59 protein-coding genes and 3 pseudogenes (1 of these 62 cut by a window edge) are annotated in these 56,713 nt (G+C 55.9%); 17 read left to right on the top strand and 45 right to left on the bottom strand.

From position 1 onward, the window contains the following. A protein-coding gene (locus tag EDC90_RS03075) for a nucleoside hydrolase (protein ID WP_132308448.1) crosses the window boundary here: on the bottom strand, positions 1-135 show its start. Its footprint begins 810 nt before the window's first position; only the first 135 of its 945 coding nucleotides appear in the window; its start codon is at positions 133-135; the stop codon falls past the left edge of the window. Between the two features lie 169 nt (positions 136-304). Between EDC90_RS03075 and EDC90_RS03070 the strand changes: the two genes are divergently transcribed. Together EDC90_RS03070 and EDC90_RS03065 are read left to right on the top strand one after the other, a co-directional pair. Next, positions 305-709, top strand: a complete 405-nt coding sequence (locus tag EDC90_RS03070) for an Hsp20 family protein (RefSeq protein WP_132308446.1) — start codon at positions 305-307, stop codon at positions 707-709. An 83-nt stretch (positions 710-792) separates the two neighbouring features. Further along, positions 793-1,053, top strand: coding sequence for a DUF1150 family protein (locus EDC90_RS03065; RefSeq protein ID WP_132308444.1), 261 nt, complete (start codon positions 793-795; stop codon positions 1,051-1,053). A 91-nt stretch (positions 1,054-1,144) separates the two neighbouring features. Here the strand turns inward: EDC90_RS03065 and trmB are convergent, their stop codons facing one another. The 25 genes from trmB to sppA form a co-directional block, all read right to left on the bottom strand. Continuing rightward, positions 1,145-1,849 (bottom strand): tRNA (guanine(46)-N(7))-methyltransferase TrmB, encoded by a 705-nt coding sequence (gene trmB, locus EDC90_RS03060; protein ID WP_132308442.1) that lies wholly within the window; start codon positions 1,847-1,849, stop codon positions 1,145-1,147. 29 nt (positions 1,850-1,878) lie between these two features. Further along, complete coding sequence (gene metK / locus EDC90_RS03055; RefSeq protein WP_132308440.1) at positions 1,879-3,117, bottom strand: methionine adenosyltransferase; 1,239 nt, start codon at positions 3,115-3,117, stop codon at positions 1,879-1,881. Positions 3,118-3,400: 283 nt separating this feature from the next. Beyond that, the gene (locus EDC90_RS03050) at positions 3,401-3,814 is read right to left on the bottom strand and encodes a helix-turn-helix domain-containing protein (RefSeq protein WP_132308438.1); all 414 of its coding nucleotides are present in this window, start codon (positions 3,812-3,814) and stop codon (positions 3,401-3,403) included. Positions 3,815-4,059: 245 nt separating this feature from the next. Beyond that, a complete protein-coding gene (gene lnt, locus EDC90_RS03045; protein WP_132308436.1) occupies positions 4,060-5,535 on the bottom strand; it encodes an apolipoprotein N-acyltransferase in 1,476 nt (491 codons plus the stop codon). A gap of 29 nt (positions 5,536-5,564) precedes the next feature. After that, positions 5,565-6,665, bottom strand: coding sequence for a hemolysin family protein (locus EDC90_RS03040; protein ID WP_432419981.1), 1,101 nt, complete (start codon positions 6,663-6,665; stop codon positions 5,565-5,567). 151 nt (positions 6,666-6,816) lie between these two features. Then, a complete protein-coding gene (gene ybeY, locus EDC90_RS03035) occupies positions 6,817-7,323 on the bottom strand; it encodes an rRNA maturation RNase YbeY (protein ID WP_132308432.1) in 507 nt (168 codons plus the stop codon). A gap of 1 nt (position 7,324) precedes the next feature. Beyond that, positions 7,325-8,386 (bottom strand): PhoH family protein, encoded by a 1,062-nt coding sequence (locus EDC90_RS03030; protein WP_132308430.1) that lies wholly within the window; start codon positions 8,384-8,386, stop codon positions 7,325-7,327. A gap of 241 nt (positions 8,387-8,627) precedes the next feature. Further along, positions 8,628-10,016, bottom strand: coding sequence for a tRNA (N6-isopentenyl adenosine(37)-C2)-methylthiotransferase MiaB (gene miaB, locus EDC90_RS03025; protein WP_132308428.1), 1,389 nt, complete (start codon positions 10,014-10,016; stop codon positions 8,628-8,630). Positions 10,017-10,064: 48 nt separating this feature from the next. Further along, positions 10,065-10,865: a lysophospholipid acyltransferase family protein gene (locus EDC90_RS03020; RefSeq protein ID WP_132308426.1), complete on the bottom strand. Its 801-nt coding sequence runs from the start codon at positions 10,863-10,865 to the stop codon at positions 10,065-10,067. A gap of 25 nt (positions 10,866-10,890) precedes the next feature. Next, on the bottom strand, positions 10,891-11,325 hold the full coding sequence (locus tag EDC90_RS03015; protein ID WP_132308713.1) for a Fur family transcriptional regulator: 435 nt from the start codon (positions 11,323-11,325) through the stop codon (positions 10,891-10,893). A 58-nt stretch (positions 11,326-11,383) separates the two neighbouring features. Next, positions 11,384-11,830: a ribosomal protein S18-alanine N-acetyltransferase gene (gene rimI, locus EDC90_RS03010; RefSeq protein ID WP_245510907.1), complete on the bottom strand. Its 447-nt coding sequence runs from the start codon at positions 11,828-11,830 to the stop codon at positions 11,384-11,386. Positions 11,831-11,913: 83 nt separating this feature from the next. Further along, the gene (tsaB, locus tag EDC90_RS03005; RefSeq protein WP_132308422.1) at positions 11,914-12,567 is read right to left on the bottom strand and encodes a tRNA (adenosine(37)-N6)-threonylcarbamoyltransferase complex dimerization subunit type 1 TsaB; all 654 of its coding nucleotides are present in this window, start codon (positions 12,565-12,567) and stop codon (positions 11,914-11,916) included. Positions 12,568-12,593: 26 nt separating this feature from the next. Continuing rightward, positions 12,594-13,157 (bottom strand): NifU family protein, encoded by a 564-nt coding sequence (locus EDC90_RS03000; RefSeq protein ID WP_132308711.1) that lies wholly within the window; start codon positions 13,155-13,157, stop codon positions 12,594-12,596. Between the two features lie 78 nt (positions 13,158-13,235). Further along, positions 13,236-13,727, bottom strand: a complete 492-nt coding sequence (locus EDC90_RS02995) for a universal stress protein (protein ID WP_132308420.1) — start codon at positions 13,725-13,727, stop codon at positions 13,236-13,238. Between the two features lie 112 nt (positions 13,728-13,839). Next, positions 13,840-14,901 (bottom strand): tryptophan--tRNA ligase, encoded by a 1,062-nt coding sequence (trpS, locus tag EDC90_RS02990; protein WP_132308418.1) that lies wholly within the window; start codon positions 14,899-14,901, stop codon positions 13,840-13,842. Between the two features lie 119 nt (positions 14,902-15,020). After that, a complete protein-coding gene (gene murJ, locus EDC90_RS02985) occupies positions 15,021-16,595 on the bottom strand; it encodes a murein biosynthesis integral membrane protein MurJ (protein WP_132308416.1) in 1,575 nt (524 codons plus the stop codon). Then, on the bottom strand, positions 16,592-19,492 hold the full coding sequence (locus EDC90_RS02980) for a [protein-PII] uridylyltransferase (RefSeq protein WP_132308709.1): 2,901 nt from the start codon (positions 19,490-19,492) through the stop codon (positions 16,592-16,594). The genes murJ and EDC90_RS02980 overlap by 4 nt, the downstream gene beginning before the upstream one ends. Before the next feature lie 55 nt (positions 19,493-19,547). Next, a complete protein-coding gene (mutS, locus tag EDC90_RS02975) occupies positions 19,548-22,208 on the bottom strand; it encodes a DNA mismatch repair protein MutS (RefSeq protein WP_132308707.1) in 2,661 nt (886 codons plus the stop codon). Between the two features lie 215 nt (positions 22,209-22,423). Next, a complete protein-coding gene (locus EDC90_RS02970) occupies positions 22,424-23,299 on the bottom strand; it encodes a GNAT family N-acetyltransferase (RefSeq protein WP_432419984.1) in 876 nt (291 codons plus the stop codon). A gap of 293 nt (positions 23,300-23,592) precedes the next feature. Continuing rightward, complete coding sequence (lspA, locus tag EDC90_RS02965) at positions 23,593-24,096, bottom strand: signal peptidase II (protein ID WP_132308412.1); 504 nt, start codon at positions 24,094-24,096, stop codon at positions 23,593-23,595. Next, entirely contained in the window at positions 24,093-24,962 is an 870-nt protein-coding gene (locus tag EDC90_RS02960) for a TrmH family RNA methyltransferase (protein ID WP_132308410.1), read from the bottom strand. Before EDC90_RS02960 ends, lspA begins: the two co-directional genes overlap by 4 nt. After that, positions 24,959-26,089: a class I SAM-dependent methyltransferase gene (locus EDC90_RS02955; RefSeq protein WP_165972716.1), complete on the bottom strand. Its 1,131-nt coding sequence runs from the start codon at positions 26,087-26,089 to the stop codon at positions 24,959-24,961. Before EDC90_RS02955 ends, EDC90_RS02960 begins: the two co-directional genes overlap by 4 nt. Before the next feature lie 138 nt (positions 26,090-26,227). Further along, positions 26,228-26,575 (bottom strand): LapA family protein, encoded by a 348-nt coding sequence (locus EDC90_RS02950; protein ID WP_132308408.1) that lies wholly within the window; start codon positions 26,573-26,575, stop codon positions 26,228-26,230. A gap of 54 nt (positions 26,576-26,629) precedes the next feature. After that, complete coding sequence (locus EDC90_RS02945; RefSeq protein ID WP_132308406.1) at positions 26,630-26,923, bottom strand: integration host factor subunit beta; 294 nt, start codon at positions 26,921-26,923, stop codon at positions 26,630-26,632. A gap of 28 nt (positions 26,924-26,951) precedes the next feature. Further along, the gene (gene sppA, locus EDC90_RS02940) at positions 26,952-27,899 is read right to left on the bottom strand and encodes a signal peptide peptidase SppA (RefSeq protein WP_132308404.1); all 948 of its coding nucleotides are present in this window, start codon (positions 27,897-27,899) and stop codon (positions 26,952-26,954) included. Between the two features lie 193 nt (positions 27,900-28,092). Between sppA and EDC90_RS02935 the strand changes: the two genes are divergently transcribed. The 6 genes and pseudogenes from EDC90_RS02935 (at position 28,093) to ptsN (ending at position 33,327) form a co-directional block, all read left to right on the top strand. Then, entirely contained in the window at positions 28,093-28,773 is a 681-nt protein-coding gene (locus EDC90_RS02935) for an LPS export ABC transporter periplasmic protein LptC (RefSeq protein ID WP_132308402.1), read from the top strand. Positions 28,774-28,781: 8 nt separating this feature from the next. Next, on the top strand, positions 28,782-29,345 hold the full coding sequence (locus tag EDC90_RS02930; RefSeq protein ID WP_132308400.1) for an LptA/OstA family protein: 564 nt from the start codon (positions 28,782-28,784) through the stop codon (positions 29,343-29,345). A gap of 115 nt (positions 29,346-29,460) precedes the next feature. After that, positions 29,461-30,189: pseudogene (gene lptB / locus EDC90_RS02925) on the top strand (LPS export ABC transporter ATP-binding protein); the annotation flags it as partial. Positions 30,190-30,366: 177 nt separating this feature from the next. After that, the gene (gene rpoN / locus EDC90_RS02920; RefSeq protein ID WP_132308398.1) at positions 30,367-31,899 is read left to right on the top strand and encodes an RNA polymerase factor sigma-54; all 1,533 of its coding nucleotides are present in this window, start codon (positions 30,367-30,369) and stop codon (positions 31,897-31,899) included. A 321-nt stretch (positions 31,900-32,220) separates the two neighbouring features. After that, on the top strand, positions 32,221-32,793 hold the full coding sequence (gene hpf / locus EDC90_RS02915; RefSeq protein ID WP_132308396.1) for a ribosome hibernation-promoting factor, HPF/YfiA family: 573 nt from the start codon (positions 32,221-32,223) through the stop codon (positions 32,791-32,793). 69 nt (positions 32,794-32,862) lie between these two features. Then, positions 32,863-33,327, top strand: a complete 465-nt coding sequence (ptsN, locus tag EDC90_RS02910) for a PTS IIA-like nitrogen regulatory protein PtsN (RefSeq protein WP_132308394.1) — start codon at positions 32,863-32,865, stop codon at positions 33,325-33,327. An 82-nt stretch (positions 33,328-33,409) separates the two neighbouring features. Here ptsN and grpE read toward each other — a convergent pair whose 3' ends face one another. After that, positions 33,410-34,051 carry a nucleotide exchange factor GrpE gene (gene grpE, locus EDC90_RS02905; RefSeq protein WP_132308392.1) on the bottom strand — a complete coding sequence of 214 codons (642 nt, stop codon included), beginning with the start codon at positions 34,049-34,051 and terminating at the stop codon, positions 33,410-33,412. A 99-nt stretch (positions 34,052-34,150) separates the two neighbouring features. Continuing rightward, positions 34,151-35,239: a heat-inducible transcriptional repressor HrcA gene (hrcA, locus tag EDC90_RS02900; protein ID WP_245510905.1), complete on the bottom strand. Its 1,089-nt coding sequence runs from the start codon at positions 35,237-35,239 to the stop codon at positions 34,151-34,153. A 158-nt stretch (positions 35,240-35,397) separates the two neighbouring features. Between hrcA and rph the strand changes: the two genes are divergently transcribed. From rph to EDC90_RS02870, 6 genes are all read left to right on the top strand, one after another. Then, entirely contained in the window at positions 35,398-36,117 is a 720-nt protein-coding gene (gene rph / locus EDC90_RS02895) for a ribonuclease PH (protein ID WP_132308390.1), read from the top strand. A gap of 15 nt (positions 36,118-36,132) precedes the next feature. Then, entirely contained in the window at positions 36,133-36,546 is a 414-nt protein-coding gene (locus tag EDC90_RS02890; RefSeq protein ID WP_132308388.1) for a VOC family protein, read from the top strand. A gap of 15 nt (positions 36,547-36,561) precedes the next feature. Further along, positions 36,562-37,206, top strand: coding sequence for an RdgB/HAM1 family non-canonical purine NTP pyrophosphatase (gene rdgB, locus EDC90_RS02885; RefSeq protein ID WP_132308386.1), 645 nt, complete (start codon positions 36,562-36,564; stop codon positions 37,204-37,206). A 26-nt stretch (positions 37,207-37,232) separates the two neighbouring features. After that, positions 37,233-38,390: a radical SAM family heme chaperone HemW gene (gene hemW, locus EDC90_RS02880; RefSeq protein ID WP_132308699.1), complete on the top strand. Its 1,158-nt coding sequence runs from the start codon at positions 37,233-37,235 to the stop codon at positions 38,388-38,390. A 107-nt stretch (positions 38,391-38,497) separates the two neighbouring features. Further along, complete coding sequence (locus tag EDC90_RS02875) at positions 38,498-39,553, top strand: glycosyltransferase (RefSeq protein WP_132308384.1); 1,056 nt, start codon at positions 38,498-38,500, stop codon at positions 39,551-39,553. Between the two features lie 27 nt (positions 39,554-39,580). Further along, entirely contained in the window at positions 39,581-39,928 is a 348-nt protein-coding gene (locus tag EDC90_RS02870; RefSeq protein WP_132308382.1) for a hypothetical protein, read from the top strand. 3 nt (positions 39,929-39,931) lie between these two features. Here the strand turns inward: EDC90_RS02870 and mnmA are convergent, their stop codons facing one another. After that, positions 39,932-41,125, bottom strand: coding sequence for a tRNA 2-thiouridine(34) synthase MnmA (mnmA, locus tag EDC90_RS02865; protein WP_132308380.1), 1,194 nt, complete (start codon positions 41,123-41,125; stop codon positions 39,932-39,934). Between the two features lie 54 nt (positions 41,126-41,179). Between mnmA and EDC90_RS02860 the strand changes: the two genes are divergently transcribed. Next, entirely contained in the window at positions 41,180-41,374 is a 195-nt protein-coding gene (locus tag EDC90_RS02860; RefSeq protein WP_132308378.1) for a hypothetical protein, read from the top strand. Here the strand turns inward: EDC90_RS02860 and serA are convergent. The 5 genes from serA to EDC90_RS02835 all read right to left on the bottom strand — a co-directional run bounded on the left by serA (position 41,361) and on the right by EDC90_RS02835 (position 45,815). Further along, on the bottom strand, positions 41,361-42,956 hold the full coding sequence (gene serA, locus EDC90_RS02855) for a phosphoglycerate dehydrogenase (RefSeq protein ID WP_132308376.1): 1,596 nt from the start codon (positions 42,954-42,956) through the stop codon (positions 41,361-41,363). The genes EDC90_RS02860 and serA overlap by 14 nt on opposite strands. Before the next feature lie 89 nt (positions 42,957-43,045). Next, on the bottom strand, positions 43,046-44,215 hold the full coding sequence (locus tag EDC90_RS02850; RefSeq protein WP_132308374.1) for a phosphoserine transaminase: 1,170 nt from the start codon (positions 44,213-44,215) through the stop codon (positions 43,046-43,048). A gap of 352 nt (positions 44,216-44,567) precedes the next feature. Next, complete coding sequence (locus EDC90_RS02845; RefSeq protein WP_132308372.1) at positions 44,568-44,990, bottom strand: hypothetical protein; 423 nt, start codon at positions 44,988-44,990, stop codon at positions 44,568-44,570. A gap of 11 nt (positions 44,991-45,001) precedes the next feature. Next, positions 45,002-45,346 (bottom strand): hypothetical protein, encoded by a 345-nt coding sequence (locus tag EDC90_RS02840; protein ID WP_132308370.1) that lies wholly within the window; start codon positions 45,344-45,346, stop codon positions 45,002-45,004. A gap of 148 nt (positions 45,347-45,494) precedes the next feature. Next, positions 45,495-45,815: a hypothetical protein gene (locus tag EDC90_RS02835; protein ID WP_132308368.1), complete on the bottom strand. Its 321-nt coding sequence runs from the start codon at positions 45,813-45,815 to the stop codon at positions 45,495-45,497. 230 nt (positions 45,816-46,045) lie between these two features. Between EDC90_RS02835 and EDC90_RS02830 the strand changes: the two genes are divergently transcribed. Continuing rightward, on the top strand, positions 46,046-48,541 hold the full coding sequence (locus tag EDC90_RS02830) for a heavy metal translocating P-type ATPase (protein WP_132308366.1): 2,496 nt from the start codon (positions 46,046-46,048) through the stop codon (positions 48,539-48,541). 63 nt (positions 48,542-48,604) lie between these two features. On the opposite strand, the gene EDC90_RS02825 is transcribed toward EDC90_RS02830, so the two are convergent. From EDC90_RS02825 to EDC90_RS02815, 5 genes and pseudogenes are all read right to left on the bottom strand, one after another. After that, positions 48,605-48,931, bottom strand: a complete 327-nt coding sequence (locus tag EDC90_RS02825; protein WP_132308364.1) for a hypothetical protein — start codon at positions 48,929-48,931, stop codon at positions 48,605-48,607. Positions 48,932-48,981: 50 nt separating this feature from the next. Then, positions 48,982-49,821, bottom strand: coding sequence for a putative bifunctional diguanylate cyclase/phosphodiesterase (locus tag EDC90_RS21150; RefSeq protein ID WP_348633655.1), 840 nt, complete (start codon positions 49,819-49,821; stop codon positions 48,982-48,984). Between the two features lie 21 nt (positions 49,822-49,842). Beyond that, positions 49,843-50,163 (bottom strand): annotated as a pseudogene (locus tag EDC90_RS21145) (diguanylate cyclase domain-containing protein); the annotation flags it as partial. Then, on the bottom strand, positions 50,124-51,170 hold the full coding sequence (locus EDC90_RS21140; protein WP_245510918.1) for a CHASE4 domain-containing protein: 1,047 nt from the start codon (positions 51,168-51,170) through the stop codon (positions 50,124-50,126). The gene EDC90_RS21140 and the pseudogene EDC90_RS21145, both read right to left, overlap by 40 nt. Before the next feature lie 135 nt (positions 51,171-51,305). Further along, a complete protein-coding gene (locus tag EDC90_RS02815) occupies positions 51,306-52,139 on the bottom strand; it encodes a DNA adenine methylase (RefSeq protein ID WP_432419980.1) in 834 nt (277 codons plus the stop codon). Between the two features lie 300 nt (positions 52,140-52,439). Here EDC90_RS02815 and EDC90_RS02810 point away from each other — a divergent pair, with 300 nt between their 5' ends. After that, positions 52,440-52,937, top strand: coding sequence for a DUF2165 family protein (locus tag EDC90_RS02810; RefSeq protein WP_132308362.1), 498 nt, complete (start codon positions 52,440-52,442; stop codon positions 52,935-52,937). A 75-nt stretch (positions 52,938-53,012) separates the two neighbouring features. On the opposite strand, the gene EDC90_RS02805 is transcribed toward EDC90_RS02810, so the two are convergent. From EDC90_RS02805 to EDC90_RS02780, 6 genes and pseudogenes are all read right to left on the bottom strand, one after another. Then, positions 53,013-53,336 carry a hypothetical protein gene (locus tag EDC90_RS02805; protein ID WP_132308360.1) on the bottom strand — a complete coding sequence of 108 codons (324 nt, stop codon included), beginning with the start codon at positions 53,334-53,336 and terminating at the stop codon, positions 53,013-53,015. Then, complete coding sequence (locus tag EDC90_RS02800) at positions 53,333-53,746, bottom strand: hypothetical protein (RefSeq protein WP_245510904.1); 414 nt, start codon at positions 53,744-53,746, stop codon at positions 53,333-53,335. The genes EDC90_RS02805 and EDC90_RS02800 overlap by 4 nt, the downstream gene beginning before the upstream one ends. Continuing rightward, positions 53,743-54,693 carry a glycoside hydrolase family protein gene (locus tag EDC90_RS02795; RefSeq protein WP_132308358.1) on the bottom strand — a complete coding sequence of 317 codons (951 nt, stop codon included), beginning with the start codon at positions 54,691-54,693 and terminating at the stop codon, positions 53,743-53,745. Before EDC90_RS02795 ends, EDC90_RS02800 begins: the two co-directional genes overlap by 4 nt. A 33-nt stretch (positions 54,694-54,726) precedes the next feature. Further along, positions 54,727-55,263 carry a DUF4376 domain-containing protein gene (locus EDC90_RS02790; protein ID WP_165972715.1) on the bottom strand — a complete coding sequence of 179 codons (537 nt, stop codon included), beginning with the start codon at positions 55,261-55,263 and terminating at the stop codon, positions 54,727-54,729. Beyond that, positions 55,263-56,189, bottom strand: coding sequence for a hypothetical protein (locus EDC90_RS02785; protein ID WP_132308354.1), 927 nt, complete (start codon positions 56,187-56,189; stop codon positions 55,263-55,265). Before EDC90_RS02785 ends, EDC90_RS02790 begins: the two co-directional genes overlap by 1 nt. Then, a pseudogene (locus tag EDC90_RS02780) lies at positions 56,186-56,713 on the bottom strand (host specificity factor TipJ family phage tail protein); the annotation flags it as partial. The pseudogene EDC90_RS02780 and the gene EDC90_RS02785, both read right to left, overlap by 4 nt.

The raw sequence follows: 56,713 nt of genomic DNA, 5'->3' as shown, positions 1-56,713 counted from the left end.
AAGCGGCACATTCCCGGCGACGGCTGTGATCCCCAGAACATCAATTTCATCCGGACTTGCAAGCGCCAGCAAAATTGCGGCTGCATCGTCCTGGCCGGGATCAGTGTCGATTATGATTTTTCGTGCGGCAGCCATAGCTTCCCCTCATTCAGTAGAACGCACTTTATTGAGCGCGACATGCATTGATTACGCGGCCAAGCTGTGCGTAGTCCGCAGGGACTTGTCAAGCAAGTAAGTACTTTTCACGCTCTTGCCATCAGCACCAAAGCCTTCCATATCGGAAGCACATGAAAGGAGCGGAGAAATGCCGCGAATAGACCTGCGCCTCGACCCCCTGATCCTGCAATCTGCCGCTGCCGAGACCGTTGTCAAAGGCAGTGCTGGGTATCCACCATTCGACATCGCCTGGTTTCCCGATGAACCGGAAGGCATCTTTTTGCGAATCACGCTGGCAGTGGCTGGTTTTGATGAAAGCGAACTGGAGCTTTATGTTGAAAACAACCTGCTGCTGGTCTCCGGACTTCAGGAAGAAAGACAGAGTGGCGAGTTTCTTTATCGCGGCATCGCAGGACGGCAGTTCAAACGCCAGTTCCAGCTGGCAGACCGCATGGATGTCAAACGTGCCTATCTTGAGCGCGGTCTTTTGAACATAGATCTTTCACGGACGCCTAAAGAGGTACGAAAAATTAACATTTCGGTTTCAAAGTAGGTGGGTCAGCTTGGTCTTGCCGGGTTCAAACCGGTTACAGGACCAGACTTCAAACCAAGACCGCTTGAAAGGCCTCCGCATTCATGGAACCGCTGCGCGCAGAAATTTGCAACGATACCATTCACCTTGCCAGCCTCGGCGCCGGACATATCGGCTATTTCCGCGAGTTGGCGCTGGAAGAGGCAATCCGTCAGTTTCCCGATGCGGCAAACCTGCATTCAAAGGCCGACAGTCTGTGGGCGCTTTTCGACGCCGATGGTTCTCTTATTCTGCTGACCGAAAACCGGACGAGCATCTTCTTCAAGGCGATGGAAGACGATATCAAAACCGCCACGCTTCACTGACAGACAATGAAGCAACCGATGGCTTTGACAGCCGGTTTCATGCCTATGGTCGCCGAGCGGCGACCTTTCCACCCGGTCCGTAGCAGCCGCATCAGATTTTCCTGAATGTCAGATAGGCCGTCTGGCGGCCTTCGCGCTTGGCCTTGGCTTCGTAGCGTGTGCCCGGCCAGTTGTCATATGGTGTGCGCCAATCGTCGGCTGAACGCGCGGTCCAACAAAATCCACCATGCCGGCGGCAATGCAGCAATGTCCAGTTGACATAGGTTTCGATATCGGAAGCAAAGCAGAACAATGCGCCTGGCTTGAGAACGCGATGAAACCGCTCCAGATTTTTCTGTGAGACGAAACGACGCTTCCAGTGCTTCCGCTTTGGCCACGGGTCTGGGTAGAGAAGATCAATATGATCGAGTGAGGCGCCAGGCAGCCAGTCAAGAATTTCAGCTGCGTCATCGTCGTAAAGGCGAATATTGCCGATCCCCTGCCCCTCAATCTGACCTAAAAGTTTGGCCATTGAATTTATGAACGGTTCGACGCCGATGAAGCCTGTATCGGGATTTTCCTGCACACGGTGGATTAAATGTTCACCACCGCCGAAGCCGATCTCCATACGGAACCGCGTTACCGGGCTGTCGAACAGCTGAGAAAGGTTCGCAGGCGATGGTGTGGCCGGGTCGAGCGTAAGCTGCGGCAGCAGCTCATCCAGATTCCGGGCCTGTCGCGCACGCAGGGGTTTGCCCTTTCGGCGGCCAAAGAATGCTTTGCCCGCCGGGTTATTACTGTCACCGGTACTGTTCATTGATATCTCCGCACAACCGGCAAATGCCGTCAGCCTTTAAGGGCCTGCTTTAACGGACGCACGAGATCCAGACGTTCCCACGAGAACGAACCATCACGCCCGGCTTTACGACCAAAATGACCATAAGCTGCTGTTTTGGCATAAATTGGCTTATTCAGGTTCAGGTGACGGCGGATACCTGAGGGCGAAAGATCCATGGTTTCGCGGATCGCAAGCTCAACCTCTTCTTCCTTGACCTTACCTGTGCCATGGAAATCGACATAGACGGATAGCGGCTGCGAAACACCGATCGCGTACGAAAGCTGTATCGTGCATTTTTCGGCCAGGTTTGCGGCAACGACGTTTTTGGCCAGGTAACGGGCAGCATATGCGGCAGAACGGTCCACCTTTGTCGTGTCTTTGCCAGAGAATGCACCGCCGCCGTGCGGTGCTGCACCGCCATAGGTATCAACAATGATTTTACGGCCCGTCAGACCGGCGTCACCATCGGGACCGCCGATTACAAACTTGCCGGTCGGATTAATGTACCAATCGCAACTGTCGGAAATCGGCAACTCACCAAGAGCTTCACGAATATAAGGCTCGACAACGCTGCGGACCTTGGCCGAATCCCAGCTTTCATCAAAGTGCTGGGTGGAAAGAACGATCGAAACCGCCTCGGCGGGCTTGCCGTTTTCATAACGTACAGTCACCTGGCTCTTGGCGTCAGGCCCCAGCAGAGCGACATCGCCTTCCCCGGCTTTGCGGGCATCGGCCAGTGTCTGGAGAATACGGTGGGCGTAGTAGATCGGGGCGGGCATCAGCTCCGGCGTCTCACGGCAGGCGAAACCAAACATAATTCCCTGATCGCCTGCCCCTTCGTCCCCCTGCCTGTCGGATGCGCTATCAACACCTTGCGCGATATGGGCCGACTGCGCATGCAGCAAAACATCGATGCGTACAGTCTTCCAGTGGAACCCGTCCTGTTCATATCCGATATTTCGGATCGCACGACGCGCTGCCGATTTGAAACGGGAAGGATTAACAATCTCATTGCCGTTCTTATCAAGCTTCATCAGGCTTGGCGGCAAACGCACTTCCCCGGCAATGACGACACGGTTTGTCGTTGCCAGAGTCTCGCAAGCAATCCTGACCTTCCAGGGGTCAACCCCGGTTTTCACCGCCTCACGATAAACCAGATCGACAATCTCGTCAGAAATCCGGTCACAGACTTTGTCTGGATGACCTTCGGAAACAGATTCACTTGTAAAGAGATAATTGGTGCGCATCGGGATTCCCCACATAGAAACTTGCCCGAATTTGTTAGACATTTCGCCCACAAATGACAAGCGCACAACAATATAAATATACGTTTATGTGAGCTTTGCGTATCAGCTCAAGCATAAAGTTTCCGGATAAAAAGGTAGCAGAAGGCAGGTGTGCCTTCTGCATCGTTGGCATGGCTCACAACACCAGAGCCAGTGCGAACCGACCATCTATCATGAGCGAATAGCAGTTTCACCGCCGCAGTGGCGGTGAGTAACATACGAACCACCCTGTTCAGTCCGTATCTTACTCTGCTTCAGCCGCCAGAGTTTTCACGAGATCCACCAGTTTGCGACGCACCTTCGGGTCATTGATCTTCACAAAAGCCCTGTTGAGCTGAAGCCCCTCTGACGACGAAAGAAAGTCAACCACATAGCTGGAGCTGGAGGCTTCTGCCATGCCCGAAGCGCTGGTTCCGTGCTCACCCGGCGCATCTTCAAAGAAGAATGAAACCGGTACATTCAGAATGGTCGAAATATTCTGAAGGCGGCTGGCGCCAACGCGGTTGGTACCCTTCTCGTATTTCTGAATTTGCTGGAAGGTGATTCCAAGGCTTTCACCAAGCTTTTCCTGACTCATTCCCAGCATCGTACGGCGCAATCTGATCCGACTCCCGACGTGAACGTCGATCGGGTTCGGCTTCTTTTTGTTTTCTGTCATTTTTCTTCCTTAGTTCGAACTTGGCGAGTGACCCGAGCCATAGCTCACCTCCCATAATACAACCACAAGATTTGGGCAACAAAAAGCCCTAGTTGCGTGTGGAAGCATCTCACTATGCAATTTTATGGTTTTCCGGTCAATTCAGCGTGAATTGCGAAACCTTAGCGTGAGTACGGAGAAACTAAAACAGAAGACATTTTGACTACCAAAGGTAGTATTTTGCGAAATTATAATCAAGCCACACCTTATCGGAGTGTCAATTTCACATCCCTGAGGCCACGCTCATCGAAAGGCAGCCGCTCAAGAATGTGCCCGGACGCTGAAATCATGGCGCTAACGCCATTCTCACCGACACGAATCATAGGCTTCCCAGCCTCGACGGCACGAAGCCGTGCCTGTGCGAAATGTTGATAAGGCCCCGGCGTTTTTCCAAACCAGGTGTCATAAGTCAGGTTGATCAGAACATCTGCATCCGACGCCTGTCCTCTTATCAAACGCGGAAAAATCGCTTCGTAACAAACCAGCGGAAAGAGTCTGAGACCACCAGGGAGCAACAACATCTGACGGTTCGGCGCGGGAATGTAGCTGCCTGCAAGCGAAGAAAGCGTATCAAGCCCCAACGAACGCAAGGAGCTCTCGAAAGGCAGGTACTCACCGAATGGGACAAGATGGGTTTTGCCGGCAATGGAGATTGTTTCTCCCTGGTCATTCAGAGCGTAAACAGCGTTATAAAATTTGGGCCAGCCATCCGGTGTTCGGGCGGCGAACCTTGCCGCGCCAAAAACAAGCACCTGCCCGGGTTTCAGCATTTCCCCGATGACGGTTCTTGCATCCGGACGCTCTTCCAGCAGAAAAGGCAGTATGCTTTCGGGCCACACGATGACATCCGGCGCTTCACCGGGGACTTCAGCTGGCTCGGAAGACAGAGCGACAAGGGTTGAAAAAACAGATGAACGCCCGTCAGGCGTGCGCCAAAGCTGATCATCAAAAGTTGGCTGAACCAGTCGAAAGATAACCGAGCGTCCCTCCGGCTCCCGTTCACGCGAAAGTGAATGCAGGCCATATCCGATATCGAAGCAAACAAGAATCAGGGCCAGCGCAAAGCCGAGATACTTCTCCCGCTTCCCGGAGAACGCCAGAGCGGGAGCGGCGAAAACAAACACAGCAAAACCGCTCAGGATGTAAATTCCGGTCAGACGTACGATCTGCATAAAAAGAGGGATCGGAACAGCCGTATAAGCGAGTGCATTCCAGGGAAAGCCGCTGGCCACATGGCCGCGCAGCCACTCCGCAAGAGCAAAAGCCACAGAAAGAGCTGCGATCCGAAGAAATCCGCTGCGCGGAACGAGTGCCGCAGCTGCCGTGGCAGAGCCATAAAAAACGGCCAGCACAGACTGAAGACCGAAGACGGCAAAGGGCAAGGCCCAGGCAAAATGCGCGGCATCCTTCAAAACGGCAACGCCAAGCCACCAGAGGCCAGCGACGAAATAGCCGAAACCAAACCACCAGCCCGTGACAAAACCTCTGCGCAGACGCGCCCGGAGCGGTGCGGCGCTGAGGTTCGCATCAAGCATCAAAACGAGGCAGGGAAAGACCGCGAACATGATAGGCACCAGACCAAACGGCGCCAATGCAAAACTGGCCAGTGCACCCAGGAGAAACAAGACCAGAAAACGCCGAGGCCCTTCAAGCGACTGGAGCACGTCCTTAAGACGTTGCAATCCGGCAGCTGCCTGCGTAACCACCCGCCCTAACCGCCGTGCCTTACGGCCTTGAACGGCGTTTCTTCCACAGTCTCTGCGCTATCATCTGCAGGCCTGATTTCTTCCAGAACCTCTGGGGCGTGACCGGCATCCAGCATATCTTCCGGAGCGATGGCTTCGGCCACGCCAGCACGGGCCGCGTGTCGCCTGCGGGCCGGACTGCGTTTGCGCAGCACCCGGACACGGCGAATTCTGCGTGGGTCGGCATCGAGAATATGAACCTCGAAGCCCGGAAGCGCCTGAATCACCTCGCCACGTGCGGGAATACGACCAATCTCCGAGAAGATCAGTCCGCCAAGCGTGTCCACGTCTTCCGTGTGCTCACCAACTTCGAAATCCGGGCCGATGGCCTCTGCAATATCCTCAAGCTCAACACGCGCGTCCGCTAAGAACACGTCCTCGGAAACCTTGGTGAACATCGCTTCTTCTGAATCATGCTCATCATCGATCTCACCGATCACCATCTCCACGATATCTTCGTGGGAGACGAGTCCGTCCGTGCCTCCATACTCGTCGATAACCAGTGCCATCTGTGTACGGCCGGCCTGCATACGCTGCAGCAGATCCGAGGCCAGCATTGAAGGTGGCACGAAGAGGACAGGACGGATGATACCGGCATCCGCAACTGATTTATCGAGACTGACGCGGGTCAGGTCCAGAACGTTCTGAGCGTTTGTTTCTTTGTGGCTTTGTGGCTTCACCGAGGCGTTATGACCATTTCGGTTGGTCGCAGTTGCCCGACGACGCCGTTTGCCACGCGCCTGTTTGGAAATATAGGAAAGGAGATCGCGTATATGGACCATACCGCGCGGGTCATCCAGCGTCTCGCAATAAACCGGCATGCGCGAATGGCCGCAATTCTCAAAGATCAGCAACAATTCGCCAACGGAAATGCTTTGATCGACCGCGTCAATGTCGGCGCGCGGAACCATGACATCCTCGACCCGCACTTCCCGAAAGCGCAATATATTGTTGAGCATGGCGCGCTCTTCAGGCGAAAAGTCGCTGTCGCCTCCAGTTTCAGAAAGCGCATCAGCCAGATCTTCGCGCAAACGCGACGTGCCATGTCCACTGCGCCGAAAGCGCATGAGGAGACCTTTGAGAGGTGAGCCTGTGGGTTTTCTCGAGTCCGTGTCCGAAACCGGACTGTTTGGTTCCTCGAGTTCAGATCCGTTTGACGAATCCTGTCCGCTTTCCCGCAGCGGTGCGGTCTGTTGATGGTTCATCGTTCCTTAAGCGTTAAACCGGGTCCGTACCCTGATACGGATCAGATAGGTTAAGTGCGGCCAAAATGCGAGTCTCAAGACCCTCCATAAGCTCCGCTTCCTGTTTTTCGATGTGATCATAACCCAAAAGATGCAAAAAACCATGGGTCAGAAGATGCGTCAGATGCTCGTTAAAGCTCTTGTCCAGTTCGCCAGCCTCCCGTTCGACCGTCTCGAAAGCTAAAACGATATCGCCCAGCATCGGTCCGGGCATCTCACCGGGGGCAACAGGAAAGGCGGGAAAAGACAAGACATTTGTCGGCTTGTCCATGCCACGCCATTCCGCATTGATCCCGCGCACATCGTTATCATCGGTGAAGACGAGCGACAGTTCAACCTCGCCATCGGGAAAAGGCTGCTGTTCTTCTTGTTCCAGAAGCAAGGCCGCTGCCGAAATCACCTCTTTGACGAGATTTTCAAGCACATCTTCGTCCGGCCAGTTCCCGCTTTCGCAGACCAGCTGAAAATCAAACGATGCCATTTCAGGCGTCACCGTTATCGTCATCAGACTTTTGGTGTGGTGTCCTGTCTCCGCCCTCATACGCTGCCACGATGCGGGCAACCAGCGGATGACGGACCACATCCTTGTCTGAAAAACGAATGGTTGAAACGCCCTCGACATTGTTCAAAACGTCTAGGGCCTCAATCAGGCCCGAGCGCATACCGCGCGGCAGATCCACCTGACTGGGATCGCCGGTGACAATAATACGGGAATTTTCACCAAGACGCGTCAGAAACATTTTCATCTGCATAGAAGTCGTGTTCTGCGCTTCATCCAGAATGACAGCGGCATTCGTCAGGGTCCGGCCACGCATGAAAGCCAGCGGCGCGATCTCGATCACACCAGCCGTCATCGCCCGTTCTACGCGCTCACCGGGGATCATATCATAAAGCGCATCGTAAAGCGGTCTGAGATAGGGATCGACCTTTTCTTTCATATCCCCCGGAAGGAAACCAAGCCTTTCACCAGCCTCCACTGCGGGGCGCGAAAGGATAATTTTCTCAATCGCTCCGCGCTCCAGAAGCTGTGCTGCATAGGCGACGGCCAGATAGGTCTTTCCGGTACCCGCAGGACCGACACCAAACACAAGTTCATTGCGCTCCATGGCACGGATATAAGCGTCCTGCATTGGCGTGCGGGCAGCAATCGACTTCTTGCGCGTCGAAATCTGCGACATGGAAAGGCGTGCCTTGCGTTCCATTGTCGGAAGGGTCAGTTGATCGTCGGCGGCCTGCGCCATACGAATTGCCCCTTCAACATCGGATTTTTCCACACTCGCGCCTTTCTGAAGCTGCGCATAAAGATAATCGAGGGCCCGCCGGGCCTGATTGGTGGCGACAGATGCGCCGCTCAGAGCCACGGAGTTTCCTCGTGGCGCTGCATTGATGCCAAGCTGTTTTTCCAGCAATTTCAGATGCTCATCAAACTGACCGAATAATTCGCTGGCATAGCGATTATTCTCGAAAGTGAGCACGAAATGGCTGGCCTCTGGGTTAGAATCCTTCTGCGTAACGTGCTCTGCAACCAGTTCTGTAGCGTTCAAGCGGTCAAGCTCCCTGATCAGCGAAACGGCACGGTGATCCGGTTTTATCCGGATTGAACCGCACTGTGATTGACAAAGATGCGTGTGAAACTGCCCTGTCAAAGACAGGAAATCCGAGATCCCAAAACTGAGTCTTCTCTGGCAAGGCGCTCTTCATAAACAGAAGGCTAAACGCGAAATTTGTCTTTGTGAAGCAAATTGTCTTACTCACAAGGCGATTTCACGGCACCGTCACAGATATTCAGATCCGCTGGGCAGCAAGGCTGTTGGCGGTTGCATCGACGATCCTGACGCGAACCATCTCGCCAATAGCCGCTCCAGCCCCATCCAGAACAACGGCCTGAAGCCATGGTGAACGACCAATCAACTGTCCGGCCTGGCGTCCCGGCTTTTCCAGCAGAACATCCATTTCCATGCCGATACGCGATTGTGCAAACTCAAGCTGGTGCTGTGTCAGCATGGCCTGAAGCCGTTGGAGCCTGTCGGCCTTCTCATCTTCGGGTACATGATTCTTCATGTCAGCACCGGGTGTGCCGGGACGCGGAGAGTACTTGAAAGAAAAGGCCTGCGCGTAGCGGACCTTTTCCACCAGATCGAGCGTAGCCTGAAAATCGTCTTCTGTTTCACCTGGAAAGCCGACAATAAAGTCCCCGGACAAGGCAATATCCGGCCGCGCTTGACGAATACGCTCGATCAGCGCCAGATATTCTTCAGCCGTATGGCGACGGTTCATCGCTTTAAGGATACGATCAGAGCCTGCCTGAACCGGCAGATGCAGATATGGCATCAGCTTGGGCAGGTCACGATGGGCCTCCATCAGGCGCTCATCCATATCCCGCGGGTGGCTGGTTGTGTAGCGCAACCGCTCAATGCCGTCTACGTCTGCCAGATCGAACAGAAGCTCGCCCAGCCCCCAGTCTGCCCCATCAGGGCCGCTGCCATGCCAGGCGTTTACATTCTGGCCGAGAAGCGTGATCTCACGCACTCCGTTTTCAGCAAGACGCCGGGCCTCATCAACAATCTGCTGGCGGGAGCGCGAGACCTCAGCACCGCGTGTATAAGGCACAACGCAGAACGTACAGAACTTATCGCAACCTTCCTGCACAGTCAGAAACGCAGTTACATTTTTCGGCTGCGCAGAGCGTTCTTTCTTGGGCAGATAGTCAAACTTGTCTTCCACCGCATATTCGGTATCAACGATACGCTGTCCGGCTTTGGCTTTTTGCAGCGCCTCTGGCAGACGGTGATAGGTCTGCGGCCCGATAACGACACTGACATCAGGCGCACGACGCAGAATTTCCTCACCTTCAGCCTGCGCAACACAACCGGCAACACCAATCAGGGTTTCCCGGCCCTGCTTCAGCCGCCTGGCCTTCAGCTCACGATAGCGGCCAAGAGCGGAATAAACCTTCTCCGCAGCTTTTTCGCGAATATGGCAAGTGTTTAGCAGGATAAGATCAGCGTCTTCAATTTCCTCGGTCTGCTGATAACCATCAGCCGCCAGCGCCTCCCCCATACGCTCGGAATCGTAGACATTCATCTGGCAGCCATAGGTCTTGATAAAGACCTTGCGCTGATTGCTGGCGGCTGTCGCCGCATCCTGCTGTGTCGATATTGTCTGTTCTGTCATGGCGCGCCTTTTAACGCGGATTTGAACCGGAGAAAATCAAAAAAATCGTCAGTCCGGCAGTCCCGGGCGTCCGCGCAGTCGCTCAGCCAGAAGGCGGCGCATCCGGTCTTCGATTTCAATTGCCGCCACCTTGCGCTTCGTCGTGGCATCAAAGACAACACTTTCGCCGAAGCAAACATCAACATCAAGGGCACGAGCCCTGATCACGGCTGCAAGCGAGGGCAGCATTTCCACATCACCGGGCCAGGCCACAATCGGCCGCTGAAACCGGCCCATAGGCATTCCCTGGATCCCGGTATAGGCAACGGCAACCGGCTGAACATAAACCTTGCCCTCCGGCACTTCCGAAACAGCACTCGATGCCGCACCGAACAGTGAATACTTCAAAGGCCAGAGGCGATTTCCGTCAGAGGTCGTGCCTTCGGGAAACAGAATGATGATCTCTCCGCCGGTCAAACGCGCAGCAATCGTTCCAATCTGCTTTCCCGTACCGCGCCTGTCACCGCGCTCAATAAAGACTGAATTCTGCAACCGGGCAAACAGCCCGAACACCGGCCACGACTTCACCTCGGACTTGGCGATAAAGGCCACATCAGCGACGCGTCCAAGAACGATGATATCCAGCCAGGATGTATGATTAGCAGACAGCATCAGGGGACGGCGCGGCTCTATCCGGCCACGCATATGAACCCGGATACCAAGCACGAAACAGGCAACGATATGCCAGTAGCGCGGCAACTTGCGGGCAAGCGTCCACCTGCGCCACAGACAGAGCATCTGCAATGGCGCCAGAATGAGGGTTGTAATCAGCAGGACAATCGCCACGAAGGCATAACGCAGATAGATCATGCAGCCCGGCCGCCGAAAGTCTCGCTCATCCACGCTCGTCCTTTTTGCGCAGTGGGACACCGTAGAGCTCAAGTCGGTGGTCGACCAGCTTGAGGCCGTACTCACGCGCGATCCGCTCCTGAAGTGCTTCGATCTCAGGTGACTGAAACTCGATCACTTCGCCGCTTTTCAAGTCGATCAGATGGTCGTGATGCTCTTCGGGAACAGTCTCATACCGCGAGCGGCCATCCCGGAAATCATGCCGCGCAATAATCCCGGCATCCTCGAAGAGCTTGACGGTACGATAAACGGTGGAAATCGAAATTCGCCCATCGACCTCGGCGGCACGCTGATAAAGCTCTTCAACGTCTGGATGATCTTCGGCATCCTGCAGCACACGCGCCACAACCTTGCGCTGCTCTGTCATACGCATACCGCGCTCGGCGCAAAGTTCTTCCAGAGTTTTCGATAGGTCTTTCATCGCAACACCGCAAACCGGCTGTGCCGGCACTTCCCAGATTCCCTTGCTGAAGATCGGACTAGCCGAGATCACGGCGCATGACAAGCGCCGTGGACCTCGTACCGTCATCATAAGTGTAGTAGGCTTTTCGGCGCCCGACCTCACTGAAACCAAGTTTACGATAAAGTCCGATTGCGGGCTGGTTTTCAGCATCGACCTCCAGAAGCATATGGGCTGCGCCCTGTGCTTTTGCTTCTGTGAGCGTGGCTGTCATCAGCCGCCAGCCAATGCCGTTGCGCTGAAACTGCGGGTCCACGCAGATCGTCAGAATTTCTGCCTCGTCAAAGGCCACACGACTAAGTACAAAACCGGAGGCTGGTGGACGCACAAGCCTGTTTGTCTGCCGCATTATAAAGCCGAAAACTGTTTTCTGATCGTTCAGCTTGTGAAGTTCACCTGCACTCCAGGCGTGAGAAAAACACTTCCGGTGCACCTCAGCGGCAAGGCCAAGATGCTCATCGTCCATGGGAAAAAATTCAAACTCTGGATTACGCCATAAAAAAGGAACCTGCATCGGCGCTCATTCTTGTTCTTATGCTTTAGCTTTTCTCAAGCTCTGGCAAGCGTGAAGCCAGCCTGCGGTTTTGCATCAGGTGCCCTGAGGTATAACGGCGCAACAGATGTCTCAGCCTTGGCCACAGCTCCCAGACGCGCAATGGTTTCAATGGCGACATTGTCCTCCATCCTGGGCGCAGCAATACCTGCGGCGACAGCACCGGAACCAACGGCAACAGCCTGTCTTTCCATAGCCAAACGCTCAAGCTCATCATACCGCACGGCCGAAGGCTCGGACAGAGGCTCACCCTCAGCATCGAAGGCTTGAATGTAGGCTTCGCCGCGGCGGGCATCGATTGTAGCCAGCGCAACACAACCTTTCAGCCTGGGAGAATGCTGAGCAGCCAAAGCACCAAGAGACGAAACCCCGACACACTGACAGCCGCAAGCCACAGCCAGCGCACGCGCGGTCGACACACCAACCCTTATTCCGGTAAATGATCCCGGCCCGATATTTACGGCAATGCGATGCACCTGCGTCAGTTTCATATCAGCTTCAGAAAGACACGCATCCAGAACCGCCATAAGCCGCTCGGCATGTCCCTTGCCAATTGTTTCACTGACACGCGCCAGAACCCGGTCGGTTTCAGTATCAAGCAAACAGGCCGCACAATCCGCAGCTGCCGTATCCAGTGCCAGTATAATCATTAACGCACCCTGACTGATCCCGTCCGTCAGACGGCCTCGACGTGTTCCACTTCCGGCACGAAGTGATGCAGAAGATTCTGAACACCGTGCTTGAGCGTCGCGGTCGAAGACGGGCAGCCGGAGCATGCGCCCTTCATATTCAGAAACACTGTTCCTTCACGATAGCCGCGGAACGTAATGTCCCCGCCGTCCTGAGCAACAGCCGGACGTACACGTGTTTCAAGCAGTTCCTTGATCGTGGCCACGATGGTTTCGTCGCCAGTATCGAAAAACTCTTCCCCGGAATCGGTATCCAGTTCAGGTGCTGCGGTCGCCATCACAGGCGCACCAGACATGAAGTGCTCCATGATCGCACCGAGGATCGCAGGCTTGAGATGCTGCCACTCGGCATCGTTCTTGGTAACGGCAACAAAATCATAGCCGAAAAACACAGCCTCAACGCCAGGCACCGCGAACAGCCGTGTGGCCAGCGGAGATACCATTGCATCATCGGCGGAGCGGAAATCGGCGTTTCCCGTTTCCATGACAACCTTGCCCGGAAGAAACTTCAGCGTGGCCGGATTGGGGGTCGTCTCTGTCTGGATGAACATACTCATCTCCACATCATATTGGTATCGGACTTGGTCTTTATATCGTCGCTCGCATCAAAGATGACAAGGGGAATCATATTAACACAAGGCGTCGATATCGGTATCATCAAGACCATCCGGCAGAACAGTCACCGGAATTGTGAATGATTTGCCGCGGCCAGCCAGAAGCGAAACCAAAGGACCAGGCCCTTCCTTGGCAGGCCCCGCCGCAAGCACCAGTATGGCAATATCACGATCTTCCTCGACAATCGCGTTGATCACTTCGGAGCGATCACCTTCACGGATCACGATCTCTGCCTCGATGCCGACAGTTTCGCGCGCGCTTTCCGCTGCACGTGTCGCAACGGTTTCCGCTTCTTCGCGTGCTTCTGCGCGGATAAACTCCTGAACACCGATCCACTGCTGGGCGTCATGCTCGGGAATAACGTAGAGAAGCACCAAACCGCCATTTGTGTTTTTTGCCCGACGGGCCGAGTAGCGCACCGCACGTTCGCATTCAGGCGTGCCATCGACGACAGCCATGAACTTCCGCCGATGTCCGGCTTCTCCGGAGAGTCGCTTGGAAACCATATTCAAAAACACCCCGTTAAAAGAACCTGAAACCGAATGGCGGGCACAAGACCCGCCCTCTGAAGCTTCAGAGCGTTAGCATAACACGGAGGTACCACAGGCAGGCAAGCGCTTAGAGAAGTCCGATGATGTCGCGAACGCCATTCATGGTTTTTTCGGCAATCGCTCCGGCACGCTCCGAACCATCCTTCAGCACAGCGTCAATATGTGCCGGATCATCAATCAGGCGGCGCATCTCAGCGTTGATCGGCGCAAGCACAGTAACGGCCAGTTCAGCCAGTGCCGGTTTGAACACCGAAAACTGCTGACCACCAAACTCCTGAAGAACCTCTGCTTTTGTCTTGTCTGAAAGAGCCGCATAAATACCGACGAGATTATCGGCCTCTGCCCTGCCCTCAAGGCCCTTGACTTCACTCGGCAACGCATCAGGATCCGTCTTGGCCTTGCGGATTTTACGCACAACCGCCTCTGTATCATCGGTGAGATTAATCCGCGAAAGATCAGAGGGATCGGACTTTGACATCTTCTTGGAGCCGTCCTTGAGGCTCATGACACGGGGTGCAGGGCCCTCAATCATAGGCTCAACCATCGGGAAATAGGCGTGAACCGGCTGCTCCCCAACCGTGATATCAACACCCTGACCACCTCGACGGATGGCATCGCCGAAGTCCAGATTGAACTTCATGGCGATATCGCGCGTAAGCTCAAGATGCTGCTTCTGGTCCTCGCCAACGGGAACATGCGTGGCGCGATAAACGAGAATGTCGGCGGCCATCAATGATGGGTAGGCCAGCAGGCCGAGCGAGGCATTCTCGCGATCCTTGCCAGCCTTATCTTTAAACTGCGTCATGCGGTTCATCCAGCCGATGCGCGCAACGCAGTTGAAGATCCAGGCCAGCTCCGAATGCTGCGGAACGGCAGACTGATTGAAAACGATATGCTTTACCGGATCGATGCCAGAGGCGAGATAAGCAGCGGTAATCTGACGTGTCTGCGATTTCAGATCACTGTGAACCAGCTGCGCCGTGATCGAGTGCAGATCGACAACGCAGTAGATGCAGTCCATTTTGTCCTGCATCGCCACAAACTTGCGCAGCGCGCCAAGGTAATTGCCAAGATGCAGATTGCCGGTGGGCTGCACACCGGAAAAAATAAGCGGCTTGAATTCACTCATATCGTTTCTTTCTCGGACGGGTGGAAGGCCCGGCTTATGATGTTCTATCAAAATTATCCGAAGCGCTTATGCACCTGAGCGCCTGCAAGGTCAAACGCCTATCGCTGAGGAACAATCGATCAGGATTTTCCGGAACCACTGCGTTTCAACATCCGTGCCAGAAGGGCTTTATTGACACCCCCGGTCGCAATAACGAGGCCGAAATAAACCAACGCAGCAAGCAGAAGAAGAAGGACAAGTCCGCCAAGCTGGTGCAGAAAGGGAGAAGCTGGCGTGAACCACCCGGACATGCTGCCTGCCGCATACCGAACGGCAAGCGCCATGACCGCGGCGCTGACAATGATTAACGGACCACGCCGCATCAACAGCTTATCGAAACGCAAATGACCGCTTAGGATGAGGGTCGTTGCCAGCAAAATGACGTTGGTCCACCCCGAGACAACCTCGGCAAGGGCAATGCCGCGTTCGGCCAGAATGGGAAACAGAGAAATCGCCAGGGCCGAATTGATGACAACGGCAATCAGCGTGAAGCGCATCGGCAACTTCGTGTTTTCGCGCGCATAAAATGCAGGCTGAAGCGCCTTTGTGAGCGCGAAGGCCGGAAGCCCGAACGCATAGACAGTCATGATCGCAGCAACGAGCGCTGTTGTCTGAGGGCCAAAAGCACCGCGCTCATAGAGAACACGGGTGATTTCCGGAGAGATTGCCATAAGCCCGAAGGCAGCGGGAACCGTCAGAAACAGCACAAACTCGATGGTGCGGTTCTGCACTCTTGAGGCTTCTCCTGTATCCCCGGCTTTGAGAGCCCGCGACAGCTCAGGCAACAAAACGACGCCGCCTGCAACGCCGACCACGCCCAGGGGCAGCTGATAAAGCCTGTCAGCATATTGAAGCGCCGAAATCGCCCCTTCCTTGCCAGAGGCCACGGCCTGCCCAATAATCTGATTGATCTGGATGACACCACCCGTCACGGCAGCAGGAACGGCAAGCGCGACAAGGCGCCGGATTTTTGGCGTGATCTTCGGCATGCGCCAGCGGAACCGCATGCCTGCGCGCCGGACATCGAAATAGACGACGGCCAGCTGAACCAGCCCAGCCGTAAGCACGCCCCATGCCAGATAATTCGCCATAAGAACCGGATCGGCCTGCAGATAAACGCCTGCTCCCAGAACAGCGATCAGCACGACATTCAGGAATACCGGGGCTATTGCCGCTGCAAAATAGCGATGAAGCGAATTCAGCATGCCGCTCATCATTGCCATTAAAGACATGCAGATCAGATAAGGAAACATGACCGAGGCAAGGCGCACGGTCATGTCAAACTTCTCTGCATCATCTGCAAAACCCGGCGCGATGATGAAGCGGACAAGAAGTGGCATAGCCAGCTCCATTGCCACGGTCATGATGAAAAGAACAGAAAACAGAACGCCAAACACTTCCTCAGAAAAGCGCTTGGCCCCCTCCACTCCGCTTTGCTCTATTTCTTTTGAGAAAAGCGGAACGAAGGCCGCATTGAAGGCGCCTTCTGCGAACAACCTGCGAAAAAGATTAGGAAAGCGGAATGCTGCGTAGAAAACGTCAGCCATCGGCCCCGTGCCGAGAGCTGCTGCCATCATCGTTTCTCGTGCAAATCCCAGAACACGGCTTGCAAATGTAGCTCCGCCAACCGTGGCGAACTTGCCAGCCAGGCTCATGACTTCTGCCCGCCCTTGACGGAACCGGGTGCAGCATCAGCCGGCAGAAGAATGCCCGGCGGCATACCCTCTCTGTAGGCGTCACCATTTTCTTCCAGCACGGCGCGCAACCGCTGCACAATTGCAGCCTGTCTGTTCTCATTGGTGATTTTGGCGCCAACCAGATCGGTTACATAGAAACTGTCGATAACCTTCTCGCCGAAGGTCGTAATCCGTGCGCTGCGAATATCGAGCGAAAGCTCTGCCAGCGTCTGCGTCACATCGGCCAGAAGCCCGGTTCTGTCGAGGCACTCAATCTCTATGACCGTGAAGACGTTTGAAAGCTTGTTCGAAACCGAGACATGCGTCGTGACGAAAAAGGGTTCGGCCTTTCGGCGCTCATGCTGCTTGGTCGCGATCACATCCGGGAGGCGCTTTTTGCCAGAAAGAACATCTTCGATCAGACGCCCGATATTGGCGGAACGCCGATACTCGTCATCATCTTCATCAAAGGCCCGGTTCAGCAGGATGGTATCGAGCGCGCGGCCATCGGTGGTCGTGAAAATCTGCGCATCGGCAATGTTGGCCCCTGTTGCTGCGCAGGCACCGGCAATAATGGAAAGAAGTCTTGGGTGGTCCGGTGCCAGAAGCGTGATCTCGGTAATATCGTGAAATGCATGTGTCCGCACCATGGTCGAAAACAGCTTGTGACCAGTATCAGCTTCACGAATGAATTCTGCATGACGAATCTGGTCTTCCAGCGGCACTGACAGGAGATAGTTCTGATACTGAAGACCGGAATAATGCGCCCGGTCAGCATCGCTCCAACCCTCCAGCGCGGCAGAAAGATCGTCCACAGCACGTTCCGTCCGGGCTTTTCTGGAGACCGCAGAAAAGCCACCGGAAAGCAGAATTTCAGTTTCGTAATAGAGAGTTCGCAGAAGTTGCCCCTTCCAGCCGTTCCAGACATCCGGACCAACGGCGCGGATATCACAAACGGTGAGGATCAAAAGCATATTCAGGCGGTCCAGTGACTGCACCTGATCGGCGAAATCAAGAACGGTCTTCCGGTCCGTCAGATCGCGGGTCTGCGACGTCATTGACATCAGCAGATGCTTTTCGATCAGCCATGCCACCTGTTCGGTCTGCTTCGGGCTCAGCCCGAGCCGTGGACAAAGCTTGCGGGCCATGCGCGCACCGCCGATCGAATGATCCTCTTTCCGACCTTTCGCCACATCATGCAGAAGCACGGCAACGTAAAGCACGGTGCGATCTTCGACATTACCGATCAGACCAGCGGCCAGCGGATGCACTTCGGATTCGCCATGGCTGTTGTCAATTTCAGAGAGAACACCCACCGAGCGGATCAGGTGCTCATCAACGGTGAAGTGGTGATACATGTTGAACTGCATCATTGCCACGATCCGCCCGAACTCAGGCAGGAAACGGCCCAGAACGCCAGCCTCGTTCATTCTGCGCAAATAAAGCGAGGGATCATTGCGCGAGGTCAGGATCGACAGAAACAGCCGGTTGGCCTCTTCGTTTTCTCTCAGCGCTGCGTTGATCAACGACAAAGAGCGCGTCAGCACTTTCAGGGCGTCGGGGTGAAACTCCAGATCATTCAGCTGGGCGATATAGAAGAAGCGGATAATCGCGACAGGATCGTTTTTAAAGACGCCAGGCTCGGCAAGCGCTATTCGCCCGGCATCATCGAGAAACTCGACAGTTCCGGCAATCTTGCGCTTACGCTTTGTAAACCGGGTCAGAACACGGCCGATGACCGGAACGGCCTTGGCCTGCTGCTCTTCCAGATCAGCACAGAATATCCGGGTCAGATCCCCCACATCCTTGGCGACCAGGAAATAGTGCTTCATGAAACGCTCGACAGCAGAAAGGCCGGGGCGATCCTGATAACCAAGGGCCGCCGCAATATCACGCTGGATATCGAACGAAAGCCGCTCTTCGGCTTTGCCGGTCAGAAAGTGCATATGACAACGCACCGTCCAGAGAAAATCTTCCGCACGGTTGAAGAGCTTCAGTTCCTGTCGTGACAACACCCCCAGCGACACAAGCTGTTGCGGTTCACGCACCTGATAGAAATATTTGCCGATCCAGAACAGCGTATTGAGATCACGCAGTCCGCCCTTGCCTTCCTTGACATTCGGTACGACGAGATAACGCGTATCGAAAGACTTTCGATGCCGCTCATCGCGCTCAGCCAGCTTGGCGGCAATGAATTCAGGTCCGCTGTTTGCAACCACTTCCTTGTCGAACCGCTTCTGAAGAGTGGTAACAAGGGATTTCTTGCCGGCGATATACCGCATCTCCAGAATTGAGGTGCGGATGGTCATGTCGCTTTTCGACAATTTGATGCATTCCGAAACACTGCGGGTTGCGTGACCGACCTTCAGCCCCATATCCCAGAGCATGTAGAGAATATATTCAACCGCTTCGAGGGTTTCCTTCCGATCCGCACCATTGATCAGAAACAGAAGATCAATATCCGAACCGGGCGCCAGCGTGCCACGGCCATATCCTCCAACGGCTGTGACAGAGAACTCGCCCTTGGTTTCTGGGAAGAGAACACCAGTCACCATGCTGTTGAGCGCGATCAGTATCTGATCCTGCAGCCAGCTGATATGTCGGGCACACTCAAGCCCGCTGCCGTCTTCCTTCAAAAGCGCATAGGCACGTTCACGCCCCTGATTGTTCAGCTCTTTCAATCGCGCCAGAAGCATCGGCCGAAAACGCTCCGGCTGCTTGATATTCTTCTTCGCCAGCGCTTTAAGCTCTGCTTTCAGCGCAGAAGTGTTCAGAACGTCCGGCATCGCGAAAGCATCGGTATCGCCCGCTCCACTTATCGGTTTCTTGCCCTGCGCAGCAACCTTGCTGTCGCGTTCGGTTCTGGAAGTCTGCATTGTCATGCCTTTTTACCGGCTTCAATTGATGGCGCCGGGATGTTCTTAGAACAAATCAGTCTTCAATGGAAACATCAGCGCGCAATTGCTTCTTCAGAGCGTATAACGCATCAAGCGCTTCACGCGGGGTCATATCATCCGGTTTCATCCCTTCAAGCATCTGCTCAACTGCAGAGGCTTGCGGTTCCGGCTCAGGCGTGCGCATGGAGACCTGAAACAGTGGCAGATCGTCGATCAGGCTGGCAGCTGGGTTCTTGCGATCAGCATCTTCAAGCCGCGCCAGCACATTCTTCGCGCGTTTCACCACCGATGACGGCAGACCCGCCAGCCGTGCGACCTGTATCCCGTATGACCGATCCGCTGCGCCGGGGCCGACCTCATGCAGGAACACCACCTCCCCCTTCCACTCCTTGACGCGCATCGTGGCGTTTACAAGGCGCGGCAGTTTCTCGGAGAGTATCGTGAGCTCATGAAAGTGTGTCGCAAAAAGTCCGCGGCAACCATTGCTGTTATGCAGATGCTCGACAGCAGCCCATGCGATTGAAAGCCCGTCAAAAGTTGCTGTTCCACGACCGATCTCATCCAGAATCACGAGCGAGCGCGGACCGGCCTGATTGAGGATCGCAGCGGTTTCAACCATCTCTACCATGAAAGTTGAGCGGCCACGCGCCAGATCATCGGAGGCACCAACGCGGGAAAAAAGCCTGTCAACAACACCGATATGCGCGCTTTCTGCCGGTACAAATGCGCCTGTCTGAGCCAGAATTGCAATCAGCGCATTCTGCCTGAGGAAGGTTGATTTACCGCCCATATTCGGACCCGTTAGAAGCCACAGAGACCCCTTGTCGCCCTCGGTGGGAGACAGATCGCAATCATTAGCAACGAAGGGTCCGCCAGACTGCTGCCGAAGCGCCTGTTCAACCACCGGGTGACGCCCCCCGACAATTCCAAAGGCCGTTGTCTCGTCGACGACCGGGCGGCAGTAGGCCTCCGCCTCCGCCAGAACAGCGAACCCTGCAGAAACATCAAGCACCGCCAGCGCCAGCGCCCCGGCCTTGATGGCCTCGGCCTCAGAGACGACGGCATCGCGAAGCTTTTCGAAAGTCTCAAGCTCAATCGCCAGTGCCTCACCGGCTGCATTGGCAATCCGGCTTTCCAGATCCGCCAGCTCAGATGTGGTAAACCGCATGGCATTTGCCATCGTCTGGCGATGGATGAACTTGCCCTTCGCGTCATCACCTTCGGTCAGAGCCCTGGCATTCAGGCTTGTGACCTCAATGAAGTAGCCAAGCACATTATTGTGCTTTATTTTCAGACCTCTAACGCCGGTCTCTTCGGCATATTGCGCCTGTAGGCCGGCAATCACACGCCTTGAGGTATCCCGCAGGCTTCTGGCTTCATCCAGCGCGCGATCAGCACCTTCACGGACAAAGCCGCCGTCGCGTTTCAAAAGCGGCAGCTCTTCGGCAAGCGTTGAAGAAAGCTGTGTCTCCAGCGTCTGCGGCAATGCAGTCAGTTTTGCAAGCGCATTGGCAATTTCTTCCGGCACCTCGGCCACCGACAATGCTCCGGCAACCTCGCGCGCGACAGAAAGCCCCTGACAAATAGCACCCAGATCCCGAGGGCCTCCACGATCCAAAGCCAGGCGCGAAAGCGCACGCGGCATATCAGGCACCTGTTTCAGACGCGAGCGCAGATCCTCACAAAGTGCAGCTTCGCCTAAAAAGAAAGCAACCGAATCCAGCCGCTGGGCAATCTTATCTGGTGCAGTGAGCGGAGACATGAGCCGCTCTCCGAGCAGCCGGGCTCCGCCACTGGTGACGGTGCGATCGACAGCTTTGAGCAGCGAACCATCGCGCCCTCCAGACATTGTCCGGGTCAGTTCAAGGTTTGCGCGGGTGGCCGGATCGATGAACATAGTCCGCGCACCGCCGTCCTGTTCAGGTATACCCAGTGGCGGACGCTCATTGATCTGCGTTTTCTCGACATAGGCAACGGCTGCAGCGGCTGCAGACATCTCCGCACGGGAAAACTGCCCGAAGCCATCAAGCGTCGCGACAGAGAAGAAACGGGCAAGCCGGTCCCTGGCTGTTGCACTATCGAACAGAACGGCAGGCTGCGGCGAAACGGCCCGTCCGAGCAAATCGAAAACCGGCCGTAATTTCTCATCGCTGAACAAGGTATCCGCGACGATCAGCTCACGTGGCTCAACACGCATGATATCTGCAGCCAAGCGGTCTTCACTGGTCGCACTCAGCCGGAAAATGCCGGTTGAAATATCGATCCATGCAAGGCCGAAGGCATTGTCACCTTCACCCCGCACGCGAGAAAGCGCCATCAGAAAATTGCTCTCCCCCGGGGCAAGAAGTTTTTCCTCTGTCAGGGTTCCTGCTGTGACAAGGCGCGTCACATCCCGCCGCACGACCGACTTGGCACCGCGTTTTTTCGCCTCAGCCGGATCCTCCGTTTGCTCGCACACAGCAACACGAAAGCCCAGCCCGATAAGCTTTTGCAAATAGTCGTCGGCAGCATGAACCGGCACACCGCACATCGGGATATCACGCCCCAGATGCTGGCCGCGCTTGGTCAGTGTGATGGAAAGCGCCCTGGCGGCATCCACGGCGTCATCGAAAAAAAGCTCGTAAAAATCGCCCATACGATAAAACAGCATCAGATCAGGGTTTGCAGCCTTGATCTCGATATACTGCTCCATCATCGGCGTGGCCGCCGCTTTGCTTTCCTCGGAAATCAGTTCTTCGGTCTTGATGCGATTATCGTCTGACACGTGTGCCCGTCTGCTGCTCAAAAATGTCGGAATGGTTTCCTATTCATGTGTCACGAAACCAAATATGCCGAAAGAGCGACCGATCATAAATCTGGGCAAAACACCGCGAAATTTTCTGAAAACGCTGTCACTGAAAGAGCCGGATATCAGCTGGCAAAACGTCCAGCATCCGCGCCGTAATAATTCAGATAACGATCTGAAATGGCTGCAATCGGCAAAATAACGAGAACATCGGTCGTGTTGAAGGCATGGTCGACAACAGCGCCCTCTCCAACCATCGCGCCCAGACGAAGATATCCCTTGATAAGGGGCGGCAGTGCCGTCAGTGCTTTCCGGCCGCTGACTTCCTCGGCTGCCATCATGTTCATGTCGACCTTGATCCCGGGAAGCGCTTCCACGGCCCATTCACCGGTTGCACGCGCATTGTGATAGAGAAACGACAACGCCATAGCGTGCGCCTCAGGAATCGCGCCATGGAAAGAGGCGCAACCGAACATCGCTCCGATATGATGCTTCAACGCATAGGCCCAGTTACCCTGCCACAAAAGTTCTACCGTGCGTTTGCTGCGGTATTCCGGCAGAACACAGGAGCGCCCAAGCTCCATGAACCTCAGATCCGGATGCCGGGCAACCAGCTGATCGGTTCGGTATTCAGAATCGGAGTAAAATCCGCCATGAGCAAGCGCCACTTCGTGCCGTAAAAGCCTGTAGGTCGCAACGATCTGGTCCTCGGTATCGCCTTCTATCTTGCGATCAAGCACCAGAAGATGATCACAGATATCATCCCACTTGTCGAAATCACGCCGGCAGCGCATCGCTTCCGCCGGAAGCTGCGCCTGCATTTCTTCAACGAAGACGCGATAGCGCACCGACTGAGCGGCTTCAATCTCGCTTTGAGAACGCGCGATCCTCGTTTCAAGAGTTCCGATACGGCCTAGAATACCGTCCCGTGCGATGTCTTCAGGGGTAATCGCCGCGCCACCGGCACGGTCTCCCGATTGAAGATAATCAAGCACATCCATCGTCATAGCATGATCCGGATCGTTCAACTTGGATGCCATTAAACATTTGTGTGCGACAGGCTCGTGACAGTCGCATCCCGCTATTTTCGGTTTGAAATCGGTGAAGAGGGCCTAAACCCGCCGTTTCACCATACGCCGCTGATCGTTCGACAACCATGCCGACTGCTGACAAAAGCTTAATACAAGCTGAAAGCAAGGTCCAGTTTCTTTTGGCTCAAACGATTGAAGTCTTTGCCCGTTTTGAAGTCAAACTCATTTGCAACCATAAGGGCCGGAAGCAAAAGGTATCAGTTTCACCGGTCTTCGGAGGTCTTTTCGTCGCTGCTCAAGCCATTCAGAATAAACTCCTGAATGAAGATCAGCACAGCGCCGACAGTGATATAACTGTCCGCCAGGTTGAAGATCGGAAAAGTCCATTCGCCGATATGGAAGCGAACGTAGTCAACCACATGACCGTATAAAAAGTGATCGAGAATATTGCCGAGAGCGCCTGCAACCACCAGTGCGAAGCCAAGTTGCGCCCAGAAATGCCGCGAATCGGTCTTTCTCCAGAGATAAAGCACCACCAGAACGATACACAGCCTGAGACCAACCAGAAGCCAGCCATTTGTATCGGAGAACATCGAGAATGCTATTCCCGGATTATAAGTCTTAAACAGCGCCAGGAAGGGCAGAATATCGATGTTCTGGTAGAGCGCCATGGAGCGCTCAACCACAAACTTGATGATCGCGTCCACCATAAGCGCAAACAAGACGAAAAGGAACGCAGGCATTAGCCTGGACAGCGGCGACTTCATGACGATTTCCCCGGCGCCTCAAGGCTCAGGAGATGACGCCGGGCTTCAAACAGCATCACCGCGGTGGCAACGGCAAGGTTAAGTGAATCAGCCAGACCCTGCTGAGGAATACGGGCCAGCTGCCCTGCCCCTTCGGCCAGTTGCGGCGGAAGACCTTGCTGCTCATTGCCCATCAGCAACACGACAGGCTTCCTGGTGTAGTCAATCGTGCGATAATCAACAGACCCTGCCAGATGCGTTGCGACCACATCCACATTGCTCGATTTCGCCCAGTTCAAAAACGCTTCCGGTGTTGCTCTGGAAACCGGCAGAGCGAATACAGATCCCATCGTGGCACGCACAGTCTCTATCGAAAACGGGTCTGTTGTATCGCCAACGAGGATGACACCGGAAGCCCCGGCCGCATCTGCCGTGCGAATGACCGTGCCGAGATTGCCGGGGTCGCGTACCCGGTCGAGCGCAATGTATGTCTCATTCTTCTGAGGGGTGATCTCTTTCAGCGGTCGATAGTGACTTTCAAAAACCCCGACCACCATCTGCGGATTATCGCGCCGTGTGATCGCCGAAAGCACTTTCTCGGAAACCTCAAGGACCAGCCCACCGGATGAAATGGTTTTCGCTGCGGCTTTTTCTAGAGGTGGCTTGCCTCTGGCCGCTTTGGCATAGATCAGCGTGCGAATTGACCAGCCAAGCTCAAGCGCATCAATGACCAGCTTCAGTCCTTCGGCCAGAAATGTCCCACTTTCCTCACGGTGCTTCTTCTGCGAAAGCGCGCGAATATCCTTGATGATCGGATTTGAGAGGCTCGTAACCTCTTTCACCGATCCAACACGCGGTCTGCGTTGAAAATTCCAATCGTCGCTCATGCCGGCACCCAACGCGCGTAAAGAGAAGTCGAAAGCGCTCGGCCCGGCGTCTTGCCGTCTTCACCGCCTTCACGAATAACCAGCTCACCAGACTCAACAGCACCGCCAAAACCGCGCATGGTTTCCATCATCAGTTCGTGAACCGAATAGAAGCTGGCCCGAATCGAATAAGCTGTCAGAACCAGACCGAGTGCATCCGGCTTGAGAATGGACCTGCAGAGATCGAGCATCCGCGGCAGGTGCTCAAAAAGGTGCCAGACTTCCCCATTCGGTCCGCGACCAAATTTGGGCGGATCGGTCAGGATAATATCGTAGTGGTTCCCGCGCCGTTCTTCGCGCTCAATGAACTTCATCGCGTCTTCGCAAATCCAGCGGACTGGTTTGTCACCAAGGCCGGAAAGCGCCTGATTTTCCCGCGCCCAGCCAATCGCCTTTTTGGAGGCATCGACATGGGTAACTGCGGCCCCTGCTGCTGCAGCGACAAGAGAGGCGACGCCGGTATAACCGAACAGGTTCAGAACTTTGAGTGGCTCTCCACGCTTCTTTTGCTCATTGGCTTCAAGAACCTCACGCATCCACTGCCAGTGCGCAATTTGTTCAGGAAAGACGCCGACATGACGAAATGAGGTAAACCGCCCCAGAAAATCGATTCCCATGATCGCCAGCGGCCAGGTTTCGCCAAGGGCGGCATGGGGAAAACGCCAACGTCCCATGCCATCTTCGTCAGTATCACCGGTGAAGACCGCGTCAGCGCTCTGCCAGACCTTATCGTCGAGAAGCGGCGGCCAGAGTGCCTGCGCTTCGGGCCGGACAATGCGATAGTTTCCATATTGTTCAAGCTTCAGCCCATGACCGCTGTCGATCAGATGAAAACCGTCGGCAGAGACGGATTCCAGTATGCGTGGAAGACGCTCAGCCGGACGGGCGCCCTCTTTCATCGCGATCCACTGCGGCTCGGCCTGTCGGTTGCGCTTTTCGGCATTTGGAGCAACGTCTTGACGCGCGCCGCGCTGCGAAGACGGATGCTTTATGGTTTGACCACCGGCATCAGACTTACGCTGTTTACGGCGTTGCTGACCCTTTTCAGCCGGTTTACCGCGTCTTTTTTGTGGTTTCGAAGACATCATTCAGGCGGTTTCACATTTTTTTTCAGGAGAAGCCGCCTTAACACCCAATCACGCAATTCGGAAGCCTCGCTGATACTGCGAGGTAGTTTTGGCCCGAAGCGCGCTTGGGATTAAAAGTCCGCAATCTCTGACTGGATCTCAGCTTGGCGGAAGCTGTTCGAGCGGCTGTGATCCGGCAATCTGCTCTGCACGGCTTTTTTGCTTATCGGCTTCCTGGCGCCAGACATCCGCCTCACGCTTGTTACTGCGGGCCGACTTGCGGTGCTTTCGCTGAGAAAGCCAGGTAAAGAACGAACCGAATAAAAGGCCAAGGATAAAAGCGACGAAGATATAGACAAAGAACGGCGCTGATACCGCCAGAACGCGATCTGTTGCATCAAACGGATTAAGCGCCATCGTAACCGGCTTGCGGTTGGCAACCGATAGCAGGACCAGCACAACGCCCACCGGCACAAGAATGATGAGAGTAATCAGCTTTTTAAACATAGCCCGCCCCGGTCAACACATATGATATCGGGATAATCCGACATTTCTGAAGGGTTAGTCATCCTTCTGGTCGGGATTGAGGCGCTCGCGAAGCTCCTTCCCGGTTTTGAAAAAAGGAACCCACTTCTCTTCCACGAAAACCGTATCCCCTGTGCGCGGGTTACGGCCGGAACGTGACGGACGGTTTTTAACCGAGAATGCCCCAAATCCACGCAACTCGACACGGTTTCCGGCAGCAAGGGCATCGGCAACCTCATCGAGGATTGCGTTCACAATATTCTCGACATCCCGGTGATAAAGGTGCGGGTTGCGGGCAGCTATAATCTGCACCAGTTCGGACTTGATCACGCCATTCCCCTCAAATATCTGATTTTAATCACCATTTATCTTGCCGAACAGAAATCAGTCCGTCAACAACACCCAGGTCACGAAATGCATTCTCGGTGAGAAAACTTCCCAATCCGATTGCTTCCGCCAGTTTCGAACTGATATCCATTAAATCAAACCCGAAACCGTTTCTGTTTATGCTATCCCATGATCGGATTTCAAGAGTTTCGGATACGCCCTGTTCGGCCAGATAGTCACGAATAGCGTTCCGGCCTCCGATCGCATCAACCAGCCCGGCTTCAAGAGCCTGCCTGCCGGTCAGGATACGCCCATCGGCCAGCGTCAGAACCTTATCACGCGAAAGCCCCCGACGCTCAGCCACCAGATCAACGAACCAGTCGTAGCTGTCCATGACCATGGCTCGAACCATCGCCTGAGCTTCAGCGCTGGCATCATTAAAAGGTGAAGGTTCGGCTTTCAGCGGAGCGGATTTTATCGCATCCATCGATACGCCGATTTTATCGAGCAGGTCTTTGACCTGAGGATACATAAAGAGCACGCCGATTGAACCGGTAATCGACGTATCGCCGGCAAAAATCCGGTCGCCCGCAAGGGCAATCATATAGCCGGCAGATGCCGCCTGGGTTCGGATTTCACTGACAACCGGCTTCTTCTGCGCCACATCGCGCAAGGTTTTGTAAAACAGCTCACCGCCATAGGTCGTGCCGCCACCGGTTGAAAGAGAGACAATCAGCGCTTTCACATTGGGATCTTCACCGATTTCACGAATGGTCTCAATACGACCGGGATCATCGGCGACAATGCCGCTGATTGTAATCTCAGCAATATGCGGACGCGAAAGCGGCATCTGAGATGGCCCAAAGATCAGACGGTAAATGGAAACACAAAGCAGAACGGCGACAATGACAGCAATCGCACGCCACCATGTTACACGCCGCCGCAAACGCCTGCGCTCGATGATATCGGATGTCTGCATAAATGCTCCAGGTGTTGAGGGTTCACCTCAAAAATCGAATCCACGAAGATTGGCCAGTCATATCTCCGCCTGTCAATTCGTTTACGGTGATTTTACCATTACATCCTTGTTGTGACAGGGGAAACATACTACTTCAATAATCTGAATATCAGCATTTGTTGAACAACCTCACGTCCCGGAATCACGACGCACGATGAACGCTTCACCCACGACCACTGATGAACAGTTCAGGGAGCGGATACTCCATGAACAGACTCAGCGCTTCAAAAAGGCCGCGAAGCATTCCCGTAACGTCAAACGCCTTAAAATCCTTTTGCCGATTGCGGCACTGCTGATTACGCTGGCCCTGATCGCAACCACGATCATCCGATCTGCCGTTCCCGACAACATCTCTCTGGATGCCGCGACGATTGAGAATGGCAAGCTTGTGATGACAAACCCCGGCATGTCTGGCCGCAACAGTGATGGTACACCTTACTCGCTGAAGGCTGCGCGTGCACTTTTGCCTGCTGATGATCCGAGCAGCAGCGAGATCACGCTTGAAGATGTTATCGCAAAAGTGCCGATGGAAAATGATGTCGTCGCCCTGGTAAGGGCTGCCAGCGCGTTCTACAACCGCACCAACGATCAGTTGAAAATCGACGAGCCTTTCACTCTGGAAATGTCGAATGGCCTGACTGCTCACTTCAATTCTGCATTTATTGATGTAAAAAATGGCACACTGGAGAGCAAAGGGCCGTTTACAGCCGAATCCGATCAGGCATCAGTGGTTGCCGACGAAGTGAATATCACCGATAACGGACAAAAGATTATTTTTGGCGGCGGCGTTCACGTGACGCTTTCGCCGTCAACGCTGAGCCCGAGCGGACAATGAGGACCCCTATGTTTTTGAACACACGCTCTCAACACGCCTCCCATGTCGCGCGCGCTGCCGCTGCGGCGTTTTGCATTGCCGCGCTGGCGAGTTCAGGAGTAAGTCTTGCACAGACAACCACAATGAGTGGTTTCCAGATTGCCGACAACCAGCCAATCAATATTAATGCCGAAAAGATGGAAGTGGATGACTCTCAGAAGCTCATCACATTCACTGGAGATGTGGTCGCAGTCCAGGGCGAGAATACAGTCAAGTCCAGCAGGATGGTCGTGCGCTATAAAGGTGGCTCAACCGGCCTGACATCAGGCCAGGGTGATATTGACCGCATTGACCTGTACAACAATGTTCAGCTTCAATCGAAGGCTCAGTCAGCAACGGCCGACAAAGGCTATTTTGACATGACAACGCAGCATTTTGTGCTGACCGGTGATCGCGTCGTCCTCAAAGAAGGCGCCAATGTCTTCACCGGCTGCAAGCTGACCGTGAATATGGTTACAAGCGAAGCCAATCTGGATGCTTGCGGTGGTCGTGTCCAGATCCAGCTCGACCCGAAATCCCGCCCGGGCAACTGACGCTGACACCTTCGGAGATGAGAATTTGAAAAGCCCGCATACCGGACAGCGCTCCCGCAGCCCCAGACGCCGCTCCGACGGCGGAGGCGCCGGCGCTGCGACAAATGGTTCCGACCGCTATGTTGGTACACTGATCGCTCAGGGACTGACGAAGTCCTACCGTCAGCGTCGCGTCGTCAATGGCGTATCGCTGGTTGTTCGTCGTGGCGAGGCTGTCGGTCTCCTCGGCCCAAATGGTGCCGGAAAAACAACGTGCTTTTACATGATCACGGGCCTTGTACCGATTGACGAGGGCAATATCGTTCTTGATGGCAATGACGTGACCGGATTGCCGATGTATCGCCGCGCCCGTCTTGGCGTCGGGTATCTGCCGCAGGAAGCATCGATCTTCCGCGGTCTGAGCGTTGAGAACAATATTCGTGCGGTTCTTGAACTGACCGAACTGAAAAAGGCTGAGCGCGAGGAAAAGCTTGAACGGCTGATGGAAGAGTTTGGCATCACCAAACTCCGAAAATCTCCAGCAGTCGCCCTGTCCGGTGGTGAGCGCCGGCGCCTTGAGATTGCGCGTGCACTGGCCACGGACCCGGCTTTCATGCTGCTCGATGAACCCTTTGCAGGTGTTGACCCGATCTCCGTGACCGATATTCAGAATCTGATCCGCCACCTGACCCGACGCGGTATCGGCGTCCTGATCACCGACCATAACGTGCGCGAAACGCTGGGGCTCATTGATCGTGCCTATATTATCCACTCCGGTGAGGTTCTGACCCACGGCAAGGCCGACGAAATTGTAGCCAACAGCGATGTTCGCCGCCTTTACCTCGGTGATAATTTCAGCCTCTGAGACCAATCGCACCAACAATACCAACCCGGCGCATATCTTTCCATGCTGCAGGCAAATTTCCGGCTTGATCGGAAAGCAATTCCCGTGCCATCTTCATAGTTCGAAAATGACAATCATATGAAGTTTCGTCAGCCGGTCTCCGGATACGCGCTGCGGTGATGGAGTTTTGCGTCTGCCATGGCTCTGAGTGCCAGCCTTTTTCTGCGACAGAATCAATCTCTTGTGATGACGCCGCAGCTGATGCAATCCATTCAGCTGCTGCAGATGCCATACATGGAGCTGATGCAGTTCATCGCATCCGAAGTTGAAAAGAACCCGCTGCTGGAAATCGAAAGCAGCGAGGGACGTTCGCTGGAAGAAGAGGTCACACCGGAGCCGTTCAGCACTGATGAAACAGCAACAGAAACAGGCGCTGACTGGTTCAGCGACGATGCCGGACAGCCTGCGCTCAGCGAACAGCTCGACAGCAACTACAACGACGCTTTCAATGAAAATGCTGCGAATGAGCGTCCGGATGCGCCCGAATTACTGGATCAGTGGAAATCCATGCCGGGGGGCGCAAGAGGTGAGGATCATGTCGATCTCGATGAGTTTGTCGCCGGGCAACTCTGCCTGAGGGATCACCTCAATGAGCAGATCGCGTTATTAATTCGTGATGCGTCCGACCGCGCCATCGCAACCTATCTGGTCGATCATCTTGATGAAGCAGGTTATTTCCGCGGAGACAATGAAGAAATCGCAGGTCGGATCGGCGTTGCGGCTGAACGCATTGCGACACTACTGGAGCAACTGAAAAAACTCGACCCACCCGGAATTTTTGCCCGGACACTCAATGAGTGTCTGCGTGAGCAGCTGCACCAGAAAGACCGTCTGGATCCCGCCATGGCGGCATTGATTGACCACCTTGATCTTGCAGCCCGACGGGACTTTGCCAAACTGAAAAAGCTGTGTGGCGTCGATGAAAACGACCTTATCGACATGCTCCGGGAGCTGCGCACGCTTAACCCCAAGCCGGGAAGCACGTTCGGCTATCAGCCACCGGAAGCGGTGCTGCCGGATGTGATTGTCAGCGCCGGAAAACAAGGAGTCTGGCAGGTCGAACTGAACGCTGATACGCTTCCGCGGGTCCTTGTCAACCGCTCATACCTTTCTCAGGTGAAAGCCAATAAAGGCGTTTCTGAAGCAGACAGGACATTTATGAATACCTGCCTTCAAAATGCGAATTGGCTGACCAGAAGCCTTGATCAGCGTGCGCGAACGATCCTCAAAGTCGCGACAGAGATTGTTCGTCAGCAGGATGCTTTTCTGAAACACGGTGTTGACCACCTGCGACCTCTGACACTGAAAACCGTCGCCGAAGCAATCGATATGCATGAGTCGACAGTGAGCCGCGTAACTTCAAACAAGTTCATGCTCACGCCACGCGGTCTTTTTGAGCTGAAATATTTTTTCTCTGTGTCAATCGCAACATCGAACGCAGATGGCGGCACCCATTCCGCCGAATCTGTCCGCCATCGTATCCGTCAGTTGATTACCGCGGAAACGCCGGAATCCGTTCTTTCAGATGACGATATCGTTTCCGCCCTGAGGCAGGACGGCATCGCGCTTGCACGCCGCACAGTCGCCAAGTACCGCGAAGCTATGGGCATCCCCTCCTCCGTTCAGCGCCGTCGCGAAAAGCGCGCAATGGCACGCGCGGCAGAGGCATAAGGTCGCGCCTGCCTTAAAAACAGGCATTCACTTTACCGGCCGCTTCATTGACTTGCAGGTTAATGCGGAGTAGAAGCCCGCCGCGGCAGCAAGTGGGTGGCACCCGAAAAACGCCCTTCGAGACGGGCATGATGCGAATGTGCAGAAATTTTAAGGCTATCGCGACTGTACTCCGGAAAAAAAATGTCCAAATGAATAAGGTGACGGATGATCCGTCTGCAAGTAGCATCGGCCTGACGCCAAACCATCGCTGAAGACCTTGGAGGAGGCAGTGGCTTGGCGTAAACTGATGTTCGCAAACACCAGAAGAAGGGAAAAACCATGAGTGTTCGCGTTTCTGGCAAACAGATGGAAGTCGGCGAAGCTTTTCGCTCGAAGATCGAAGACCAGATCGAGGAGGCGGTCACCAAATATTTCGATGGTGGCTATTCCAGTCAGGTAACCGTGGAGAAAGCAGGCAGCGGTTTTTCCGCAGACTGCAAGGTTCACCTCGACAGCGGCGCCGTGCTTCACGCCACCGGCAAAGCGCAGGATCCGCAGGCCGCATTTGATGGAGCCTTCGAGCGCATTGCCAAACGTCTTCGCCGTTACAAGCGCAAACTCAAGGATCGTCATCACAACGGACCGGATGCCTTTGCCGAGGTCGCCTATACGGTTATGGACCCGCCACCGGAAGCTGATGATGAAATCCCTGAAGACTATGCGCCAGCCATCGTCGCTGAGAGCAAAACCGAAGTCCGCACGATGGCCGTCGCAACAGCCGTCATGGCGCTCGACATGACGGACAAACCGCTCATGCTTTTCCGCAATCCCGACAATAAGACGCTGAATATCGTCTATCGCCGCCCCGACGGAAATGTCGGCTGGATTGATACAGCAAGCATCACCGGTTAACGAAACAAGCCAGCGGGCGACATCACGTCGCCCGCCTATCTTCTGAACCAACCCAGGACACCTCCCAAAATGGCCCTTGAAGACCTGCTCAAACAGGAGGCGATTATGCCCGCCCTCAAGGTGAGCTCCAAAAAGCAGTTGCTGCAGGAGTTATCTGCCCGCGCGGAGACTGTCACCGGTCTTCCCGAACGCGAAATTTTCGAGGTGATTCTGCAGCGCGAGCGCCTCGGCTCGACCGGCGTTGGAAACGGCATTGCGATTCCGCACGGCAAACTGGCCGGGCTGGAGCAAATCCACGGCGTGTTTGCACGCCTGCCTCAACCGGTCAATTTTGATTCGCTTGATGATCAGCCCGTTGACCTGGCCTTTCTGCTGCTCGCGCCGGAAGGTGCTGGAGCAGACCATTTGAAAGCACTTTCAAAGGTCGCGCGGCTTTTGAGGGATACAGAGCTGACAACGCGGCTTCGTGCCTCGGAGAATGCGAGCGCAATCTTTTCCATTCTCACGGGCGACGCCAACTCAAGCGCTGCCTGAAAATTAAGACTTTCAGTCACACAAAAAAGCCGCGCAATGTAAGACATCGCGCGGCTTTTTATATTGGTTGCAAATGTCGGTCTTATTCAGACTTGCCTTCACCGGCATTATCAGACGCAGGGGCTTCGGCCTTCGGACCGCCCTTTGAAACACCAACCATGGCCGGCCGCAGAACGCGATCACTGATGACGTAACCAGCCTGAACAACCTGAACCACCGTGTTGGACGGAATTTCGGCGTTCGGCACTTCAAACATCGCCTGGTGGAAATTCGGATCGAACTTCTCGCCTTCGGCTTTGATTTCTTTCACACCGTGGCGTTCCAGCGCCGAGATCATCGAACGTTCCGTCATTTCGACGCCTTCGACAAAACCGGCAATTTCTCCGCTGCGCTTGTCTTCCGGAATAGCGTCCAGTGCGCGACGCAGATTGTCGGCAACGCCCAGCATATCGCGTGCAAATGCTGTCACGGAGTAAGCCTTGGCATCCTTAACATCACGTGCCGTCCGGCGACGCAGATTTTCCATTTCTGCGGCCAGTCGCATCATCTGATCGCGCTGCTTCTCATTTTCCTCACGCAGAACATCGATCGGATCAGGTTCGACTTCCGGTGCCTCCTCAGAAGTCATTTCCGCCTCAGCAGCATCGGCCTTGGCTGCGTCAAGGTCGATTACCGTTTCGTTGTTTTCTTCTTCAGCGGCGTTTTTCTTGGTTTCGTCGGTCATGACGTCTCCGCAGGTTACTTGTGTTCATGAAATCTCGTGCCCCGATATCGAGGTTCAGCCCTGAAAAATCAAGGCCCCCGACACGTATACGGAGCGCTTTCACGAGCCTCTGGACAGTTTCGACAGAAGATGCGCCGTATAATCAACCATCGGCACAACCCGTGAATAGTTAAGCCGGGTCGGGCCGATCACGCCGACTGCCCCCACGACCTGATTATCGCTGTCACGGTAAGGGGCGACAACCAGAGAAGACCCGGACAATGAAAAGAGCTTGTTCTCGGAACCAATGAAGATGCGAACGCCGGAGCCGGTCTCGGCCAGACTGATCATCTCAATCAGACTGTCTTTGCGCTCCAGATCATCAAACAGCATTCTCAGCCGGTCGATATCCGCTGCATCCTCAACGCCCTCGAGCAAGTTCGCTCGGCCACGCACAATAAGCCGCCCGGGGCTGCCTTCATCCGAACTACCGGACCAGACAGCCAGGCCCCGGCCAACAAGGTCCTGTGACAACTGATCGAGCTCACGCCGAACGTCATCCTTCAACTGCGTCAGAACCGATTTAAGCTCTGGCAATGTCTGGCCATTGAGATGCGCATTGAGAAAGTTTGCAGCCGCCGTCAACTGTGACGATGTCGTCCCGGCGGGCAGATCGATAATCCGGTTTTCAACCTCGTTATGCTCCCCAACGAGGACGGCCAGCGCCTTTGTCGGCTCCAGCCGGATAAACTCGACATGTTTGAGGATCGCATCGCTTTTCGAGGTCATCACCAGCCCGGCCCCGCGCGAAATGCCCGAAAGCATCTGGCTGGCCTCACCAAGGAGTGTATCCATTGGCTGCCCGCGCTGCGCACCGCTCATCTGGCGTTCGATTTCCGAACGTTCGCTCTCCGCCAGATCGCCAACCTGCATATAGGCATCGACGAAAAAGCGCAGCCCGGTTTCAGTCGGCAATCGTCCGGCCGAAATATGCGGCGCATAGATCAGCCCAAGCTCCTCCAGATCGCTCATCACATTGCGAACGGAAGCCGGGGAAAGAGACATCGGCAGAAGTCTCGAAAGATTACGCGAACCAAGTGGCTCACCTCTTTCGAGATAGCTTTCAACGATCCTGCGAAACACTTCACGGGAACGATCATCGAGCGTCATGCCCGATTTGTCTTCTGCCTGGCTAAGATCTGAATTCATGGCCCATCAATGCTTCATACCCGTTATCTCACCTTTATATAGTTACGACTGCCTGCTTCGCAATTTCTGTTTTCAGTTGATGGCTGCCCTGTTTTTCTTTGCAAAACCGGTGCAGCTTCCTTAGAACCGCGATTGAAAAACAATGGAAGGATCAGGGTATGCGGCCATCGGGCAGACAACTCAATCAGATGCGCAACGTCTCGTTCGAGCGCGGCTTCTCCAAACATGCTGAAGGCTCGTGTCTCGTCAAGTTCGGCGACACGCATGTGCTTTGCACTGCCAGCCTTGAAGAACGCGTGCCACCGTGGCTGCGCAATGCTGGCAAAGGCTGGGTTACGGCTGAGTACGGCATGCTGCCACGCGCAACCGGCGAGCGCATGCGCCGTGAGGCTTCTTCCGGCAAGCAGAGCGGTCGCACGCAGGAAATCCAGCGCCTTATCGGCCGTTCCTTACGCGCCGTTGTGGATCTCGAAGCCCTTGGCGAACGTCAGATCAGTGTCGACTGTGACGTCATTCAGGCCGATGGCGGAACGCGCACGGCTTCTATTACCGGTGCCTGGATTGCATTGCATGACTGCCTGAAGTGGATGGAGGCACGCTCCATGGTCAAAACGGACAAGGTTTTGAAGGATCATGTCGCCGCCATTTCCTGCGGAATCTTTGCCGATCAGCCAGTAATCGACCTTGATTATCTGGAAGACTCCTCCGCAGAGACCGACGCCAATTTCGTGATGACCGGGACCGGCGGAATCGTCGAAATTCAGGGCACGGCTGAGGGCAAACCGTTCAGCCAGGATGAATTTCTGACGCTCATGGACCTGGCCCGTAACGGTATTGGTGATCTCGTGGAGATGCAGAAAAGTACCATTACCGGATAACAGGATCTGAACAACGTGACGAACCCGATCACAGGCATACTGGAAACAGCGCTCTATGCTGAAGACCTTGATGCAGCCGAGGCTTTTTATGCCGACGTGCTCGGGTTCGAAAAAATCACGCGGGCGGATAACAGGCATATTTTCTTTCGTGTCGGCGCGTCCGTTCTTCTGATTTTCAATCCGAATGAAACCATACATCCTGCACCCGAGGGCGCCCTGCCCGTTCCCGCCCATGGCGCCAAAGGCCAGGGTCACGCCTGCTTCCGGCTGGACAGCGATCGGTTCCACACAGTCATCGAGCGACTGGTTGCCGAGGGTGTTTCCATCGAAAGTGACTTTCTCTGGCCGAACGGGGCCCGATCCATCTATTTTCGCGATCCGGCAGGCAACAGCCTCGAATGTGCTGAGCCTAAGCTTTGGGGTCTTTGAATTCAGGATTTAATAATGCGCAAGCTCGATACCAAAACAATTGTTGTTGCAAGTCACAACGCTGGCAAAATCGCCGAGATTGCCGAACTCATCGGACCGTTGGGCTTTTCGGCCAAGTCCGCCGCTGAGCTGAGCTTCGACGTACCGGATGAAACTGGAACGACATTTGAGGAAAACGCGGCCATCAAGGCACTGGCATCGGCAGAGAAGTCGGGCCTGCCATCGCTCGCTGATGACTCTGGCATTTGTGTCGATGCGCTTGACGGCCAGCCGGGTGTCTATACCGCTGACTGGGCAGAAACGTCCGATGGCAGCCGCGACTTTGCCATGGCTATGGAAAAGGTCGAGAATGCCCTTGCCGAAAAAGGCGCAACAGCACCTGAACAGCGCACGGCCCGCTTCGTCTGCGTGCTGTGCCTTGCATGGCCGGACGGTCACACCGAAACGTTTCGCGGCGAAGTGGAAGGCACCTTGATCTGGCCACCGCGCGGCGACAAGGGCCATGGCTACGACCCGGTTTTCCAGCCTTGCGGACATGACCGCACCTTCGGCGAAATGAATGCGGATGAAAAAGCCAAAGGCGGCCAGAATGATGGCGGTGCGCTGTCCCATCGCGCCCGCGCTTTCCGGTTGTTCGTTGAAACGGGGCTGTCAAACTGACCACACTTCCGAATGAACATGTGCATCTGAATGGCGATGACGGCGAACCAGGGTTCGGCGTCTATCTGCACTGGCCGTTTTGCGCAGCCAAATGCCCCTATTGTGATTTCAACAGCCATGTAAGGCATCAGGCTGTTGACCAGCAACGTTTTGCAAGGGCGTTTGCATGCGAGATCGCACATATGCGGGCGCTTTCCGGCCCGCGCGAAGTGACCAGCATTTTCATCGGCGGCGGCACGCCATCGCTGATGCAACCGGAAACGCTTGGTGAAATTCTGGAGGCTGTCGCCAATGCCTGGCACGTGCCGGGCGGCATCGAGGTGACGCTTGAGGCCAACCCATCCAGTGTCGAGGCAGAGCGCTTCCGCGGCTATCGTGCCGCCGGCGTCAACCGCGTTTCCATGGGTGTTCAGTCGCTTGATGACCGGCAGCTGAAGTTTCTCGGGCGCCTTCACAATGTCGAGCAGGCGCTGGGCGCCATCCGGCTGGCGCGCGATATCTTTCCGCGCATGTCGTTTGACCTCATCTATGCCCGACCGGGCCAGACGGAAGAGGAATGGAAGACAGAACTGAATCAGGCCATCGATCTGGCTGCCGACCATCTGTCGCTTTACCAGCTGACAATTGAAGAAGGCACGCCATTTTACGCGCTGCACAAAGCCGGAAAACTCAGTGTTCCCGATGATGATCAGGCGGCACGGCTTTATGAAATGACGCAGGATGTGACAGCTGCGCGGGGTCTGCCTGCCTATGAGGTTTCGAACCACGCCCGACCCGGCGCTGAAAGCAGGCACAACCTGACCTACTGGCGCTATGGCGATTATGCGGGCATTGGCCCGGGTGCCCATGGGCGATTGGCAACCGATGGCAGGAAGATCGCCACCGCGACTGAACGTCACCCGGAGACCTGGCTTGAAAACGTTGAAGCTCACGGGCACGGCTTGGTCGAGCTGTCCGAACTGACTAGCGAAGAACAGGCAGACGAACTGCTTCTCATGGGGCTGCGCGTGAAAGAGGGCGTCGATCTTGCCCGCTGGTCATCCTATTCCGGCAAACCCGTCGATACCGAACGGGAGGCATTTTTGATGCAACTGGGCCTGATCGAGCGGGTCGGCAACCATCGCCTTCGCGCAACGCCTGAAGGCATGCTTTTGCTGAATAGGATTGTCACAGAGCTTTCGTGAAGCGCTTATGCGCGCTCCGGTTTTCTGCTAAATCACGGAACAACTGCTTCAGACACCACCAGAATAGCGGCTTTACGGCTTTGAAGCATGAAAGAGATCAGAATCCGATGCAAACCTTTGAGCCTCGTCGCATACTGCTCGTCAGCTATCAGGAGCGCAAAAGCCTCTTTGCGCGCTATTACAACAACGCATTCAAACTTGCGAACGGCTTCATCAGGAATGGGCACCACGTTCTGACATTTTCCGATCGGGACCATGCGCGCGAAGCAACGATCTTCAGATCGCAGAAATTCGGTCGCAACAAAATGCAGAAGCAGCTGATTGCCACAGCGCGGCACTATCAGCCGCATCTGATCCTATTCGGGCATTGCGACCTGATTGACGGCGAAACCTATCAGGCCTTGCGCAAAACTGTCCCGGGTGTGCGGATGGCAGCTTTCTGCGTCGATGCGCTTTTCCGTGACAAAACCATGGCGGCATTCAAAATCCGGCTCGATTATATGGATGCTGGCTTTATCACCACTGCAGACCGGCCCCAGTTGAACGCGGTCTTTGGTCAGACAGGAAAGCTGCATTTCATGCCGAATTCCGTCGATCCTGCGATCGAAACCCAGCGCATCTTCATGCGTGCCCGTGAAACCCTCAAATATGACGGTCAGTTTCTGGGCACAGGCATCAACAGGCGCGACGAGCAGTTGACTGCACTCATTGAGCGCCTGCCCGAAGACTATCGTTTTTCCACCGGCGGCCGTGCGTTCAAAAGTGAGTGGCTGGTGAGCACCGGCTACCTTGAGCGCATGTGTGAAGCTGCCGTTTCTCCCAACCTGCCTCATGATGATACAAGACCGCAGGATATGGCCTATCTCTACAGCTCGGACCGCATCGCACAGTTGCTGGGCAATGGCATAACAGCCCTCTCTCCCGCCACGAGCAGGCTTTCTGATCTCTATGAAGATGGGGTTATGGAATACAGCAATCGCGAAGAGCTGGCGGAGAAGATGCTTGAGTTATATCACGATGACGAGCTTCGAAGGAAAATCGGAGAAGCCGGTCACCGTCTAGCCCATGCGAAAACAAACAATATCGTGATAACCCGGTATATCATGGATATTGTGTTTGAACGCGACCCCGGTAGGCTTGGCTGGAACACCGCGCCGGTCTGATACGTTGCTGGTGCAAAGGAAACCGACATGAGCAGCTTTTCAGGAACGCACAGAATGATCCGTGATCGCGTCAGCGCCGCAGTTTGCATCATCTTCGCGGCTTACATGGGTTATCTCGCCCACAGCGATGGTGTTGCGCTTGCACCATCGATCTTTTACGGCATTGCGGCCTTTGTGCTTCTTGCTGTTATTCTTATGGTGCTCAGAAGCTTCGTATATGCACTGATTATAGCCGCTCTTGTTGTCTGGGTGGCCCATCGCATGGGATATGGATGGGCCGACCAGATTGTCAACTATGTAGAGCAGCTCCTTGAACTCGGCTATCGCGAGTCCCTGAAGCTGTTCCTGTCGGCTGAAAAACCGATCACGACCTGAATATCACGCAGCCAGTCCCGTCAGCAGGTTCTTGAGTGCGTTTTCCGCTTCAGGTGAGCGTTCGGAACGATCAATAAATCCGCCGCCAAACACACGGGCATCGTTGCCGGGCGCATCATAAAGAACACAGGCCTGCCCGCTGGCAATGCCCGCCTCGCCTTCCAGCAGATCGACGTAAACGCCGTCATCGTCACAATGCAACGTGACTGGAAGCGGGGGGCGTGTCGAGCGAACCTTTGCAAAGCAGTCAAAGCCGTCACGGGCTTCATCAACGAGCGCTTTATCGCCCAGCCAGTTCACATCACGCAGGTAGATCCGCCGCGTTTCCAGCGCTTCGCGCGGACCGACGATCACCCGTTTGCTTCGGGCATCCAGATAAACGACATAAAGCGGCTCGCCAGTCGCAACACCCAGCCCCTTCCGCTGACCGATGGTGTAGCGGACAATGCCCTCATGCTGACCGAGCACACGGCCATCGATATGTACGATATCGCCGCTCAGATTGGCATCCGGCTTCAGTTTGGCGATCACATCGGAGTATTTTCCATGAGGCACAAAGCATATGTCCTGGCTGTCCGGTTTATCGGCAACCACAAGGCCCATTTCTTCCGCCAGTTTGCGCGTTTCGGCCTTCGGCAGACCGCCCAGGGGAAAGCGTAGAAAATCAATCTGCTCCTGCGTCGTCGCAAACAGGAAATAGCTCTGATCTCGCTCGGCATCCACAGGACGATAGAGGGCACGACGCCCGGGATTTTCCGGTGTCGGATTATGACGTGAACGGATGTAATGCCCGGTCGCCAGTGCATCAGCACCCAGCTCTTTTGCCGTCGTCAACAGATCGGCAAACTTCACTGTCTGGTTACAGGCCACGCATGGGATCGGCGTTTCACCGGCGATATAACTCTCGGCAAACGGGTTGATGACCGTTTCCCTGAACCGTTTCTCGTAATCCAGAACGTAATGGGGAATGCCTAAAAGCTCCGAGACGCGACGTGCATCATCGATGTCCTGTCCCGCACAGCACGAGCCAGCGCGATGCACCGCCGCGCCATGATCATAAAGTTGCAGGGTAATGCCGAGGACATCATAGCCCTCCCGCTTCAAAAGCCCGGCAACGACCGAGCTGTCTACACCGCCGGACATCGCGACGACAACGCGCGTATCCTCCGGCTTCTTGTCGATATCCAATGTATTCATTGATCCGCCAGTCCAGTTCAAGGTTGGATGTGAATCTCGTTTTCTGAGAGCGAAATGACAAAAGCAGGCGGCATTTTCATGACGCCTGCCGGAAACAGCCATTTTGACGCTGATATAGAGCCTTTCGCCATTTCTGGCAAGACAAGCAACATGCACCTGAACTCAAGACAAAAAAAAGACCCGGCTCCATTTTCTGGAAACCGGGCCAGTTACACCCAAGTCTTAAGAGAAAAGCTTATTCGACGTTGAACTTCAGCGGCTTGGCCTGCTTGATTGCATCATTGGCCAGAAGGTCATCGAGAACCGCCTGCTGTGGCTGATCATCGACATAAAGCAGGGCAATCGCATCGCCGCCTTCATTGTCACGACCCAGCTGGAAGTTGGCGATGTTGACACCTGCCTTACCGAGCGTGGTCCCCATGAAACCGATCATGCCGGGCACGTCGGTATTGGAGATGTAGATCATGTTGCGGCCGACATCGGCGTCCATGTTGATGCCCTTGATCTGGATGAAGCGCGGCTTGCCATCCGAGAACACCGTACCGGCAACCGAACGCGTCTGCTTTTCGGTGGTGACAGTCAGCTTGATGTAACCATCATAAACGCCGGATTTGTCGCGCTTGGTTTCCTGCAGGATGATGCCCTTGTCCTTCACCATGATCGGCGCAGACACCATGTTCACATCGGCGACCAGCGGACGCAGCAGACCAGCCAGAAGCGCGCTTGTCAGGGCCGTCGTGTTCATTTCAGCAAAAACGCCGTCATAAAGCACTTCGACTTCCTTGATCGCGTTTTCCGTAACCTGACCGGCAAATTCACCGAGAACCTCAGCCAGCTTGACGACCGGTTTGAGGCGCGGCGCCTCATCGGCAGAGATCGACGGCATGTTCAACGCGTTGGTGACAGCCCCCTTCAGCAAGTAGTCCGACATCTGATCGGCCACCTGAAGAGCAACATTTTCCTGGGCTTCCGTCGTTGAAGCTCCCAGATGCGGCGTGCAGACGACATTTGGAAGGCCAAAGAGCGGGCTTTCGGTTGCCGGTTCGGTTTCAAACACGTCGAAGCCAGCGCCTGCGACCTGACCGGACTTGATTGCCTCGGCAAGTGCTGCTTCATCAACGAGACCACCACGAGCGCAGTTGATGATACGAACGCCCTTCTTGGTCTTTGCCAGCGCCTCGGCATTCAGGATACCGCGGGTCTTGTCGGTCATCGGGACATGAAGCGTGATAAAATCAGCCTTCGCCAGAAGCTCATCAAGTTCGACCTTGGTAACCCCGATCTTTTCAGCGCGTTCATGCGAGAGGAAGGGGTCGTAAGCGATGACGTTCATCTTAAGGCCGAGGGCACGATTGCAGACAATCGAACCAATATTGCCAGCACCGATCACACCCAGCGTCTTGCCGGTGATTTCGACACCCATGAATTTTTTCTTTTCCCATTTACCGGCCTGTGTCGAAACATCGGCTGCCGGGATCTGGCGGGCAACAGCAAGCATCAGGGAAATGGCGTGTTCAGCTGTCGTGATCGAATTGCCAAATGGGGTGTTCATGACGATGATGCCGCGGCGCGAGGCAGCAGGAATATCAACATTGTCAACGCCGATACCGGCGCGACCGATCACCTTGAGATTGGTTGCGGCTTCGATGATCTTTTCAGTCGCCTTGGTGGCTGAGCGGATTGCCAGACCATCATACTGGCCAATGACTTCCAGAAGCTTTTCCTTGTCTTTGCCAAGGTCAGGCTGAAAATCGACTTCTACGCCGCGATCTTTGAAAATCTGGACAGCAGCTTCCGACAGCGCGTCGGATACGAGTACGCGAGGTGCCATGAGAGGCCTCCTTGAAGAAATATCGTGTTTAATCGGAATTTCAGGCCGCGCCGCTTATCCGGCGCGCGCCTTTTCAATTCAGCCTGGCCTTAGGCAGCCAGCTTCGCCTTCTCGGTCTGATAGGCCCAGTTGAGCCAGCCCATCAGAGCTTCAAGATCAGCCGTTTCGACCGTGGAACCAGCCCAGATACGGAGGCCGGACGGTGCATCACGATAGGCACCGATATCGAATGCAACGCCTTCTTTGTCCAGCACGGAAACGATGGCCTTGGCGAAGGCCGCCTGTGCTGCATCATCCAGCTTGACGATTTCAGGATCAAGGATTTTCAGGCAGACAGAGGTATTGGAGCGCGTTTCCGGCGCTTCAGCCAGATTTTCGATCCAATCATTCGCCTCGACGAAATCGAAGATGACCTTGGCATTGGCATCGGCACGCGCAACCAGCGCATCGAGGCCGCCGATCGATCTGGCCCAGTTCAGAGCATCCAGATAGTCTTCAACACAGAGCATGGAAGGCGTATTGATCGTCGCGCCCTCAAAGATACCTTCGATCAGCTTTCCGCCTTTGGTCATGCGGAAGATCTTTGGCAACGGCCATGCAGGGGTATAGGTTTCCAGCCGCTCAACAGCACGTGGCGACAGGATCAGAATACCATGACCGCCTTCGCCGCCAAGCACCTTCTGCCAGGAGAACGTGACGACATCGAGTTTCTCGAAATCAACCTTCTGCGCAAAAACGGCAGAGGTTGCATCGCAGATCGTCAGACCAGCGCGATCAGCGGGGATAAAATCAGCATTGGGAACACGCACACCAGAGGTCGTGCCATTCCACGTAAAGACAACGTCGTTGTCGAAATTGACCTGCGAAAGGTCAGGCAGCTGGCCGTAAGGCGCTTCAAGCTTGCGGGCATTTTCGAGTTTCAGCTGCTTGATCACATCCGTGACCCAGCCGGAACCAAAGCTTTCCCATGCAAGCATATCGACGCCACGTTCGCCGAGCAGCGACCACATGGCCATTTCAACGGCACCTGTGTCGGACGCCGGAACGATACCGATGCGGTAGTCAGCGGGCACACCAAGAACCTCACGCGTCAGTTCGATCGCGTCTTTAAGCTTGGTCTTTCCGATTTTAGCACGATGAGAGCGGCCAAGCGCTGCATCTTTGAGCGCTTCAGGCGTCCATCCCGGACGCTTTGCACAGGGGCCGGAAGAAAAGCGGGGATTAGCCGGACGGGTGTCCGGTTTCTGCATATCTGTCATATCTCTACCCTTTCAGATAGTAGCCTCTCGTTGGGGAGAGGTGTCCCGCCGCCGGATATACGGGAGGCTTTGAAAATAGGCAAGGGAAAAGATGACTTGGTGATGACGGCCTGCAGGTTCATGCAGGGAGAGACATGAACATAAAAAGAACATTTGGGTTTGATTGACACAAATCTGACACAGCGGAACGACGCAATATTCTCTTTTCGTTCCGTCCATACGAAAAGCAGCAACATCATCGCGCCCTATCTCGGCAGTTGGAATGCACAGAACGACGATTGAGGCTCGACCCAAGGGCAGGCCAATGCAAGAGGCCGCGCCGAAAACGCGGCCACTCCTGTCGGGGCCGCTGTCAGCGGCTCTCGGTCGCGTCCTCGATCAGGACGACCGCCCAGCCATCCGCAAGCTGCGAGACCTTGACGGTTTCGCCCGGTTTCAGGCAACGGTTGACGCTCATGCGGTGATTGTTCACGCCCTTGAGCACGCTGCCGTCCTCAAGCCGGATCTCGTTCTTGCAATGATTGATGCCGTCGGCATCCGGCGCGCAATCCGTATCGGAGAGGATCGTGCCGGTGATCTCGGTCTCGCCGGCAGGCACGCCACCCTCCAGAAGCTGGAGAAGATAGCGGCCGTTTTCGCCGTTTTCCACCCATGTGGAGATCGTTTCGCCTGCGGGGATTGCCGGTTGTTCGGCACTGTATGCGGCCGGTGCGGCGAGGAGGGCTGCGGCGAGGCCGAGAGCCGCGATTGCCGAGGCGCTGAATGTCTTTTTCATCTGTTTTCTCCTTACTCGGCCGCGCCGCCATGCGGCATGGCATCGGCGTGATGGGCTTCCATTTCTCCGGCATCGAGCGTGCCGTCGCCATTGGTGTCGAGGTAGCCGAACATGCGTTCATGCATGCCCTGGAACTCGGCGAGCGAAAGGCTGCCGTCGCCATCGGCGTCAAGCATGATCACCATCATGTCGGAATTCATCATGCCGCCCATCATCGACCCGTCCATCATGCCGGATTGCATCATGCTGCCGACATCAGGGACCTGATCGGTTCCGGTGTGGTGGGCCGGGTTGGCGTAGGCGAGGCTCGCGCCGAGGGTAAGCGTGAACGCGGCGGCGTAAATTATCTTGCTCATGGGAAATCTCCGTTTAGAGCACTATCTTAGATATGGCTCCCAACATTCTGAAATTTATATGATTTACAGAATGAAGGACCGTTTCCCGGTGCCTGCGGGCTGCCGGGATCATCACGAATCCGACAAGCATGTGCCGGGCGTGAAGGCTCTAGAGTGCGGAGATGGGTGGCGGCGTTTCGGGGGCCGAAGGCTGACCGGCAAGAGGCGCGGTCAGCGGGATATTCCGTGCCGAAGGCGCCGTCCGGGAATGGATGCGCGCGGGATCGGGCGACAGGAACAGGCCGCAGGTCCCGTGATAGAGGCATGACGTGTGGATCATCGCCTTGCCGCAGGCATCCGTCGCGGAGACCGACTGTTCGTTGCAGGACGCCATGTCGGCGGGCTCAAAGCTGACGGCCGTGCCCGCGCCGGCAAGGAGCCCGAGCAGGAAGACGAAAGCAATGGCAAGTGTGCGAAGCCGGCTGAACATGGTCTCTTCGAATCGAGTGGGACCTACGATGGAAGGCCAATCTGGCATATTTCACGGCGGTCGGAATTGATCAGGATCATCCTCCTTTCTCTGTGATCCGAAAAGGCTGGGCTGCCCGGTTTCCTGATCGCCTGCCTGCGCTATCTGTAGCCGGGTAATCCGGGCGCTCTTGACCTTCCAGTGACTGGAAGGGCCATGTTGGCGGAAACGGAACCGACAGGAGAGCTCAGATGCAACATTCCCATGACGGGCATTCCCACGATGCCGGAAGCGGCGGCAGCCATGGCGCAGCGGTGTCGGAAAAGAGGCCGTTACGCGATCCCGTCTGCGGCATGTCGGTCGATCCGGAGGCCGGAAAACCGACGGCCGAACATAATCACCGGCTTTTCCACTTCTGCTCCGAAGGTTGCCGAGACCGTTTCCTGCAGGAGCCGGAAGCCTATCTGACGGCGGAGGACCCGGTCTGCGGCATGTCGGTCGATCGCGCCAGCGCCCAGCTTATGCTCAAGCACGAAGGCGAGCGTTTCTATTTCTGTTCTTCCGGCTGCCAGTCGAAATTCGAGGCAGAACCCGATCAATACGCCAGTGGCCGACCGGAACCGGAGCCCCAGCCGGAGGGAACGCTTTATACCTGCCCGATGCATCCGGAAATCGTGCAGGATCATCCCGGCGATTGCCCGAAATGCGGCATGGCGCTCGAGCCGATGACGCCCTCGGCCGATATGGGCCCGAACCCCGAATATGTCGATTTCAAACGCCGCCTGATGATCACCGCGCCTCTGGCGCTCGCCGTCTTCGTGCTGGAAATGGGCAGTCATCTCGGCCTGCCGTTAGAGGACTGGTTCGGGCATGCAGTGTTCGGCTGGCTGCAATTCGCGCTGGCCACGCCCGTCGTTTTCGTCTGCCGGCCTTTCTTCAAGCGCGGCTGGTCCTCGATCGTCAACAAGAGTCCGAATATGTGGACCCTGATAGCGCTCGGCACGGGGGCGGCCTTCGTCTTCTCGGTCGTGTCGCTGGTCGCGCCCGGCCTGTTTCCGGCTTCCATGCGCGACAGTGCGGGCATGGCGCCCGTCTATTTCGAGGCGGCTGCCGTGATCCTCGTCCTTGTGCTGATCGGCCAGGTGATGGAACTGGCCGCACGCGAACGCACGGGCGATGCGATCCGGGCGCTTCTCGATCTTGCGCCGAAGACCGCGCGCAAGGTGACCGATGAGGGTGAGGAGGATGTGCCCGTTGACACGCTGAAGGCCGGCGACGTGCTGCGCGTGCGCCCCGGCGAAAGCGTGCCGGTTGACGGCGTGGTCACCGAAGGCCACTCATCAGTCGATGAAAGCATGATCACCGGCGAGCCGGTCCCGGTCGAAAAGACCGAGGGCGAGCCGGTCACCGGCGGCACGCTCAACAAGACCGGCAGCTTCCTGATGCGGGCGGAAAGCGTCGGGGCCGAAACCACGTTGTCGCGCATCGTCGACATGGTGTCGAAGGCCCAGCGCTCGCGCGCGCCGATCCAGGCGATGGCGGACCGGGTGGCGGCGTGGTTCGTGCCTGCCGTGGTCTCCGTCGCCGTGATTGCTTTTCTGGCCTGGGTCATATTCGGACCGTCGCCGGCGCTCTCCTATGCCTTTGTCGCGGCTGTCTCGGTGCTGATCATCGCTTGCCCCTGCGCGCTGGGTCTTGCCACGCCGATGTCGATCATGGTTTCCACCGGGCGCGGCGCGCATGCCGGCGTGCTGATCCGCGACGCCGAGGCGCTGGAGCGCTTTTCCAAGGTGGACGTTCTCGTCGTCGACAAGACCGGCACGCTGACGGAGGGCAAGCCGGCGCTCGCCGATGCCGAACCGGCCGAAGGTTTTGATCGCGCCGACCTGCTTTCGATTGCGGCAGCCCTGGAGCGCGGCTCGGAACACCCGCTGGCCGAAGCGATCGTGACGGGCGCGCGCGAGGCAGAAGCGCCTGAGATGGAAAGCAGCGATTTCGATGCGGTTACCGGACAGGGAGTGACGGGAACGGTGGACGGCAAACGCGCCGCGCTCGGCAATGCCGCGCTGATGGAGGCAGAAAAGGTCGACATCAGCGGCCTGAAAGAGCGGGTGAAAGCCCTTCAGGGCGAGGGCAAGACCGCCATGTACCTTGCCGTGGAAGGACAGGCTGCCGGTGTGGTTGCGGTTGCCGACCGGGTCAAGGAAACCACGCCGGATGCGATCCGCGCGCTGCACGACGCCGGCATGCGCATCGTCATGGCGACGGGCGACGCGAAGGCGACGGCCGATGCCGTGGCCTCGTCGCTCGGCATCGACGAGGTTCATGCCGGCGTCAGCCCCGAGGACAAGCATGACCTGATCGAACGGTTGCGTGGCGAAGGCCTGTCGGTCGCCATGGCCGGCGACGGCGTCAATGATGCACCGGCTCTTGCCGCGGCCGATGTCGGCATCGCCATGGGAACGGGCGCCGATGTCGCGGTAGAAAGCGCAGGCATCACCTTGGTTAAGGGAGACCTAACCGGCATTGTCCGCGCCCGCCACCTGGCCGAGGCGACCATGGCCAATATCCGTCAGAACCTGTTCTTCGCCTTCGTCTACAATTCCGCCGGGGTGCCGCTGGCTGCCGGTATTCTGTACCCGTTCTTCGGCATCCTGCTTTCGCCGATCATTGCCGCTGCCGCAATGAGCCTCTCCTCGGTCTCCGTCATCGGCAATGCGCTGCGACTTCGGGCGACGAAGCTCTAGGAGCAAAATCCACTCAGCCCTTTGAAAAGTGGTAGTTTTTCTGATTCAAAGTCTTGGCTTTGGCTATGAAAAACGGGGTGTGGTTGAGCGATGAATAATTGCCGGTGATTCAGCTATTGGTACTAAAGAATGGAGCTGGTGAGCGCCGTTCGATGACCGACCTGTCATCCGTGGCCTCTGAGCCGTTGCCGGTTTCGGGACATAAGGTCGTGATGAAGGAGAGGAGAGCCGCGCGCCGAACCCGGTGCCGCCCATAGCGACGCCGAGGATATAGCCCCGGCCGATCCGCGTGATCTTCTGGTATTCGGCGACGAACTGCTCGGTTTCGCCGCGACGCTGTGACAGGGCCGTGTTCTGCTCGAGCAGACGTTCGTTCTGGTGTTCGACCATGAATGATCACCAAAGCTGTCACCGGAAACGTCCACGCGCCGATCTTGCACTCAGCCGGGCGAGCTGTCGGTAGAGCGAGTGAGTTCAATGTCGCGAAGAGGAACAGGCTTCGAGTACAGGAAGCCCTGAAGGCTGTCACAGCCAATCCTGATCAGACCGGCGTCCTGAAATGACGTTTCCACGCCTTCCGCGGTCGTCTTGAGGCCACTCGCGTGGGCCAGTTCAACAATGGCCCGGATTATAGCCTCATCGCCGGCTTTCTCGCCGAACCCCCGTACGAAGCTTCTGTCGATCTTGATGCGATCGACATTCAGGGTTCGCAGCCGGCCAAGCGACGAGAAGCCAGTCCCGAAATCATCAATAGCGATCTGCACGCCTATTGCACGCAGGGCGTCGAGATTCGCGACGACGGCAGAGGCCTCGTCGGTCGCGGCTGTTTCAGTCACCTCCAGTTCGAGAGCCTGCGGCGACAGTCCGGTGGACAACAGTATATTTTTGACTTTTGCGGCGTAGCCTTCGTCGCGGAGTTCGATGCCGGACACATTGACGGCAACGGACTTCCCGGACCATTCAGCTGCGGCGGTGCAGGCCTCCCGCAAGACAAACGCGCCGACAGCCTCGATCAGCCCGGTTTCTTCCGCTATGGGAATGAACAATTCGGGAGAGATCGAGCCGAATTTGGGATGTTCCCAGCGCAGAAGCGCCTCGTACCCTTTGACCCTATGGTCGCGAGCGTCAATAATGGGTTGATAGTGAACCTGAAATTCATTGCCGGCCTTCAGGGCCGCACGCATATCCCCTTCCATCTCCTGGCGCCTGCTGAGCAACTGGTCCATACTCTCGGAAAAGAAGGTATACCGGCTGCGGCCGGAGTTCTTCGAAAAGTACAGGGCAACATCGGCCCTCCGAAGCAGGCTGACACGGTCATTGCCATCGCGCGGCGCCAGCGCCACTCCAACGCTCACGCCGACAAAAACTTCCTGGCCGCCGAACACAAAGGGACGGCGGGCAGAATCGACTATGCGCTGGCAGATACCATCGACTTCCCCCACGCTGACCTTTCCCCTGAGCATCACGGTAAATTCGTCCCCGCCGACGCGCGCAACGACATCGCCCTGACGCACGATAGCCTTCAAACGTTGACCGAATTCGCGAATCAAAGCGTCACCTGAAGGGTGGCCTAGCGTATCGTTCACCTGCTTGAACCGATCCAGATCGAGGAACAGAAGGGCGCTCGCCCCTCCTTGGTCAACTCGACATCGACGTACTCGTTGAAATAGTTTCTGTTGGGAAGTTCGGTCAACGGATCGTGGAGCGCCATGTACCGGATCTGCTCCTTGCTCGCCTGCAGCTCTTTTGAACGGTTGTGATAAAGGAACAGAGAGAACGCAATTGCGCAAAGTGCCAATACAATAAAGGCGGACAAAACCGGGATAAGCTTTGATAGCATCGTTTCACCCGGGTGATGGGGATGCCACACCATGTATCCCAAAACGGTTCCATCAGCCGCATAGAACGGCAGGCTGGAATAATGCGGCGCATCGCTCGCCGACCATGAAAAATGCAGGTCTTCAAAAAGATAGTCGGTCTTCAGCTCTTCGATCAGGCTTCCGTCAAGGAAGCGCACAGCCACGTGAACGCTTTCCTCACCGGGTGTCTGTTGAATGTCACCGGTATCGGAAACGATTGGCTTGACGCTGACGACAGCGGGACGCCCCTGGATGACGGCCAAATCAGATACGCCGGGCGTGAGCACGATATCGCTGACCTGGCTGTCGTCGCCGACCCGAAGCTTGTCGCGAAGAGCAAGAACCAAAGGCAGAGCTTCGTCCTCGACTACGCTAAACGCATCCGGAGCCCGCTGTCCGCCATCTGCAAACGCGTAAACTGCTTGATTCGAGGGATCGAGAACATAGGCCTGATCGAGTCCGAAGTACTCATGCATCCAGGCTCCAAGATTATTATCCATCCATTCGCTGTCACGCGCGCGCACCTGTTCGACGGCATCGTCCCATACAGTCACACTTTCCTGATTGTGGGCGACCTTGGAACGCTGTTGAGAAACAACGAGTTGAGCCAGACTGGCCTGTCGATTGTACGACACGCGATCGGCCTCCTGACCCGCCCAGATCAGGAGCCCCAAGACGCCAAGGCCGATGCAGCCGGTCAACACCAATATTGGCAGGGCGCGCTTGAGAAGGAAACCCGAGTATTTGAGAGAAACTGTCTTGCTGCGCATTTTCGAAACCTGCCATGTAATTAAGAAAAGTATGGAGAAACATAAGCTTCTGCACAAGCGAATATCTCCAGCCACTCTTGTCAGGAGCAGCGCATAAGGCATTCGCACCGCCTGACCGCTCCCGATTTTGCTTGTCTAGAACAGGGGAAGGTTTCGGTCTTGGCGAACATCCTTGCCATCGAGTATGATCACCTCACCCACCGCCTTCTGCTCGCCGCTACCGATCGTGTAGTCGAGCTTCACATCGGCGAACTCAAAACCCGAGAAGATCTCCCGCACCTCCGGCCGGTCGTTCAGTGACAGGATGAACCGTCCCTTGATCCCTGCGAGTCGCTCCGCCATTTCGGCGAAGTCGGCACGCTTGAAGCTCTCCCTGCCGTAGTCGGTCTCGCAGCCAAAATAGGGCGGGTCGAGGTAGAATAAGGTCCCTTCCCTGTCATAGCGATCGATGAAGGCGCGCCAGTCGAGGTTTTCGATGACGACGCCGGAAAGACGTTCGTGCACCTCTTCCAGGATAGGGCCCAGCCGGGTCAGGTCGAAGCGTGCCGGGCCGTGGCGTTCGACGCCGAAACTGCGGCCCATGATCTTGCCTCCGAAGGCGAGGCGCTGGAGATAGAGAAAGCGGGCGGAGCGCTCGAGGTCGGTGAGCGTTGCCGGATCCGTCGCGGCGAGCCGCTCGAATTCCCGCCTTGAGGTGAGCTGGAATTTCATCACTTCCATGAACTGCGGATAGTGCCGCTGCAGGATCCGGAAGAGCGTGATCACATCGCCCGAATAGTCGTTGATAACCTCGCAGCGGGCGGCAAGCGAACGGCGGAAGAACACGCCGCCCATGCCGACAAAGGGCTCGGCATAAAGGTCGTGCGGGGTCTGTTCGATGATGGAGGAAACGCGCTTGGCGAGACGTTTCTTGCCGCCAAGATAGGCGGCCGGCGGCGACACGGGCCGCACCGAGATCATTCCTTGCATTGTGGGAAATGTCCGAATCTGCCACACACCGCTTCGCCTGCGCAGGCGGTCGGGTGCGGTGAGGATTCTTCGTGCTTACCGGACGGGACTATGTTTGGCGACTGACCCGTCGCTTGCAGCCTTGGCGGGCTGCAGGCCGCCCGATGCCGGGCAGCAGAAAAGCCGATCAGAAGCGTACTCGCGTTTTGATCATAAGGATGAGAAATTTTGCATGCTGACAACTGTCAAAGTTGCCAGAAGATCCGCACTACGCTTTCTGCTAAGTTACTAAAAAACAGAACATCCAGGAGCCAACTCTACATGACTATCAGGCTTTCAAAATCCTTGATGGTACTTGCCATTGCCTTTTTTGCCACGCTCGTCGCATTTGGGAATATCACGGACTACGGTTCAAACTATGCCTTCGTTCACCATGTCTTCTTAATGGACACGATCTTTCCGGATTCATCAATCAAGTACCGGGCGATTGAATCTGAAACCCTCCACCATGCAGGCTACATTTTCATTATTGCACTGGAGACGCTCACCGCGATCCTATGCTGGGTTGGCGGCTTCAAGCTGCTTGCAGCCACTAGCGGTTCGCCGAGAGAGTTTAATGCTCGCAAGAAATGGGCGGTTGCAGGTTTAACTCTGGGTTTTCTGACATGGCAGGTAGGGTTCATGTCGATTGGCGGTGAATGGTTCGGCATGTGGATGTCAGAACAATGGAACGGCATAGAAAGTGCGTTCCGCTTTTTCATCACGATTATTGCAGTTCTGATTTATCTTGTTGTGCCCGACACGGATAATGCCGCTTAGTGAGGGGATAACAGACCCTTCTAAAACCGAACACAATCCTTTCGCCCTCTTTCTCATGAGGGCGACTTTCATTTTTCACCCACCCTTCACTGCCCTGATCAACTGCAAGATTCCATCTGAGAGCCACACACCGAAGCCGGTGCCAGCCATGGCCGCGCCGAGAATATATCCGCGCCCGATCTGCTTGATCTTCTGCACATCGGCAACAAAGGTTTCAGTTTCCGTCAGGCGTTCGGAAAGCACCTTGTTTTCGCTGATCAGCTTTTCATTCTGGTGTTCGACCGTGTTCAGGCGTTCATGGATTTCATCATGGCTGGTGCGGTTGTCATCCACCTTGCGGATCAGGGCATCAAGCTTGCCCTGAACCTCTCCGAGCTGACGTGCGATTTCAACGGTCATTTCCCTGCCTTCAGAACGGTTTTCAGCCCCGCCACGCCGGAGCCGACATAAAACACCCACTGGATCATATTGCCCGCCCATGCCTGCATCTGAGGCGTGGGCAGATCCGCAATCGTCCATGGAAAGTGAAAGACGCTGTCGAGGATGACAGCCGCCCACCAGAGCGCCAGCGGAAACAGAAAGAGACTGGCGAACAGCCAGAACCAAGGAAATGACAGTTTGGCCCTGTTATAATCCGCCATGATGCGGGTTTCCTCGATCACCTGCCGGTAATACTCCGCCGTCATATCTGCCTTGATCTTCTCCCGGTCAGTTTCCTGTTCGGCCCGCTTTTCGATCAGCGTCATGGCGCGTTCGACAATGCCGTCCGCGCCAAGCTTTGCCAGCCATGTGAAGATTGTGGTGATCATACCTCCACCTCATGCCCCGTGATCGTGTTGATCCGCCGTGCGATCACATCGCGATAACGCCATGCGAACCAGAGGACGGCGAAGACAATGACACCGGCAACAATCCAGCCAACCGGCAGGCCAGCCGTCCAGGCGGCAGCGCCGGAGGCAGCCGCCGACAGGCCGGATTTCTGCGCGGCATCCTTCAGCGCCGCCATGTCGCGGCGCAATTGGGCAATCGTCGCCGGACCGATGATGCCGTCATTCTTCAGGTGGGGGTGCGTCGTCTGATAAGCCAGCACGGCTTTTCGGGTATTCTTGCCGAACCAGCCGTCGATTGCACCGGGATCAAAACCGCGCTTTTTGAGCATGGACTGAACATCGGCAACAACCGGATCGCCGGTTGCGGGCTTTTCGTCCGTTTCGGCGCGCGGTACACCTTCCGGGGCTGATGCGAGTGTATCAACGCCGGTATAAATGCCCTTTTCGAACAGCAACGCCTCTTCTTTGCGGCGACGGACAAGGCCCGGAAGCTTGCGGCCCTTGGAGGTGTTGTAATGCGTAGCCAGGTAATCGGCTGCCTGTTTCAACCGCCCTGCCCGCCAGAGCTTGCCAAAGCGCCATTTGCTGATCACACGACCGCCGAGGTTAAACGCCGCGCTGGTCGCCGCATCCATCTGATATTGCGTCCGATCATCCGGCGAATGCGCAACAACCTCTTTGCCATAACCGGTATCGATCACTGTGCGCAGGATCCTGTCGGATTGTTCGGCGGTGATTTTCGTTTTGCCGGGGATAAGCTTTTTGATGCCGAGCTTCGCGAATTGCTGTCGGCAATAGGGAGAGCGCATGGTGAAGCCCGTCCCGATGGTCGGCGTGCCGGTTGGATCGAGATAGGCGGTCAGCGGATTGCCTTCATGCAGGCGCACGAAAGCACGCCCCCGGCTGGATACCGTGGTGATTTCCATATTCAATTGTCCTTTGAGAAGATTTAAGACCGGTCAGTCCGGCCAGTAGTTGTCATGTTCATAATCGGCAGGGATCGGGTTCATATCCTTGATCTGCCGGGCTGCCAGAATATGCGCCTGTTCATGCGCCAGCACCGCATCGCCAAACGCGGCGGCGGTCGCGGCGTCCATCTTATGGGCCGTGTTATCCGCCGCAATCCAGGCGAAGTCATAGTCCTGCCCGTGCCAGCGGTAATCCCCTGCGGTGGCGCCCGCCTCAAGCGTGGAGCGGGCCGCTGCCGCCCAGCTTTTAATGCGGCTGACATCGCCGGGTCGCGTCTGGTACTCAACGCCTTCAAATACGATCCCATCGGCAATGCGCCGGTCCCGCTCTTCGTCCACCTGAGAAGGGCGGATCGCGGGGGCGACATATGGTGCAGCGTCCGGCAGCATCGCATCGAACATTTCTTGCGTGCTTTCGTCGCCGTTGACCGCGGTGAAGGGTATCCATCCCAGCGATGGGTGATTGACTTCAGCGTCAATTGACGAATTGTCGGCTGAGCTGAATACCGGGTTCCGAAATTCCATCATTATGACACCCTCAAGAACACTGTTGAAGCAATACCGTCGCCTCCGATGACACCCATGCATCTCCACGATCCTCCCGGTCCGTGAACGACATCTCCTTCTGCGTCTGAATAACGTAGCTCGCTCCCTCCAACCACGTCGCCGGGATTGAGGTGCCTACGGATTTGGAACAATCCATAAGACCCTACGGTTCCTGCGCCTCTGTCAGTGGTATAGTCCTGTGTGCGCCAGTAGCCTCGGTCTTCAATGCGGTTGTCGATAGCGCTGTAGGCGTCGGTTCTGCCCCAATTATTCCAGATTGAGCCAACGATATTGCCGTTTGTTTCATATCGCGCCCCGCCGACTTCGAAATTTCTGTTGGACTTGGCTCGGTCCAGCCAAACAAAGCCGTCCGAAAGGCGCACCCGAAGCGCGCGTGTGTTGTTCCACCCTCCGGTCTGATCGCCGGAATTGGTGATCATCAGATAAAGGTCTTCGGAGTTCAGATGCCAGAACACACCCCGGTCACCGTTCATCATCCGGAAGTTTTCGGACTTGGACGACCTTATCTCACCAGTCACCGTGTCGCCGGACTTACTGACCTTCCCGCTAAGCTGCGATCTGTCGACAGCCCCCAGCTTGTCCCGCGCCTCTGCGGCATCGCCTGAAGCCATCAGGTCATTGGTGTATTCGGTGCCACCGGCGCTGACAAAATCATGGCTGTCCGGTTTGAGTTCGCCGATCACGACATCATCTGTGCCGTCATAGACACAAAGCTTCCACGGGCTGGACGCCGTGCTGATCCACATTGTGCCCGCACTGGCATAGGATGGCCGTTCAACACCGCTGTGCAGTGTCAGCGCGGCCTTGCGCCAGCTGTTGATATTGGCCGCAAGCTGCGAGCCATTGGTGACGGTCGGATCAATCGTCACATTCTCATATTGCGTCATGCATGCACCTTTCCGTAGCCAACGGCCACATAGTCAAACGAGCGCTCAACCGGCGTGCCGGACTGATCCTTGAACACGATGTCAAAGCCGCTCTCATCCTTGTTTGCGATTTCGTAAAAGTCGCCGAAGCGAAGGCCCTGCGCCGAGATCGAAACACCGGTCAGCCCGTAGTAAGGCGGATCAAAGCCGATCCGCTTTCCGGCAACCGGCACGACGATATTGTTGCCACTCAATATCCGGTCGGGCATATCGACCGTCAGTTCAGCCCGCGCGACAATCGGGGTGATGTTCTCATCGATCGATGATAGCTGCAGCCGCATCTGATAGGCCCGCGCCGCCACATCGCCGGTCGCCGCCTCATGCCAGTCTGTCCAGACGGCTTCAGAGGCGTCCGGATCATCATCCGTGGTGCGGATCTCCATCACCGCGTTCCACTTCGACGGATCCGCCCCGACCATGCCATCGAGGTCGATCAGCAGCGGCCATTTATCCATCGTCTCATCCAGTTTCTGCCCATAGACGGA

It is taken from the genome of Martelella mediterranea (genome assembly GCF_004342225.1).
GTDB classification, from domain to species: domain Bacteria; phylum Pseudomonadota; class Alphaproteobacteria; order Rhizobiales; family Rhizobiaceae; genus Martelella; species Martelella mediterranea_B.
This window is presented reverse-complemented; position numbering and strand designations above follow the sequence as displayed.

Bases quoted from the DNA above. Each gene is read 5' to 3' on its own strand.
- EDC90_RS03070 (WP_132308446.1), top strand. From the start codon at position 305: ATGCCGCGAATAGACCTGCGCCTCGACCCCCTGATCCTGCAATCTGCC.
- EDC90_RS03065 (WP_132308444.1), top strand. From the start codon at position 793: ATGGAACCGCTGCGCGCAGAAATTTGCAACGATACCATTCACCTTGCC.
- trmB (WP_132308442.1), bottom strand. From the start codon at position 1,849: ATGAACAGTACCGGTGACAGTAATAACCCGGCGGGCAAAGCATTCTTT.
- metK (WP_132308440.1), bottom strand. From the start codon at position 3,117: ATGCGCACCAATTATCTCTTTACAAGTGAATCTGTTTCCGAAGGTCAT.
- EDC90_RS03050 (WP_132308438.1), bottom strand. From the start codon at position 3,814: ATGACAGAAAACAAAAAGAAGCCGAACCCGATCGACGTTCACGTCGGG.
- EDC90_RS03040 (WP_432419981.1), bottom strand. From the start codon at position 6,665: ATGCGCTTTCGGCGCAGTGGACATGGCACGTCGCGTTTGCGCGAAGAT.
- ybeY (WP_132308432.1), bottom strand. From the start codon at position 7,323: ATGGCATCGTTTGATTTTCAGCTGGTCTGCGAAAGCGGGAACTGGCCG.
- miaB (WP_132308428.1), bottom strand. From the start codon at position 10,016: ATGACAGAACAGACAATATCGACACAGCAGGATGCGGCGACAGCCGCC.
- EDC90_RS03020 (WP_132308426.1), bottom strand. From the start codon at position 10,865: ATGATCTATCTGCGTTATGCCTTCGTGGCGATTGTCCTGCTGATTACA.
- EDC90_RS03015 (WP_132308713.1), bottom strand. From the start codon at position 11,325: ATGAAAGACCTATCGAAAACTCTGGAAGAACTTTGCGCCGAGCGCGGT.
- rimI (WP_245510907.1), bottom strand. From the start codon at position 11,830: ATGGACGATGAGCATCTTGGCCTTGCCGCTGAGGTGCACCGGAAGTGT.
- tsaB (WP_132308422.1), bottom strand. From the start codon at position 12,567: ATGATTATACTGGCACTGGATACGGCAGCTGCGGATTGTGCGGCCTGT.
- EDC90_RS03000 (WP_132308711.1), bottom strand. From the start codon at position 13,157: ATGTTCATCCAGACAGAGACGACCCCCAATCCGGCCACGCTGAAGTTT.
- EDC90_RS02995 (WP_132308420.1), bottom strand. From the start codon at position 13,727: ATGGTTTCCAAGCGACTCTCCGGAGAAGCCGGACATCGGCGGAAGTTC.
- trpS (WP_132308418.1), bottom strand. From the start codon at position 14,901: ATGAGTGAATTCAAGCCGCTTATTTTTTCCGGTGTGCAGCCCACCGGC.
- murJ (WP_132308416.1), bottom strand. From the start codon at position 16,595: ATGAGCCTGGCTGGCAAGTTCGCCACGGTTGGCGGAGCTACATTTGCA.
- EDC90_RS02980 (WP_132308709.1), bottom strand. From the start codon at position 19,492: ATGCAGACTTCCAGAACCGAACGCGACAGCAAGGTTGCTGCGCAGGGC.
- mutS (WP_132308707.1), bottom strand. From the start codon at position 22,208: ATGATGGAGCAGTATATCGAGATCAAGGCTGCAAACCCTGATCTGATG.
- EDC90_RS02970 (WP_432419984.1), bottom strand. From the start codon at position 23,299: ATGGATGTGCTTGATTATCTTCAATCGGGAGACCGTGCCGGTGGCGCG.
- lspA (WP_132308412.1), bottom strand. From the start codon at position 24,096: ATGAAGTCGCCGCTGTCCAGGCTAATGCCTGCGTTCCTTTTCGTCTTG.
- EDC90_RS02960 (WP_132308410.1), bottom strand. From the start codon at position 24,962: ATGAGCGACGATTGGAATTTTCAACGCAGACCGCGTGTTGGATCGGTG.
- EDC90_RS02955 (WP_165972716.1), bottom strand. From the start codon at position 26,089: ATGATGTCTTCGAAACCACAAAAAAGACGCGGTAAACCGGCTGAAAAG.
- EDC90_RS02950 (WP_132308408.1), bottom strand. From the start codon at position 26,575: ATGTTTAAAAAGCTGATTACTCTCATCATTCTTGTGCCGGTGGGCGTT.
- sppA (WP_132308404.1), bottom strand. From the start codon at position 27,899: ATGCAGACATCCGATATCATCGAGCGCAGGCGTTTGCGGCGGCGTGTA.
- EDC90_RS02935 (WP_132308402.1), top strand. From the start codon at position 28,093: ATGAACGCTTCACCCACGACCACTGATGAACAGTTCAGGGAGCGGATA.
- EDC90_RS02930 (WP_132308400.1), top strand. From the start codon at position 28,782: ATGTTTTTGAACACACGCTCTCAACACGCCTCCCATGTCGCGCGCGCT.
- rpoN (WP_132308398.1), top strand. From the start codon at position 30,367: ATGGCTCTGAGTGCCAGCCTTTTTCTGCGACAGAATCAATCTCTTGTG.
- hpf (WP_132308396.1), top strand. From the start codon at position 32,221: ATGAGTGTTCGCGTTTCTGGCAAACAGATGGAAGTCGGCGAAGCTTTT.
- ptsN (WP_132308394.1), top strand. From the start codon at position 32,863: ATGGCCCTTGAAGACCTGCTCAAACAGGAGGCGATTATGCCCGCCCTC.
- grpE (WP_132308392.1), bottom strand. From the start codon at position 34,051: ATGACCGACGAAACCAAGAAAAACGCCGCTGAAGAAGAAAACAACGAA.
- hrcA (WP_245510905.1), bottom strand. From the start codon at position 35,239: ATGAATTCAGATCTTAGCCAGGCAGAAGACAAATCGGGCATGACGCTC.
- rph (WP_132308390.1), top strand. From the start codon at position 35,398: ATGCGGCCATCGGGCAGACAACTCAATCAGATGCGCAACGTCTCGTTC.
- rdgB (WP_132308386.1), top strand. From the start codon at position 36,562: ATGCGCAAGCTCGATACCAAAACAATTGTTGTTGCAAGTCACAACGCT.
- EDC90_RS02875 (WP_132308384.1), top strand. From the start codon at position 38,498: ATGCAAACCTTTGAGCCTCGTCGCATACTGCTCGTCAGCTATCAGGAG.
- EDC90_RS02870 (WP_132308382.1), top strand. From the start codon at position 39,581: ATGAGCAGCTTTTCAGGAACGCACAGAATGATCCGTGATCGCGTCAGC.
- mnmA (WP_132308380.1), bottom strand. From the start codon at position 41,125: ATGAATACATTGGATATCGACAAGAAGCCGGAGGATACGCGCGTTGTC.
- EDC90_RS02860 (WP_132308378.1), top strand. From the start codon at position 41,180: ATGACAAAAGCAGGCGGCATTTTCATGACGCCTGCCGGAAACAGCCAT.
- serA (WP_132308376.1), bottom strand. From the start codon at position 42,956: ATGGCACCTCGCGTACTCGTATCCGACGCGCTGTCGGAAGCTGCTGTC.
- EDC90_RS02850 (WP_132308374.1), bottom strand. From the start codon at position 44,215: ATGACAGATATGCAGAAACCGGACACCCGTCCGGCTAATCCCCGCTTT.
- EDC90_RS02845 (WP_132308372.1), bottom strand. From the start codon at position 44,990: ATGAAAAAGACATTCAGCGCCTCGGCAATCGCGGCTCTCGGCCTCGCC.
- EDC90_RS02840 (WP_132308370.1), bottom strand. From the start codon at position 45,346: ATGAGCAAGATAATTTACGCCGCCGCGTTCACGCTTACCCTCGGCGCG.
- EDC90_RS02835 (WP_132308368.1), bottom strand. From the start codon at position 45,815: ATGTTCAGCCGGCTTCGCACACTTGCCATTGCTTTCGTCTTCCTGCTC.
- EDC90_RS02830 (WP_132308366.1), top strand. From the start codon at position 46,046: ATGCAACATTCCCATGACGGGCATTCCCACGATGCCGGAAGCGGCGGC.
- EDC90_RS02825 (WP_132308364.1), bottom strand. From the start codon at position 48,931: ATGGTCGAACACCAGAACGAACGTCTGCTCGAGCAGAACACGGCCCTG.
- EDC90_RS21140 (WP_245510918.1), bottom strand. From the start codon at position 51,170: ATGCGCAGCAAGACAGTTTCTCTCAAATACTCGGGTTTCCTTCTCAAG.
- EDC90_RS02815 (WP_432419980.1), bottom strand. From the start codon at position 52,139: ATGCAAGGAATGATCTCGGTGCGGCCCGTGTCGCCGCCGGCCGCCTAT.
- EDC90_RS02810 (WP_132308362.1), top strand. From the start codon at position 52,440: ATGACTATCAGGCTTTCAAAATCCTTGATGGTACTTGCCATTGCCTTT.
- EDC90_RS02805 (WP_132308360.1), bottom strand. From the start codon at position 53,336: ATGACCGTTGAAATCGCACGTCAGCTCGGAGAGGTTCAGGGCAAGCTT.
- EDC90_RS02800 (WP_245510904.1), bottom strand. From the start codon at position 53,746: ATGATCACCACAATCTTCACATGGCTGGCAAAGCTTGGCGCGGACGGC.
- EDC90_RS02795 (WP_132308358.1), bottom strand. From the start codon at position 54,693: ATGGAAATCACCACGGTATCCAGCCGGGGGCGTGCTTTCGTGCGCCTG.
- EDC90_RS02790 (WP_165972715.1), bottom strand. From the start codon at position 55,263: ATGATGGAATTTCGGAACCCGGTATTCAGCTCAGCCGACAATTCGTCA.
- EDC90_RS02785 (WP_132308354.1), bottom strand. From the start codon at position 56,189: ATGACGCAATATGAGAATGTGACGATTGATCCGACCGTCACCAATGGC.